Raw genomic sequence first — 57,671 nt, forward strand, 5'->3', positions numbered from 1 at the left:
TCGGAGTCGGCCGGTTCCACCGAGCCGCAGACCAACGGCCCCGAGGTCCCGGACGGTTTCGCCCTGCGCGAGGACGCGGCCGGGTTCCGGATCGCCGTGGCCAACGGGTGGAACCGCACGCCGGAGAACGGGCGCGGACAGGTCGTGTACTCGCACGGCGACTTCGACCTCATCGTCGTGGCGGGACGGGACACCGCAGAGGAGTACGGCAGCGATCCGATGGTCTACCAGCGGGAGCACGAGCGGGAGTTGCAGCCGTACCGCGAGTCCAGCTGGGCCGCCTCCAGTGGGCTGAAGTCGATCCAGGTCGGTGAGCGGACCATGGCCGAGGGGCAGTTCACCTGGACCGACGACCAGGGCCGTGAGCTCTTCGTGCGTAATCTCGCGATCCTGATCGACGGGCGGTACCACGTGGTGCAGCTGCGCGGACCGGAGGCCGAGCGGGACGAGGTGACGCGGCTGTTCGAGCAGGCCTCGGCGACGTATCAGGTGACCGGCTGACTCCGTTCACCAACCCTGTGTGACGGTTGCTCGAATCCGCCGAAAGCGACAACCATCACAGTGCGGTCTCCTTGGCACCCCCGTGGTTCCGGTCACGTCGGCCGGTCCTTAGTCTGACCCTGTCAAGAGCATTGCGGGGCAACGTGAATCAGATGCAGGGCCAGCTCGTTTCGGGGCGCTACCGGCTCGCCGACGCGATCGGCAGCGGCGGTATGGGCCGGGTCTGGCGTGCGCACGACGAGGTGCTGCATCGGGCTGTCGCGATCAAGGAGCTGACCGCCGCGCTCTACGTCTCCGAGAGCGAGCTGGAGCGGCTGCTCGCCCGTACCCGCGCCGAGGCGCGCGCCGCCGCGCGCATCAACCACTCCGCCGTGGTCACCGTGCACGACGTGCTGGAGCACGACGGGCGGCCGTGGATCGTGATGGAGCTGGTCGAGGGGTACTCGCTGGCCGACGCGGTCAAGGAGCGTGGGCGGGTCGAGCCGACCGAGGCCGCGCGCATCGGACTGTGGGTGCTGCGGGCGCTGCGTGCCGCGCACTCCGCGGGTGTCCTGCACCGTGACGTCAAGCCCGGCAACGTCCTGATCTCCGCCGAGGACGGCCGTGTTCTGCTGACCGACTTCGGCATCGCCCAGATCGAGGGCGACACCACCATCACCCGCACCGGAGAGGTCGTCGGCTCGGTCGACTACCTCGCGCCCGAGCGGGTCCGCGGCCACGACCCGGGCCCCTCCTCCGACCTGTGGGCGCTCGCCGCCACGCTGTACACGGCCGTGGAGGGCCGTTCGCCGTTCCGCCGCACCTCGCCGCTGAGCACCATGCAGGCGGTGGTCGAGGAGGACGCCACCGAGCCGCAGCACGCCGGCCCGCTCACGCCCGTGATCGCCGCCCTGCTGCGCAAGGATCCGGCCACCCGGCCCAGCCCGGCCGAGGCCGAGCAGATGCTCGCCGAGGCGGCGGAGGGGCGCAGGCCGAGCGAGGCACAGGCGTTCGTGCCGACGCAGCACACCCGGTACGAGCCGGAGACCCGCACCGGGCCGGAGTACATCGGAGGGCCGGCGCACACGGGTGCGACGGCGCACACCGGGCAGCCGACGCCGACGGGCACGCCGTATCCCCCGATGGGCGGCCTGGCGACGATCGGGCCGCCGTACGACACGACAGGCACCGGAACCGGCACGGGCACCGGTGCCGCCCCCGCCCGGACGTCCAGGCGCCGTCGGCTGCGCACGCTCGCCCTCGTCGTCGCGCTCGCCGCGGTCGTCGGCGGGGGCACCGCGGTGCTGCTGCAGAAGTGGGGGCCGGGCAGCCCCGGCGCGTCCGCCTCGACGACCACGACCACGCCCCCGCCGAGCCCCTCGGCCACGGACGACCAGGGCCCCGAGGGCGGCGTGCCCGCCTCCTGGGTCCGCGTCGAAGACCCGCTCGGCTTCAGCCTCTACCTGCCCAAGGGCTGGAAGCGGGAGGTGGTCGGCAAGGAGTTCGACGGCCTCCAGCAGATCGACTACACGCCCGACGGCGGCGAGCACTTCGTCCGCATCGCCGTCGACACCTCGCCCGACTTCGCGAACGCCTACGACCACATGGTCGACCTGGAACAGCAGGTGGGGCGGCGGCTGGTCGGCTACGAGACGGTGTACCTGAAGAAGAACCTCTACCGCGACCGCGAGGGCTCCCTGTGGGAGTACACGTGGAACGCGCAGGCCAAGGACACGGCCTTCCCCGGGCCGCGCCGCGCCATCGATCAGGCGTACATCGACCGGGACGGCACGGAGTACGCGATCTACATGTCCGCGCCGGAGTCGGACTGGACGGCCGCGAGCGAGCAGTTCACGGCGGTGCTGAAGGGCTGGCAGCCGAACGGCTCCTGACGTCCTTTGCCACGTTGAGAACCCTTTGCGGCTTTGCATAGTTGGCCGATCGGCGCCCCGGAGTCGATCAGTCCGTTGCGGCATGATGGGGCGCATGGGGACCGAGGGCGCCAACTTCCGTGTGATCGCGGGGCGTTACCGCCTCGAGGCGAGGCTCGGTCGCGGCGGCATGGGCGTCGTATGGCGGGCGACCGACCAGTTGCTCGGGCGGCAGGTGGCCGTCAAGGAGCTCCCTCTCGACGACACGCTCTCCGCGGCCGAGGCCCGGCGTCAGCGTGAGCGCACGTTTCGCGAGGCTCAGGCGGTGGCGCAGCTCAGCCACCCGCATGTCATCGTCGTGCATGACGTCGTGGAGGACGGCGAACGCCCGTACATCGTCATGGAGTTGGTCGACGGCGTCACGCTCGCCGACCGGATCGCGACGCGCGGGCCCGTCGACGCGCCGGAGGCCGCCCGGATCGGTGTCGACCTGCTGAGCGCGCTGCGTACGGCCCACGCGGCCGGGGTCCTGCACCGGGACATCAAACCGGACAACGTGCTCATCGAGACCGGCACCGACCGTGTCGTCCTGACCGACTTCGGCATCGCCCAGGTGCCGGGCTCCACCACTCTCACCGAGTCCGGGACCTTCGTGGGCTCGCCCGAGTACACCTCGCCCGAGCGGATGTCCGGGTCCGGGACCGGCCCCTCCGCCGATCTGTGGTCGCTGGGCGCGTTGCTCTGCGCCGCCCTGAGCGGTGAATCGCCGTTCCGGCGCGACTCGTTGAGCGGCATCGTGCATGCCGTCGTGTCCGCCGAGATACGTCCGCCCGCGCAGGCGGCACCGATCCTGCCCGTCGTACAGGGGCTGTTGGAGCGCGATCCTGGGCGGCGGCTCGATGCGGCGGGGGCCGAGCGGATGCTGCGGGAGTTCCTGGAGACGGGGGGCGTGGCGCAGCGGCCGACCGCTGCGGGGCCTGGTCCCGCGCTTGTGCTGAAACGGTTCGGCAAGGGGGAGCGGCAGTACTCGACGCGCAGCATGCTGGCCACCGCGATGCTGGTCGCGGCGATGGCGGTGGCGGGGGTGTCGGCGGCGGCGCTGCTGGTGAACGGGGGTGGGGACGGGGGTGTTGTGCCGACCACTTCGGCCGGCCCGTCCGACAGACCCGGCACGTCGAGTCCTTCGGGCCCGTCAAGTCCGCCGAGCCCGCCCGGCGGACCCGGCACGTCCAGCCCTTCCGCGAAACCCGGCACATCCAGCGCGTCCACCGTGTCCCCCTCACCCGGCCGCACCCCGTCACCCGGCCGCACCCCGTCACCCGGCCGCACCCCGACGGCCACTCCGACCCCGACTCCGACCTCCACCCGGACCCCCACGCCCACCAACCCCGGATAAAGCGGAGATAAGTTGCGACCTCGGTCACGGCTCTGTGACCGGAAAGCATTCCCGCTGGATGCCGAAGCGCTTGCCGCGATATGGATGGACGCATGAGCAGCAACGGGGGAGCCCCTTACCGGCCCGACGAGCCGACGAGTTTCGGCCTGCAACCACCGCAGCCGAACCCGCCGGCGTCAGTGCCGCACCCGGACAATCCGTACGCGGCGCCCACGCAGGTCGTACCGCAGCAGGGTGTGCCGGCCCAGCCCGCCGCGCCGTCGCAGCCCCCGGCCCCGGCCCCGTCCCAGGCCGCCGCGCCCTCCCCACCCCCTGCGCCCTCCCCGCCTGTTGCGCACTCCCAGCCTCCGGCGCCGGACCCCGGCACCGGACGTCTGATCGCGGACCGCTACCGGCTGCTCGCCAAGCTCGGGCACGGCGGCATGGGTACGGTCTGGCGCGCCAAGGACGAGACGGTGGACCGCGAGGTCGCCGTCAAGGAGCCCCGCGTACCGGATCACCTTCCCGAACGCGAACGTGCCAACGCCTACGAGCGGATGCGCCGCGAGGCACGCGCCGCGGCCAGGCTCGACCACCCGGCGGTCGTGAACGTGCATGACGTCGCCGTCGTGGACGGCCGGCCGTGGATCGTGATGGAGCTGGTCCAGGGCCGTTCGCTGGGCAGCGCGCTGCAGGAGGGCACCCTCGACGCCCGGGACGCGGCGAGAATCGGCCTCCAGGTGCTCGGCGCGCTGGAGGCCGCGCACGCGGCGGGCATCCTGCACCGTGACGTGAAGCCGGACAACGTCCTGCTCGGCCGCCATGACCGCGTCGTCCTCACCGACTTCGGCATCGCCCAGATCGAGGGCGAGACCAACCTCACCGACACCGGCGGCTTCGTCGGCTCGCCCGAGTACATCGCGCCGGAGCGCGTCCTGGGCCAGCGACCGGGCCCGGCGAGCGACCTGTGGTCCCTGGGCGTCGTCCTGTACGCGACGACGGAGGGCGTCTCGCCGTTCCGCCGCAGCAACACCCCCGCGACCCTCCAGTCGGTCCTCAACGCCACGCCCGCGCCGCCCGCTTCGGCCCACGGTCCGCTCGCCGAGGTCATCAACGGCCTGCTCCAGAAGGACCCGGCACGCCGCCCGAACGCCGCGCAGACGCGTGCGCTGCTGGAACAGGCGGCCAACCCGCCGACGCCGGCCGCCACGCAGGTGGTGCGGGTCGCCGAGGGCGGCAAGGGCGGTGTCCGGCTGGGGCGCAAGGCGTTGCTCGGCATCGGCGCGGCTGTCGTCGCGGGTGCGGTGGCGGCGTATCTGGTGATCGCGGATCCGTTCGCGGGGCCGTTGCCGGACGGCTGGAAGGTCCGTGAGGAGAAGGCCCTCGCCGCTTCCCTCGCGGTGCCTGAGGGCTACAAGCGGGGCGTGCCCGAGGAGACGGACAAGGAACACTGGGTCACGTACACCGACGAGAGCGGCGCCATCTGGATCGGGCTGAGGCTCGACAAGAAGGCCGAGGACACCGGCAGCAGCATCGCCGACTCCGCCGCCGCCGAGATGTACGACGACAACAGCGACTTCAAGGAAGGCACCAACTACCAGCTCAACATGGCCGAGGGCGCGAAGACCCAGACCGACGGTGAGACCACGTACCGGGACAAGCCGGCCGCCGAGAACACCGTCGTCTACACCACCAACGACAGCCAGAACCCGCGCCCGCGCGAGATGAGGGTCTTCTACTACAAGACCTCCGCGGGAGACATGTACAAGCTCACCATCAACTACCCCGGCAAGGGCGACTTCACCGCCCGCGGCCGGGAGGTGGCGCGGACGGCCATCTCGAACCTGGACATCGACACGCTCTGAACTGGCCAACGACCCACCCCGCAAGGTAGTCATGGGACATGACCAACGACGGGGGCGCCACCGGCCACAAGGAGCGGGTGATCGGCGGGCGTTACCGCCTGGTCGAGCGCATCGGCTCCGGCGGCATGGGTACCGTCTGGCGGGCGCTCGACGAGCTGGTGGAGCGCGAAGTCGCCATCAAGCAGCCGAGGTTGCCCGGCGATCCGGAGGACGCGGCCCATCAACGGGCCGCCCACCGGCTCTACCGTGAGGCCCGCGCCGCCGCCCGCGTCGACCACCCCGCCGCCGTCGCCATCCATGACGTCGTCGTCGAGGACGGACTGCCCTGGATCGTCATGGAGCTGGTCCGCGGCGAGTCCCTGCACGAGGTCCTCCAGCGCGGCCCGCTCCCGCCCGCCGAGACCGCCCGCATCGGCCTCGCCGTTCTCGGCGCCCTGCGCGCCGCGCACGACGTCGGCATCGTGCACCGCGACGTCAAGCCCGCCAACGTCCTGCTCGGCGCTCCCCCACTTTCGAATTCGCTCAAGCGGGGGCACCCCCATCGCCGCGTCGTCCTCACCGACTTCGGCATCGCGCACATCCAGGGCGAGGAATCCCTCACCGTCAGCGGCGAGTTCATCGGCTCCCTGGAGTTCATCGCCCCCGAGCGCATGTCCGGCCGGGGCGCCGGGCCCGCCTCCGACCTGTGGTCGCTGGGCGTGCTGCTGTACGCCGCCGTGGAGGGCTGGTCGCCCTTCCGCCGTACGACCCTGGAGTCCACGCTCGCCGCGATCCTCGCCGCCGATCCGCCCGAGCCGAAACAGGCGGGGCCGCTGGGGTCGCTGATCGTGCGGCTGCTGGAGAAGGGCCCCGACGGGCGGCCCGACGCGGAGGAGGTCGGCGCGGTTCTGGAGGCCGTGGCGGAGGGGTGGCCGGTGCCGGAGCCCTCCCCGGGTTCGGCGGGGGCGGGGCCGCAGGACGCCTCGGGGCTGCGGGAGTTCGCGGAGGACTCGGGGACGGTACGGCTGCGAGGTGCGGCGGCGGGCGGACCGGCGGGTGACTCGGCAGGTGAACCGGGCCGTGCACCGACCACCGGGTCGACGTCCGGATCGTCATCGGACCCCACGTCCCCGAACCCCACCGCCACCCCCGCCCCGACCCCCACCCCGAAACGCCGAGGCAGCCTCCTCCTCCGCCCGATCCCCGTAGCGGCCCTCGGCGTCCTCCTCGTCGCCGGCACCTGGTTCACCGCCTCCGCCCTCCTCGTAGACAAGGGCGACGGCGTCAAGGAGATGAACCCCACCTACACCTCGGCCCCCCTGACCCCGGCCAAGACCCCCACCCCCACTCCCACCCGCACCCCCACTCCCGCCGACGGCACCTGGGTCGTGCACGAGGAGAAGGACATGGACGCCGTCCTCTTTCTCCCCGCCGAGTACAAGGAGATGGCGCGGGAGGGCAGCGGCACCGACCAGCCCCGGCTCGTCGTCTACGACATCGGCCTCGTCCAGGTCCGCCTCACCAAGTGGGACAAGTCGCCCGGCCCGTTGCTGGACCAGGCCGCGGAGGCGCAGAAGACCTGGGACAGCTACAACCATGACGCGAGCAGCCAGTCCACTCGCACGAGCTTCAAGGGCGACGACGCCGTCCTCGTCGACACCACCTACGACATGGAGGAGTCCCCGAGCCGCGTCATGCAGCTGTTGATCGTCACCGCGGACGACCGCATGTACGAGCTGCGCGTCGACATGCCCAAGGGCACCCCCTCGGAGAAGAAGGGCACCGCGGTCTTCAAGGGCGCCCGTGACCGACTCGAGATCGAGTGACTCGGCACCGCTGCGGCAACGCCCTGATCAGCTTGTTTGTTGCCAGTGGACACTGGCGGGATGTGTGCACTCGGTGAATCCGCGTTACCGACGGGTACACAAAGGCTCCGCTGCGACATACCCTGCGCCTCATGACGGACGCGCAGGCCCCGGCCAAGACCGGCACGAACCCCCTCGCCCCCGCCCCGGAGGGCGCCCGCACCGCCGCCGACGTGGTCACCCCCGAGCTGGTCGCCCAGCTCACCAAGGGCGTGGTCGGCTCCGGTCGTACCGCCAACCACACGCCGTTCACCGGCGAGAAGCTGGCCGACCTGCCCGAGTCCACGCCCGAGGACGTGCAGAAGGCCTATGAGGCGGCCCGCGCGGCCCAGGCCGTCTGGGCCCAAGTCCCCGTGCGGCAGCGTGCCGCCGTCCTGCTCCGCTTCCACGACCTGGTGCTCGAACGCCAGGCCGAGGTCCTCGACCTCATCCAGCTGGAGACCGGCAAGGCCCGTCTGCACGCCCACGAGGAGGTGCAGGCCGTGGCCGTCGCGGCCCGCCACTACGGCCGTAAGGCCCCCGCCTACCTCAGGCCGAAGCGGCACGCGGGCGCCATGCCCACGCTCACGAAGGTCACCGAACTGCGCCACCCGCGCGGCGTCATCGGTCAGATAGCCCCCTGGAACTACCCCCTGGAGCTGTCCGTCGGCGACGCGCTCCCGGCGTTCGTCGCGGGCAACGCGGTCGTCATGAAGCCGGACACCGAGACCTGCCTCACCGCCCTGTGGGCCCGTGACCTGCTCGTCGAGGCGGGGCTCCCGGCCGACGTCTTCCAGGTCGTCCTCGGCGAGGGCCCGGTCGTCGGCCCCGAGGTCGTCAAGCACGCCGACTACGTCTCCTTCACCGGCTCCACCCGCACCGGCCGCGAGGTCGCCCAGGGCGCCGCCGCCCGTCTGGTCGGCGTCTCCCTCGAACTCGGCGGCAAGAACGCCATGCTGGTGCTGGAGGACGCCGACATCGAGAAGGCGGCCGCGGGCGCGGTCCGCGCCTGCTTCTCCTCCGCCGGCCAACTGTGCATCTCCATCGAGCGGTTGTACGTCCACGAGTCCGTCGCCGACGCCTTCGTCGAGCGCTTCGCCGCCCGCACCAAGGCGATGCGGCTGGGCAAGTCCCTCGCGTACGGCGCGGACATGGGCTCCCTGGTCGGCGAGCGCCAGCTGGAGACGGTCACCCGGCATGTGGAGGAGGCCGTCGCCAAGGGCGCGAAGGTCGTCGCCGGCGGCTCGGCCCGCCCCGACATCGGCCCGTACTTCTTCGAGCCGACCATCCTCGACGGCGTCGAGGCGCCGATGGCCGTCTGCGCCGAGGAGACCTTCGGCCCGGTCGTCTCCATCTACCGCTTCACGTCCGAGGACGAGGCGATCGAGCAGGCCAACTCCACGGCGTACGGCCTGAACTCCTCGGTCTGGACGAAGGACGGCAGCCGCGGCCGCGCGGTCGCCGCCCGCCTGCGCACCGGCACGGTCAACGTCAACGAGGGCTACGCCCCCGCGTACGGCAGCGTCCAGTCGCCCATGGGCGGCATGAAGGACTCCGGCCTCGGCCGCCGCCACGGCTCCGAGGGCATCCTCAAGTACACGGAGGCCCAGACCGTCGCCCAGCAGCGGCTGCTGCCGATGGCGCCGTCGCTGGGCATGGACGACGAGAAGTACGCGCAGTTCATGAGCCGGAGCCTGCGGCTGATGAAGGCGTTCCGTTTCCGCTAGAGCGCACCGCCTCGGTCAGAGGCCGCACCGCCGCTGTACCGCTTTCAATGAGGAGAGCACGTGTCACAGGAGAACTCTGCCCAGAAACAGGACGACGGTTCCGGATACGACTATGACGTCATCGTCGTCGGGTCGGGGTTCGGCGGATCCGTCACGGCGCTGCGCCTGACCGAGAAGGGTTACCGCGTCGGCGTACTGGAGGCGGGCCGCCGCTGGACCCGCGACAGCCTCCCGAGGAACTCCTGGGACCTGAAGAACTACCTCTGGGCCCCCAAGCTCGGCATGTACGGCATCCAGCGCATCCACCTGCTCGGCAACGTCATGGTGCTGGCGGGCGCGGGTGTCGGCGGCGGCTCCCTCAACTACGCCAACACCCTCTACGTACCGCCGAAGGCCTTCTTCGACGACCCCCAGTGGCGTGACATCACCGACTGGCAGGACGAGCTGAAGCCGTACTACGACCAGGCCCAGCGCATGCTCGGCGTACGGCTCAACCCGACGATGACCCCCTCCGACGTCCACCTGAAGGCGGCCGCCCAACGGATGGGCGTCGGCGACACCTTCCACATGGCGCCGGTCGGCGTCTTCTACGGCGACGGCAAGGACGCCGAGGGGGAGTCCCGGGCCAAGCCGGGCCAGGAGGTCGCCGACCCGTACTTCGGCGGGGCGGGCCCGGCGCGCAAGGCGTGCACGGAGTGCGGTGAGTGCATGACGGGCTGCCGGCACGGGGCGAAGAACACCCTGAACGAGAACTACCTCTACCTGGCCGAGAAGGCGGGTGCGGTCGTCCACCCCATGACGACGGTCGTGTCGATCACGGACGACTCGCAGGGCGGCTACGCGGTCGCGACACTGCCGACCGACCGCAAGGGGAGGGCGGCCCGGGCCAAGGGCGAGGGACGGCTGTTCAAGGCCCGACGGGTCGTGGTGGCGGCGGGTACGTACGGCACCCAGACCCTCCTGCACCGCATGAAGGCCGGCGGCCAACTGCCGTACCTCTCCCCGAAGCTGGGCGAGCTGACCCGCACCAACTCGGAGGCCCTGGTCGGCGCGCAGACCGTCAACCGGCGCTACCGCAAGGCGACGGGCGAGGCGAAGGTCGACTTCACCCGCGGAGTGGCCATCACGTCCTCGATCCACCCGGACGAGAACACCCACATCGAACCGGTGCGCTACGGCAAGGGCTCCAACTCGATGGGCGGCCTGTCGATCCTGCAGGTCCCGTACGCGGAGGGCTCGTCGCGGGTGGCGGCCTGGCTGGCGAACGCGGCCAAGCACCCTCTGCTGGTCCTGCGCTCCCTGTCCAACCGCCGCTGGTCGGAGCGGACCATCATCGGCCTGGTGATGCAGTCGCTGGACAACTCGCTGACGACGTACCTGAAGCCGGACGGCGTCGGCAAGGGCCTGCTGACCGCCCGCCAGGGCCACGGCGCTCCCAACCCCAAGCAGATCAAGGCCGCTTCGGAGGCCGCGTCGGCCATCGCGGCCGACATCAACGGCTTTGCCGGCTCCAACATCGGCGAGCTGATGGGCACCCCGCTCACCGCCCACTTCCTCGGCGGCTGCCCGATCGGCGACTCGCCCGAGACCGGCGTGATCGACCCGTACCACCGCCTCTACGGCCACCCCGGCATCTCGGTCGTCGACGGGGCGGCGGTCTCGGCCAACCTGGGCGTGAACCCGTCCCTGACGATCACCGCACAGGCCGAGCGGGCGATGTCGTACTGGCCCAACAAGGGCGAGGCCGACCCGCGTCCGGCGCAGGGCGCGGCGTACGAACGCCTGAAGGCGGTCGAGCCGCAGTCCCCGGCGGTCCCGGCGGAGGCGTTCGGCGCGCTCCGGCTGCCGTTCCTGGGGATGCCGGCGGTGCCGCCGAAGAAGTAGCGGCCGGCGACGGACAGACACGACAAACACAGCAGACACAAGAGAAGGACCTGTGCCCCCCTCCGAGCGCAGGTCCTTCTCTGTCTTGCGTAGAGCTACAGGTGAGGCTCAGGCCTCGGTGAGGCTCAGGCCTCCGCACCGACCTTGCGGCGCTTCATGGCGAACACGACGCCCGCACCGGCGAGGATCGCGACGCCACCGACGGTCGCGATGACCGGCAGCTGCGAGCTGGAGCCGGTCTCGGCCAGGTTGCCGGTGATCTCCTGGACCTCGCCCTGCGGCTTCTTGCCGTCGATGCCCGAGGGCTTCTCGCCGGTCGGGTCGGCGGGGTCGACGTCGCCCGGGTTGCTGCCCGCGGCGAGCACGGTGAACTCGTAGAACTCACCGTTGCCGTAGCAGGCGGCGTCCTCACCGGCGTAGATCGCCTGGCTCAGCGCGAAGGACGCGCCGGCCGGAGCGGAGGACTTCACGCGGACACGGAGGTCCAGCGAGGAGGAGGAGTTCGCCTCCAGCTTGTCGAGGGAGGCGACGAAGCTACCGGTGAAGACGACCTTGCCGTCCTCGTCCTTGTAGAAGTCCTGGTAGCTGCTGGTCCACTTGCCGTCCTCCTTGACCTGGATCTCGGCCAGGTCGAGGTACAGCGAGGACTCGTCGTTGACCTCGTCCGCGTACTCGGTGAGCGCCTCGATCCAGACGTTCTCCAGGTCCTTGTCGGAGTTGTTCGTGGCGACGAACTCGAAGTTGTGCCAGCCCGAACCCGCGACGATCTTGCTCGGCAGACCGGAGATCTCGGCCGAGAGGTTGTCGTCGAGGTCGAAGGTCTCGCAGTCCTCGTACGGGTTCCACGGCTCCTCGATGTCCTCGGAGGGGGTGCTCTCCTCGGGGGCCGGCGTGGACTCCTCGGCTGCCGGGGTGCTCTCCTCGGCGGCGGGCGTGCTCTCCTCGGCCGCGGGAGTGGACTCCTCGGCGGCCGGCGTGCTCTCTTCAGCGGCCGGGGTCGACACCTCGGCGGCGGGCGTGCTCTCCTCGGCCGCGGGAGTGCTCTCCTCGGCGGCCGGCGTGCTCTCCGACGCCGTCGGCGTCGACGACGTCTCGTCCGTGGCGAACGCGACCGGCGCGGACAGCAGCGCGATCGGCGCTATGACAGCTGTCGTGGCCGCGGCGGCCAGTGCACGGCGAAGCTTCATGAAGACCTCGAAAGTCCGGAGTGCTGCGACGTCGCAACACGCGAATGGGAGGGAGGCCTCCGCGTGTGGGGCGCGGCTGTGGCCCTTGGTTCGCAGCGTTTGATCCGTGACAGCTGTGAAAGGTTGTGCCTTCACTAACGGATTTCTTATGTGGCCTACCTCACACCTGCGTCGCATCCGGAGAGGTACTTCCGCGGGTCCGGAGCTGACGTACGCTCAGCCGGCCGACAGCCCGCTGAGAGGAAGCGCACACCGCTGTGACCGACAAGCCGTCCGAGGGCTCGTCCATATCGGACGAGGAATGGGAGAAGTTCGTCCGGGACGCCGCGAGCGACCCGGCCTCCGCCGCCCCCAAGGAACCCTCCGCCCGCGCCCGCATGGTCACCGAACGCCTGCGCCGGCAGGACGCCCGCGGGGAACTGCCCGCCGGCTGGCGTACCGGCCCCGCCTGGCAGGAGATGAACGGCCGGTCCGCACGCCGCCGGAAGGTGTGGAGCGTGCTCGGCGTGCTGCTCGCCGTCGCGGTGGCCGTGATCGCCCTCAAGCCGTCCGCCGCGCTGTCCTGGCTGCCCGGCGGCGCGGGAGCCGACGCGGACACGCCCTCGGCGTCACCGCTGGAGGGGGAGACGACCCGGCCCAGCGGCGCGCCCGCCGACGTGGCAGGTCAGCCCACCCGCAAGCAGCCGTTCGCCGGCTCCCCGGCCGAGCGCTGGGCCACCGGCGCGGACGCCATCGAGCTGCCGAAGGCCAAGGCCGTCAGCGGGGTCTCCGCCGCGCGCATCGAGAACGCGCTGCGGCTCACGAAGGAGTTCCTCGTCGCCGCCAACCTCGACCGCGATGTGCTGTACGGCGCCGAGCCGAAGCAGGCGCTGGCGCTGCTCGACCCGCTGTCGAAGGAGTACGTCGACAAGCTGCGCGCGGCCTTGCGCCGACCCAGCGTCAAGAACGACCCCAAGTGGAACTTCACCCGCTTCGACCCGGACGAGATCGAGCTCGTCGGCACCGAGGTGAGGGTGCGCGGCCGCATGACGGTCGAACCCGGCGAGGGCAAGGGCGGAAGGGCGCTGATCCGGGCCGACTACACCTTCGTGTACCCGGTGGCGAAGGCCGCAGGCGGCGAGGAGGTCACGCGCACGATCGTCCGCCGCGCCGTACAGGTGGACGTCGTCGACCCCGCCAAGTACCAGGCGACCGAGGGTCGCGTCTGGCTGCTCGACCACAGCAGCGAAATCGGCAACGACGCCTGCCGACAGGGTGACGGCTTCATCCATCCGAGGTTCCGGGCCGACCTGAACGCCGACCCCGAGCCGTCCGGTGACGTGGTGGACCCGTACGACCGCAGCAGAGGGCTGGACGACGCCGGGACGGACTCGGAGTGCGGCACGCTCTCGCGCACATGAGAGGACGGGCGGCATGAGAAGGGCCCCGCAGGCAGTGGCCGCGGGGCCCTTCTTCCGTCAGCACCGACGTCAGGGCAGCGTCGGTGCCTGGGGAGCGGCGCCGGGGGGGGGGTGCGCCGCTGGTCCTGTTGCGCAGAGCGGTCTCGGCCTCTGGCAATGAAGTTGTCGGTGCCGGGACTTACGGCCCGGACCAGGCGGTTTCTACGCATCGTGCTGGACGCACGCGGCCACCGCAACCGCTCGACCCAGCCCTGTACGCCGTCCGTGTTCCGTACGGTCTTCCCGCACGTCCGCCGGTCGGCCCCGGGCGTCCCCGGAGCCGACCCTCTTGGGTGACCGGGCTGCTGTCCCCTGCCGTCCGGTCACATACCTGGAGCGAGGTCCCACGGTGTACGGAGTGATCCGTACGCCTCATCGCTCCAGTGAGCCACGCGTGGTTTCCTTCGGGCCCGCCCCTGGCTGGCACGGACACCGGTACCAACGAAGGGGTGCGGGAGGCGTCACGCGCCGTACGAGTGAGGCGGGCCCCGAACTCAGATGCGACCGCGACACAGTTCGAGCAGCGTCATGGCGAGGGACGTGCCCGGCTTGCCCAGCGCCTCGCTGTAGTGGCTGAGGATCTCCATCTCGCGGGAGAGGTTCACCCGCCGGCCGCCGGAGGTGATCCGCGCCTCCTGGATCACGGCCGAGACGGCCATGCGTTCCTGGATCAGCCCGATGATCCGGTCGTCCAGGGCGTCGATGCGTTCACGGGCACCGGTGATCACGTCCGCTGCCTCGGTGGTGCGGGCGCCGGTCACGTCGATGGCGGTCATTTCGGGGCTCCTCGTAGACGGGGGCGGTGCCCCGGAGCGACAGGACCCGGAAACGCCAGACGCCCCGGACCTTGTCGGCCCGGGGCGCCTGGGAAGTCGCTTGTCAGTTGCTCAAGCAGCACGACCATGGCAGCCGGCGGGCCGGGTGCCATAGGTAAAGACGAAGGTCGGGTGCGTGAGCATGGGGTCAGTATGCCGGGCCGGTCGGGGACGTCCAACCCGGTTCGCATCCTGAGACGGGGTGCCCCCTCGACGGCCGGGACCACCCCCACGGCCACCCCGGTAGAATCGGCAGCACAGACCCCCGCCCAGCCGCCGGAAGGCAACCCGTGTCACCAGCGACCCCCGCTGCCACCGCCGCCCCCGACACCGTCCTGGTCGTCGACTTCGGTGCGCAGTACGCCCAGCTCATCGCCCGTCGCGTCCGCGAGGCCCGGGTCTACAGCGAGATCGTGCCGAGCACCATGCCCGTCGAGGAGATGCTCGCCAAGAACCCGGCGGCGATCATCCTCTCCGGCGGCCCGTCGTCCGTGTACGAGGAGGGTGCCCCCCGCCTCGACCGCGCGATCTTCGAGGCCGGCGTCCCCGTCTTCGGTATGTGCTACGGCTTCCAGCTCATGGCGCAGAGCCTGGGCGGGACGGTCGACAACACCGGTTCGCGCGAGTACGGCCGTACCGACCTCCATGTGTCGAAGTCGTCCTCCACCCTCTTCGAGGGCACCCCGGCCGAGCAGCACGTGTGGATGTCGCACGGCGACGCCTGCTCCGCCGCCCCCGAGGGCTTCACCGTCACGGCGTCCACGGACGTCGTCCCGGTCGCCGCCTTCGAGGACGACGAGAAGAAGCTGTACGGCGTCCAGTACCACCCCGAGGTCATGCACTCCACGCACGGCCAGCAGGTGCTGGAGCACTTCCTGTACCGGGGCGCGGGCCTGAAGCCGGACTGGACCACCGGCAACGTCATCGAGGAGCAGGTCGCGGCCATCCGCGAGCAGGTCGGCGACAAGCGCGCCATCTGCGGGCTCTCCGGCGGCGTGGACTCCGCCGTCGCCGCCGCCCTCGTCCAGAAGGCCATCGGCGCCCAGCTGACCTGCGTGTACGTCGACCACGGCCTGATGCGCAAGGGCGAGACCGAGCAGGTCGAGAAGGACTTCGTGGCCGCGACCGGCGTACAGCTGAAGGTTGTGGACGCCGAGGAGCGGTTCCTCAAGGCGCTCGCCGGGGTCTCCGACCCCGAGGAGAAGCGGAAGATCATCGGCCGCGAGTTCATCCGGGTCTTCGAGCAGGCGCAGGCCGAGATCATCGCGGACGAGGGTCCGGCGGTGGAGTTCCTCGTCCAGGGCACCCTGTACCCCGACGTGGTCGAGTCCGGTGGCGGCACCGGCACCGCCAACATCAAGTCCCACCACAACGTCGGCGGGCTGCCGGAGGACCTCGAGTTCAAGCTGATCGAGCCGCTGCGCAAGCTGTTCAAGGACGAGGTGCGGATGGTCGGCCAGGAGCTCGGGCTCCCGGACGAGATCGTCCAACGCCAGCCCTTCCCGGGCCCCGGCCTGGGTATCCGGATCGTCGGCGAGGTGACGAAGGAGCGGCTCGACCTGCTCCGCGAGGCCGACGCCATCGCCCGCGAGGAGCTCACCGCTGCCGGGCTCGACCGTGACATCTGGCAGTGCCCGGTGGTGCTGCTCGCGGACGTCCGCAGCGTGGGCGTGCAGGGTGACGGGCGGACGTACGGCCACCCGATCGTCCTGCGGCCGGTGTCGAGCGAGGACGCGATGACCGCCGACTGGTCGAGGCTGCCGTACGACGTCCTGGCGCGGATCTCGACCCGGATCACCAACGAGGTGCGGGACGTCAACCGCGTCGTCGTCGACGTGACGTCGAAGCCGCCGGGGACGATCGAGTGGGAGTGAGCCCCCTGGGATTTACGGGCGGGCTTTACGGGCCTTATGTGCGCTTGATCGTGCGCAGGGGCTCGCCGGGCTGCCAGATCTGGACCACGAGGTACTTGTCGTCCTCGACGTAGGTCCGCACGACCTCGGTGAGCTCGGTACGGAAGAGGTGGAACGGCTCCGGCGGTTCCACCTCTTCGCTGTACCCGGCCTTCACCGCCGGGTCCTCCACCTCGATCGCCCGCCCGGCGATCCGTACGTCACCGCCGCCCATGGACTGCCCCTCGCCGGGGTTCGCCTGGAGTGCGAAACGCGGGTCGCGGCGCAGGTCGAGCGCCTTGACCGAGTCCGGCATCATGCCGAGCCACAGTTCGCCGCCCAGGAAACGGACCTCCAGGCCGGTGGTGCGCGGGGAGCCGTCCTTGCGCAGGGTGGCGAGGACGTGGTGGCTGAAGGCGCCGAAGCGATCCTCCGCGAGGCGGGCGAGTTCCGGTTCCGCCTCGGTGAAAGTTGCCCAGTTCGCTGTCATACGGCGAGTGTGGCGTCGATACCCGACATCCGCTGTCTGGTTTCCGGGGCCGGGCGACGCGACGGGCGGGATCTTGAGATCTTGGGATCTTTACAGAACATCTCTGTTCTCCTGCGCTGACCGACGGTAGCTTCCGCCCCGTAAGCAACCCAGTGCTGGAGGACACATGCACGGGACGCCCCTCGGGCCCCTTCCGCCCTCGCCGCTGCCGACCGACCAGTTGCAGTTCGCGATGCCGCCGATGCACGAGTCCGTCGAGGACGAGCGCCGGCACCGCAAGGAACGGCTCGCGGGCGCGTTGCGGATCTTCGGACGGCTCGGGTTCGAGGACGGGGTCTCGGGCCACATCACCGCGCGCGATCCCGAGTACACCGACTGCTTCTGGGTGAACCCGTTCGGGATGCCGTTCAAGCACGTCACCGTCAGCGACCTGGTCCTCGCCAACTCGGAGGGGCAGGTGATCGACGGCCGCTACCACGTGAACCAGGCCGCCTTCACCGTGCACTCCCAGGTCCACGCCGCCCGCCCCGACGTCGTCGCGGTCGCCCACTGCCACTCGGTGCACGGGCGCGCGCTCGCGGCGCTGGGGGAGCTGCTGGACCCGATCACCCAGGAGAGCTGTGCCTTCTACGAGGACCACGCGCTCTACGACACGTACTCGGGGGTGGCCGTCGACGCCGCGGAGGGCCACCGCATCGCCGCCGCGCTCGGCTCCCGCAAGGCGCTCGTCCTGCGCAACCACGGGCTGCTGACCGTCGGCGACTCGGTGGACGCGGCGGCCTGGTGGTTCCTGTCGATGGAACGGTCCTGCCAGGTCCAGTTGACGGCGAAGGCGGCGGGGCGTCCGGTGCTGATCGAGCATCGGCTGGCGGTGGCCACGTGGGAGCAGTTGGGTGGGGATCTGGTGGCGTGGATCAACTATCAGCCGTTGTGGCAGGACGTGAGCCGGAGCGAGCCGGATCTGTTGAGCTGACGGGTGTCCGTTGCGCTGACATATGTTCTTTGTGCTGATAGGTGTCCGTTGTGCTGACGGGTGTCCGTTGAGCCGAAGGTTGGTTCGCAAGCGCCGTGATCAGAAACCCCGGAGGACGACCGCCTTCGTCATCGCGAACTCCTCGTCCGTGAGTACGCCGTCCCGGTGCAGTTCCCCCAGCTCCCGCAGCCTGCGCAGCAGTACGTCGTGGTGGTCGGGCGGGGGCGGGGGCGTGGCCTGGGGCGGGACGGACGCCGTCGGCTGGGGGCGGTCGGTGTATTCGACGCCGGTGCGGGTGGACGGGTGCGGCAGGCGGGCGGTGACCGCGGTGGCGACCAGGGCGGTGAGCAGGTCGCGGCGGGTGTTGCCCCACAGGTCCAGGGCGTACGGGTCCTTCTCCGGCGGCAGTTTGGAGAACACCGTCTCGCGGGTCACGAACCGCAGGAAGCCGTCCTCGTAGCCGGAGTTGGGCAGCCACTCGACCTGGACGAGGTCGCCGACGTCGATGATCCGCGGGCCGGTCGCCCGTTTCACCCGGTCGGCGGTGTCGGACCAGTCGATCCGCACCTGGGTGCCGTCGAAGGAGACCGTGCCGTCGGAGGAGCGGACGGAGACCGGGACCGGTGGGCCGGGGAGGAGGTAGGTCTTGGTCGGCTCCTTGGGGATCTGGTCCAGGAGCAGCGCGTGGCGGATCTCCTCGGCGACGTACTCGGCGACCCCGGCGCGGTCGACGTCCACCGCCAGCCGGTACGGATCCGCCGTGTCGGGCAGTCTGCCGCCGGTCGCGTGGAGCAGTGGGTCGGCGCCCTCACGCAGCCGTATCCGCAGCCGTCCGCGCTTGCGTTCGGGCTCGAAGACGATGCTCGCCACGGCCTCGAGGGGTACGGCGATCTCTCCGTACGTCTGCCGGAACAACGGCACGGAGCGGTGGAGTCCCGGCGTGATCCGGACCGTTGTGCCGTCGAAGGCCCAGGTCCCGTCGCGCTGGATGATCTCGGCCATACGGGAATTCTCGCAGCCGGGTCAACTCGGGGGGTCGGTCGTCACCCGCGCCGAGTGGGCCTGGCGGGGGTGGGGAGGGCAGGGGGAAGCTGTGGGGCGGCGGTGGGGCGCGGGTGTGGGGCACAATTCGCTGTCGTTGCAGGGGAGTTGTCGGTGGGGCGGGTGTCCGGACGAGGGGTGGCCGGAATTCGTGGTGGCCGGTATCTGAGACGGGCTGCCGATCGGGGGGCAGTGAGGCTATAAGGCCATGAGGTGATTTGGTCATTCGGGTCGGGTCACTGGTCGTGAGGTTGTGGGGAAGGCGGGCGTCGGGCATGGCGGTGCAGGAGGCGGGGCAGGGAGGCGGCTCGGCAGCGGGCGGGCATGGGGGTGGCTGCAGCTGTGGGGACTGTCCGCACGGGGCGCGTGCGGGGCATCGGCGGGCGGTCGCCGAGTTCCTGGTGAAGCGGGACGGGTTCGCGGCCGGGCGGGGGCTTCCGGCTGCCGTGGCCCATTCGGCCTCGGCCTCCCGGCAGTGGGTCTCCGAGGAGTTGACGCAGTCCGCGGAACTGGTCGCGGCTCGGGGGAGGGCCGAGGGCGAGGCGTGGCTGGCGCGGCTGTGGCTTCGTACGGCGACGGTCGTGTGGGCTCTGGTCGTGGTGCTGCTGCTCGTGCAGGCGTTCACGGCGATCGGCGCGGGGTGGACGTCGGCGCGTACGGCCGGGCTGCTGGCGGCGCTGGTGACGGCCGGGGCGCTCACCGCGGCGTCGTGGCTCCACCGGGCTCGGGGTGGTGCGCTGGCGCCCGTCATCGGTGAGGACAACCGGCTGTCCACGTCGCGTGCGGTCGCCGGGGCGTGGGTGCTGTTCGTGGCGTATGCCGTGCTCGTGCTGGTGGGGCGGCTCGCGGCGGCGTCCGGGCACGGGGAGCGCGATGCGCTGATCGCCGGGCTTGAGCTCGGGCGGGCCGCGGGTGTGGTGACCGTGCTCGCCGTGGTGTGCGCGATCGCGGTGCTGGTGCGGCGGGTGGTCGGGGTGCGGGTGCTCGGGCAGAGGCTGCAGAAGGTGCGGGCGGATCGGCCCCGGGCGGCGGATCTGCTGACGGACGACTCGGGGCGGGGGGCGTTCGCGGACATCCAGTACGTCGTGACCGGCGGGGTCGCGTTGCTGTTCGCGGCGGTGCGGTTGGCTCGGCGGCCGGATCAGTTGCCGGATCTGCCGTGGGGGTTGGCGGTGGTGGTGCTGATCTCGGCGGCGACGTATCTCGCCGGGAAGTACGCGGAGGGGGGTCGGCCGGTGATCCTCTCGGTGGTACGGGCGCGGGAGGCCGGGGATCTGGACGCGCCGATCCGTACGGGGGACGACGTCGAGATCCGGGGCGCCGGGTTTGTGCCGCCCGGGGCGCACGGGGCGGACCGGTTGTCGCGGGTGGTGGTGCGGGTCGGGGCGGTGCATGTGCGGGTGCCGTTGGTGCCGGTGGCCGGGGGGTTCAGCAACCCGACGGATGCGGTGCTTACGGTGCCGGTGCCTGCGGATGTGGAGCCGGGGCGGGTGGAGGTGCAGGTGGTTACTGCGGCGGGGGTGGAGACCAATCGGTACGTGATTGATGTGACTGAGTGACGGTTCGCTTTCGGTGGGTGGGGGTGGGCCGTGGGATGCCTGCGGCGGCCTGTGCGGCCTTGGTGGGGGTGCGCGTAGCGCCTGCGGGTGGGGTGTGGGTCGGGGCCGTGCCGGGGGGTGTCCGTCCTCGGACCGGCGGTTGGGCTTAGGCCGGGAGGTGCTGCGTGTTGACGCCGGCCACTGCGGGCGGACACCCCCCGGCACGTCCCCTTCCCGCCGTACGCGACCGCCGGGTGCGTGGGGGTACGCGGCCACCTCTCGGCGCCGGTCCCGGCATTCCGGCCCGTTTGGCGTTTGAGGGCGAGGTGGCGCCATCCCCGGTGGGCCGTCACCTCTGGACGCCGGTCCGGGCATTTCAGCCCGTCCGGCGTTTGAGGACGAGGCCCTTTCAGGGCCGAAGCGGGGGTCTGGGGGCGGCAGCCCCCAGGGACGGGACGGGTAGGGGCGGCGGGGGCGAGGAAAGGCTGGGGCGGCACGGGCGGCCCGCAAGGGCGGGCGAGCGATCCAATCCCACGCCAGCCACAGCGCTGGGGCGGCATTCTCCGACGGTGTCCGGTGTTGTCGTGGGGTTTCCTCTGGGCGGGGGGCGTCGGAAAATACGGGGCGGTACTGGATTGAGCGACGCAGCCACTGCGTACGTATCGTTCTTCGAGGGGTCACGGCACGGCGGGCGAGAGGCGGCTACGGGCGATGACTCACGGTATGCACACGGACACGCACTCCCCCTATCTCGACGGCGGCCGGGACTGGCGGGACACCGCCACCCGCTACGCACTCCTCCCGCTCCGCGTCTTCCTCGGCGTCACCTTCATCTACGCCGGCCTGGACAAACTCACCGACAGCGCCTTCCTGAAGGACTCCGGTTCGGGGTCGATCGGCGACATGATGCGTGCCGTTCGTGATACCGCGGCCATCCCCGACATGGTCGACATGGCTCTGGAGAGCCCCGTCGGTTTCGGCTACGCCATCGCCTTCGGTGAGCTGGCCGTCGGCATCGGCACGCTCATCGGGCTGCTCGCCCGTCTGGCGGCACTCGGCGGTGCACTCATCTCGCTGAGTCTGTGGTTGACGGTGAGCTGGGCCTCCGATCCGTACTACTACGGCAATGACCTGGCCTATCTGATGGCCTGGCTGCCCCTCGTGCTCGCGGGTGCCCCCATGTTCTCCGTGGATGCCGCACTCCGTGCGCGGCGACGGCAGCGGGCGGGGGGCTATCGGTAGCTCCGGTTGGCGGGACTGGCGGTAGTTCCGGTTGGTGGGGCTGCCGGCAGTTCCGGTTGGTGGGGCTGTTGGTGGCTTCGGTCGGTGGGGCTGTCGGTGGTGGGTGCCTGGTGTCTGTCCGTGGATCAGTGGGGGGCCTGCGGGTGTGGGTCGGGGGGTGTTGTAGTGGTTTCGTGGGGTGAGCGGCGGCGTTTGCGTATGCCTCGGGTCACCGCCGCCACCATGCCCGCCAGGAACAGGCCGCCCACGACCAGTGGGATCACCACGAACCACGGTGTCTCCCAGGCGTCGCCCGCGTCGCCGACGTAGATGATGCCCGTGAGGGTCAGGAACGTGCCGGCTACCAGCCTGCCGGGCTGGAACTCATGACGTAGCACGGCTCACCTCCGCCTGTCCCACGCCGACGCTGAGGTCGAGGTCCAGCGTGCCCGCCGTCTTGGTGCCGGTGGGTGGTTTCAGGGTCAGCTCCTTGTGCTTGCCCGGTGCCACGTCCACGTCTCGTTCGTCGTCGCCCGGCAACTGGATGTCTCCCACCCCTACGTCGATGCTCGCCTTCACGGTCACGTCCTTGGGGACGATCACCTTCATCTGGCCCACGCCCACATCGGCCCTGGTGGTCACGGTTTGGCCCTCGGTGAAGTCCACCTGGGTCAGGTCCAGGGTGCCGACGCCGGTGCCCAGGTCGTACTGCGGTCGGACGTCGGCAGCTGCGGCGGGTCGCCAGTCTCTTTCGATCCACTGGGTACTGATGTCCTTGGGCAGCGCTGCCGAGGCGGCCAGCAGGCCCGCCGTGATGATCGCCAGGAATATGGAGCCCGCCCCCGTGCGGCCCAGGAACGCGCTCACCGCTATGCCCAGGCCCAGGACGAGCAGCGCGCAGGACAGGCCGGTCTGCAGGCTGGTGCCGAGGGCGTGCTCCTCCCAGGTCGCGCTCGTGCCCAGGGCACCGGCGAGCAGGGCCAGCAGGAACACCCAGCCGCCGATCCAGCGGGGACCGCGCTGCTTCGGTGGACGAGGGCTTCGGGCGCGTATGTCCTCGCGGCTGTTCCACCTGGTGCCGAGGCCGATGTTGACGGCCGCGGCGATGTCGCGGTCGCCGGAGTCGCGGGGGCCCCACAGATAGCCGGTGCCGCCCTCGTGGGTGCCGTCCTTGACGATGGGGTCGCGCCACCAGGAGGGGTAGGCGGCGGGGGCCGGCGGTGCCTGGGCCTCCGGTGGGGCGTCGGCGACCGCCTGTGCGGCGAGCGGGTCGGGGTCGGTGGCGCCGCGGTGTCGGGACCAGTAGCCGGCACCCGCGAGGAGGAGGGAGAGCACGACGGCGAAGGCCAGCACGCCGCCGTTGCTCAGCAGTGTCAGGAACACGCCGCAGCCGACCAGCGCGAACAGCACGGCCGTCAGCGCCTGGCCGTCCACACGACCGGTCAGCAGTTTGCGCACCTCGTTCTGCTCCTCGTCGTCGTACGGGACGAAGAGCCAGGCGAAGCCGTAGAAGATCAGGCCGATGCCGCCGGTCGCGGAGAGCACGGCGAGGGTGATCCGGAAGATCACCGGGTCCATGTCGCACTGCCGCCCGAGCCCGGCGCACACGCCGGCCAGCATCTTGTCGCGCCGGTGGCGCCGGAACTTGTGCGGCGGGGCGAGTACGCCCGCTTCAGCGGACGCCTCTGCTTCCGCGCCCGCGTGTGCGCGCGGTTCCTCACCCGCGGCGCTCGCGGGTGACGGGCCGGACGGGGTGCCCGCGGTGGGCACGGCGTCCGGCCCGGGCACGGAGTCCGCGGCGTGCTGGTGATCTGTCATGTGTCCATGGTGACGGGCGGGTCGGCGTCGCGGGAGTCGGAATGACCCTGGTCGGACCCTGATATCCGCCCCGAGGTCGGGGCCGGGGAAGCGTTCGACGCGGCGGGCCTCGAAGATCAGGGGAGTCTCGGGGGTCGACCCTGATGCCTCGGTGGGCCGGTCGTGTGAACATCGATGGCATGCCGGAAGCCGCAGCAGCGCCACTCGTCGAACCGCGGCCGCCGCGCAAGCTCTACCGCAGCAGCGACGGACGCTGGCTCGGGGGCGTGGCGCGGGGGCTCGCCGGGCATCTCGGGCTGCCCGTCGTCTGGGTGCGGCTCGTCTTCGTCGGCCTGTTCATGGCGGACGGCCTGGGCGCGCTGCTGTATGCCGCGTTCTGGTTCTTCGTGCCGCTCGGCGTCGGCGGTGTCGGCGCGCAGCGGCCGTCGCCCTTCGCCACCGAGACGGCCGCCGACGGCCGCCGCAGACTCGTCGCCCGCAAGCCGGACAAGGGGCAGATCGTCGCGCTGCTCCTCATGGTCGTCGTGGCGATGGTCTTCGTCGGCAGCGTCGACCTGGGCAATGGCGCCAAGGCCTACCTCCTGCCCGCCGTGCTCGTCGGCGCGGGCGTCGCCCTGGTCTGGCGCCAGGCGGACAACGCCCGCCGGGCCCGCTGGATGGAGGTCGGCCGGCGTCGGCGCACCCTTACTCTGCTGCGCGCCGCGGCCGGCGTCGTGCTGGTCACGGCCGGCGTCTCCGGCATCTTCGTCCTGCAGGGCTCCGCCGCCCACCTCGGCTCCGTCCTGCAGGCGGCCCTGGCGGTCCTCGTCGGCATAACGCTCCTCGCGGGCCCCTACCTGGTGCGGATGACCCAGGACCTCTCCGAGGAGCGCCTGATGCGCATCCGCGCCCAGGAGCGCGCCGAGGTCGCCGCCCATGTCCATGACTCGGTGCTGCACACCCTGACCCTGATACAGCGCAACGCGGAGAACGCGAACGAGGTCCGCCGCCTCGCCCGCGCCCAGGAGCGCGACCTGCGCACCTGGCTCTACAAACCCGAGGGCACCGGCAAGGACGAGGCCGACGAACCCACCGACCTCGCCGACGCGGTCCGGCGCAACGCCGCAGAGATCGAGGACAAGCACGGCGTCCCCATAGAGGTCGTGGTCGTGGGCGACTGCCCGCTCGACGAGAAGATCGGCGCCCAGATGCAGGCCGCGCGCGAGGCGATGGTGAACGCCGCGAAGTACGGTGGCGAGGGCGGCGCCGTGCAGGTCTACGCCGAGGTGGAGGGGAAGACCGTCTTCGTGTCCGTCCGGGACCGCGGTCCGGGCTTCGACCTCGATTCGATACCCGCCGACCGCATGGGCGTCAGAGAATCGATCATCGGCCGCATGGAGCGCAACGGCGGTACGGCCCGGCTCCGGGCGGTACCGGGCGGCGGTACGGAGGTCGAGCTGGAGATGGAGAGGGTGGAGAAGACGTCATGAGCGAGCCGACCGAGGCGAACGAGCCCGTGGAGTCGACCGGCGACAGCGGCCCCGAGCGGCACGTGCGTGTGGTCCTCGTCGACGACCACCGCATGTTCCGTACGGGGGTCCAGGCCGAGATCGGCCGGACCGAGCAGACCGGCGTCGAGGTCGTCGGCGAGGCCGCGGACGTCGACCAGGCGGTCACGGTCATCACCGCGACCCGGCCCGAGGTCGTCCTCCTCGACGTGCACCTGCCGGGTGGCGGCGGGGTCGAAGTCCTGCGTCGCTGCGCCGCGTTGATGGCGGACACCGAGCAGCCCGTCCGCTTCCTCGCGCTGTCCGTGTCGGACGCGGCGGAGGACGTCATCGGGGTGATCCGGGGCGGTGCGCGCGGGTACGTCACGAAGACGATCACCGGTACCGATCTCGTCGACTCCGTCTTCCGGGTCCAGGACGGTGACGCGGTGTTCTCGCCGCGCCTCGCCGGGTTCGTGCTGGACGCGTTCGCGTCGACGGACGCGCCGCCCGTCGACGAGGACCTCGACCGGCTCACCCAGCGTGAGCGGGAGGTGCTGCGGCTGATCGCCCGTGGCTATGCGTACAAGGAGATCGCCAAGCAGCTCTTCATCTCCGTCAAGACGGTCGAGTCCCATGTCTCGGCGGTGCTGAGGAAGCTCCAGCTGTCCAACCGGCACGAGCTGACGCGGTGGGCGACGGCGCGGCGCCTGGTCTGAGCCCGGCCCGGTTCGCCGGGCGCAGACGCGCTCACGCCACCCGCGTCGCCCCCGCGAACGGCATCTCGTCGAGCGGGGCCACCCGGACCGGTGCGGACGGGTTCGGGGCGTGGATCATCTGGCCGTTGCCGATGTAGAGGCCCACGTGGCTGATGCTGGAGTAGAAGAACACCAGGTCGCCCGGGAGCAGTTCGGAGCGGGAGACGCGGCGGCCCGCGTCGATCTGGGCGTAGGTGGTGCGGGGCAGGGACAGGCCGGCCGAGCGGTAGGCGGCCTGGGTGAGGCCGGAGCAGTCGAAGGCATCCGGGCCGGTGGCGCCCCAGACATAGGGGCTGCCGAGCTTGGACTGGGCGTACGAAATGGCGGCTGCCGCCCGGGAGTTGGGGGCCTGCGCGGTGGCGGAGGAAGACAGGGCGTCGCGGGTGCCCGTCGAGGAGCGGGCGGCGCGGTCTGTGCTCTGCTGGAGCTGGGCGCTCTCCTGGGCGGTCAGCTGGGCGAGCAGGTTGCGGGCCGCGTCCAGCCTGCCCGTGATCGTGTTCTTGTGCCGTTGCAGTTCGGCCCGGCGGGACTTCAGTGTGGTCAGTTCGACGCGTGCGGCCCCGCGCAGTTGCTCGATCTCCCGTAGTTGCCGGCGTACTCCGGCGATGGACGTGGCCTGCCGGTTGCCGGCGCGTTCGGCGAACTCCGCTCCGTCGAGGTAGCGGTCGGGGTCGTTCGAGAGCGCGAGCTGAAGGGCCGGGTCGAGGCCGCCGTCGCGGTACTGTGCCGCGGCCATCGAACCCAGCGCCTCCCGGGCCGAGTTGAGCTTCTCCGTCCTGCGCGCGGCCTCGTCCTGCAGCGTCCTGATCCGCCGCTCGGCCGCGTCCGCCTTCTCCTTCGCACCGTTGTACTTCTCGGTGGCGACCTCCGCCTCCTGGTACAGCCTGTCCACCTTCGCCTTGACCTGTGCCGGCGTCAGCTGCGGTTCGGCGTGCCCGGTCCCGTCGAAGCCGGTCGCGCTCGCCGCGCCCGCCAGGGCGATCGTCCATGCCGTGCGGGCCGTATTGCCGCCGACCGAGCGCCGGCGGGGCTTTCGGTGCGCTGCCACGGGGACTTCACGTCCTTTCGTACGACCGCCTCGTCCTGTGACGTCCGCCAGAGCGGCGGGCGTGTGGCCGCCCCGTGAGAGCGGCGGACGAATGAGCGCCTGGGGGGAGCGGACATACGACCGCACCGGGGCGGGTTGCGCGTCCGGCGGCGGCCCACACAGGGGGAGCGGGCCGCCGCCGGACTTTTCTCGGCGGTGGTGTCCGACTGCCGCCCCTGGCCCGGGCGGCGGTGGGGAGCCGGTCACCTGGTGGAGGACGCTAAACCTCGGTGTGTCGGGTCGGTAACGCGTTGTGCGGAAGTGCCGGGAGCGGACCGGGGGATGGCCGTAAGTGACCGTGATCCCGGGATACGGGCGTCGGGTTCACGCGGGGTGATGACCGATGTGGCGGTTTCGGGGTTCGCGGGGGCGGCGGAGTGCTATGGGCCGCATATATGCAAGATCGGGAGTGGGGAGTGGGATGGGGAGGGGGCGAGGGTACGGGGGTGGGGTGAGGGGGACGGGCAGAGGGGAGTGGGGCGGTGTGGGGTGGGTTTTTGGCGCTGATTAGGCTCCGGCTCCATGGACGTACTCATCCATCTCTTCGTCGGCCTGCACATCATCGGGATCGCCGCGCTGCTCGGTGGTTTCCTCACCCAGATGAAGGCGATGGGCCGGGGCACCGCCCGCTTCGTCCCCGCGATGCTGCATGGCGCGCTGACCATGCTGGTCACCGGGGTGATCCTCGTCGGGCTCAATCAGGCGGACGATCAGCCCGTCAACAACATCAAGATCGGCGTGAAGCTGGCGCTGCTGGTCGTGATCCTCGGGCTCGTGTACGTGAAGCGGGACGAGGAGACGGTGGACAAGAGTCTGTTCGGCGTGGTGGGGCTGTTGACCACGGCGAACGTGTTCATCGCCGTGTTGTGGACGTGATCTCTGCGGACCAGGAGCCGGCGTAGGTCAGTACCGCGCCCGCGGTGACCGCCAGCCATGCCGCCACCGCGGTCCACAGAAGTGCCTCGCCGGGGGTCCTGAGCCACGGGACGTCGACCGCGGTGGCGACGGAGAGGGTCGCCGCCGCCGTCATGCCCATCGGGAAGACGGTTGCCCAGCGGCGTACGTCGTAGTGCGGCCGTGGCCAGGCGATCTCCGCGACGAGCAGGACGGCGTACCAGGCCAGGTCGAGTACCAGGAGGGCGACGGTCACGTTGCGGAGGACTCCGCTGTCGTCGTCGTTCCAGAGGTAGAGCTCGGCGCTGTCGGCGGCGATGAGCCTGGATCCGGCGAGCGCGGAGATGGCGAGGGCGCCGCCGGCCACCCAGTGGTCGCCGGGGCCGTGGGCCACTTGGCGTAGGTCGAAGCGGGTCAGGGCGATGGCGTAGAGCGGCAGGCCCAGCCAGAAGAGCGCCAGTGCCGCGTGGGCGAGCCATGCCGTGGTCCCGGTCGCGGCGAGTGTTGCGGCCAGGACGGCGAGGCCCTGGGTGGCCACGCAGCCGAGGAACACCGCGCCGGGCATGCGGCGGTGCCAGCGGCGTACGACGGCGGTGAGAAGGCCCGGCCAGAGCACGGCTGCCAGGGCGAGGAGCACCTTGGCGAGGGTCTGCCAGCCCAGGGTGGCGAACCGGGTGCCCAGGACCGTCGTTGCGGCGACGGCGGTCAGGGCGGCTGGGGTGGCCGCCTCCTTCGCCCATCCTGTGCGGTCCCATACGAGGCGCGCGACGAAGTCGGCGGCGAGCGCGAGCCAGGCTGCGCAGGCCAGGGCGAGGGCGATGCGGGACAGGGTCTCGTAGTCCGTCTGGTGCAGGGCCACCGAGAGGATGCCGGTGGCCATGACTGCGGCGCCGGCTGCGGGGGGACGTTGCGACCACCAGGTGCGGAGGGGGGATGTGGGGGTGGTGGGGGTCGTGGCGGCGGCGGGCATGGGGCCGATGCTAGGGAGCGGGGTGGTGGTTGCTGGTGGGGCACGCGCGTGGGTGGGGTGAAATACGCCCGTTGATCGCCGGTGGGGGTGCGCGGTGGGATGCCTGCGGCGCCTGTGCGGGTTTGGTGGGGGTTCGCGTAGCGCCTGCGGGTGGGGTGGGGGTCGGGGCCGTGCCGGGGGGTGTCCGTCCTCGGACCGGCGGCTGGGCTTAGGCCGGGAGGTGCTGCGTGTTGACGCCGGCCACTGCGGGCGGACAACCCCCGGCACGTCCCCTTGCCGCCGTACGCGGCTGCCGCGACGTAGGGGTGCGCCCGAGCCGGGGCCGTAACGACGCCACGCGCGCGTGTGCAGTCATTGCTCCACGCGCGCGTGTCTGCGTCAGGCGGGGCGGACCACGCTGTGGATCGACGACTCCCCGTCGTAGTAGATCGACTCCTCGCGGACGTACGTGCCGGGCTTCGGGGCGTGGATCATCATGCCGTTGCCGATGTAGATGCCCACGTGGGTGACGTCGTCGTAGAAGAAGATCAGGTCGCCGGGCTGGGCGTTGGCGAGGGAGACCGTGGTGCCGGCGTTGACCTGGTCGTAGGTGACGCGGGGGATGTCCACGCCGGCGGCCTTCCAGGCGGCCTGGGTGAGGCCGGAGCAGTCGTAGGAGTCGGGGCCGGTGGCGCCCCAGACGTACGGCTTGCCTATCTGGGAGCGGGAGAAGGCCAGGGCCTTCTCGGCCTTCGTGGCGTACGAGGAGTCCGACGCGGAGGAGTCCGAGGATTCCGAGGAACTCGAGTCGGATGCCGACTCGCTGCTCTCCTGCTGCTGCTGGGCGGCGGCCTCCTGGCGTTGGCGCTCGGCCTCGGCCTCCGCCTGCTGGCGGGCCAGCTCCGCGGCCTTGCGGGCGGCCTCCTCCTGCTTGCGCTTCTCGATCGCGGCCAGGCGGGCCTTCTCCTCCGCCGTCAGCTTGGAGAGGAGTTCGCGTGCGTCGGACAGTTTCGTCTGGACCGTGGACTTGGCGGTCTGCAGGTCGTTCTGCGACTCGGTGAGCGTCTCGAGGCTCTGGGTGGCCTCCTGGCGCTTCTTCATCGTCGCGGACTGCTGCGTGAAGTAGTCGTCGACCGCTTCCTTCTGACGGCCGGTCAGGCGGTCCATCAGCTGGGTCTGGTCGAAGTAGTCCTGCGGGGTGTCCGCCAGGAGGAAGGTCGCCGTGTCGGGGGCGGCGGCTCCGGTGCGGTACTGGGCGGCCGCGAAGGTACCCAGTTCCTCGCGCGCCTCGTTGAGTTCCTGGGTGCGCTTGGCGACGTCGTCGAGGAGGGTGTCGACGCGCTTGCGCTGCTTCGCGGTCTTCTCCTTGGCCGCGTTGTAGTTCTCGGTCGCCGACTCCGCCTGGCGGTAGAGGTCGTCGACCTTCTTCTCGACTTCTTCGAGGCTCGGCCTGTCGTCCGTCGAGGGGCTCGCGTTGGCCGTCTGGGACAGCAGGGCCACGGAGGTGAGGGCCGCTGTGGCGAGGGCGGGGGTCCGTATGCCTGCTACGCGCGTACCAGCGGGACGCGACTTGCGGTGCGACGCCAAGGGAGGCGACTCCTTCCGTGCTCCGCCTACCGAGTTAGCTGTCGGGTTCGGGCGGGTGTTCCGGAAGGGTTGCCCTACGGCCGTCCCGGGAGGGAAGTCAGGCCGATTCACCCCAAGTTCGGTGGGTCCCCGGCTCCGGCTGCGCGGCGGCGCAACGGACTCGGCGGAGGCCGCGCGGCCCGGCGACGTTCGCCGGTGGAGGTCGTACGGCCTGCCCGGCACGGTAGCCAACTCGTGTGGCGCCTGTGAAGGTTGATGTTCGATATGCCCGATACATTTTCGTGACCTTGATGCGGTTCGCCGCGGACGGTGGTTGGTTGGGGCTTGTCTGGGGCGGCTTGGTCGTATTTGCGTTGTGAGGCGTGTCTCTTTGAGTGGCGGTCGCGGATCGTGACGGGGTGGTCGTGGAGGGTGAGAGCGGGCCCTGGGCGGGTTCCGTTCGAAGATCATCGGGTTTGGGAACGGGAGATGTTCTCGGGGCGGCGGCGGGCTGTCAGTGGGGCGCCCTAGACTCGGAGAGCGATGAGCAGCCTCTTTGACGACAGCTTCCTGGCGGATCTCCAGGCCCCACGGGCCCACGGGGAAGAACCCCCGCCACCGCCCGAGGACGATCACGCTCCGGAACCGGTTCCGGACGATCTGTTCGGCGGGAAGTTCGACGTGCCTCCGGACCGGGACGCGTACTACCGCGACGGCGCCCCGCGCCCGGCCATCGACGCGGCCGCGCTGCTGGAGGGGCTGAACGAGAACCAGCGGGCGGCCGTCGTCCACTCGCACACTCCGCTGCTCATCGTGGCCGGCGCCGGCTCCGGCAAGACGCGGGTGCTCACCCACCGCATCGCCCACCTGCTGGCCGAGCGGAACGTGCATCCGGGGCAGATCCTCGCGATCACCTTCACCAACAAGGCCGCGGGCGAGATGAAGGAGCGGGTCGAGCAGCTCGTCGGTCCGCGCGCGAACGCGATGTGGGTGATGACCTTCCACAGCGCGTGCGTGCGCATCCTGCGCAGGGAGAGCAAGAGGCTCGGGTTCACCTCGTCCTTCTCGATCTACGACGCCGCCGACAGCAAGCGGCTGATGGCGCTCGTCTGCCGGGATCTCGATCTCGACCCCAAGCGGTTCCCGCCCAAGTCCTTCAGCGCCAAGATCAGCAACCTGAAGAACGAGCTGATCGACGAGGAGGACTTCGCCGCCCAGGCCTCGGACGGCTTCGAGAAGACCCTCGCCCAGGCGTATGTCCTTTACCAGTCGCGGTTGCGGGAGGCCAACGCCCTCGACTTCGACGACCTGATCATGACGACGGTCAATCTGCTGCGCGCCTTCCCGGACGTCGCCGAGCACTACCGCCGCCGCTTCCGGCACGTCCTCGTCGACGAGTACCAGGACACCAACCACGCCCAGTACGCGCTCGTGCGCGAACTCGTCGGCACCCGCGAGCATCCCGTCGACGTTCCGCCCAGCGAGGACGACATCCCGCCCGCCGAGCTGTGTGTCGTGGGTGACGCCGACCAGTCGATCTATGCCTTCCGGGGCGCCACCATCCGCAACATCCTCCAGTTCGAGGAGGACTACCCGGACGCTACGACGATCCTGCTGGAGCAGAACTACCGCTCCACCCAGACGATCCTCACCGCCGCCAACGCCGTCATCGAGCGCAATGAGTCCCGCCGGCCCAAGAACCTGTGGACCAACGCGGGCGCGGGCGCGCGCATCACCGGCTATGTCGCGGACACCGAGCACGACGAGGCGCAGTTCGTCGCCGACGAGATAGACCGACTGACGGACTCGGGGGACGCGAAGGCCGGCGACGTCGCCGTCTTCTACCGGACGAACGCCCAGTCCCGTGTCTTCGAAGAGGTCTTCATCCGCGTCGGCCTGCCCTACAAGGTCGTCGGCGGGGTCCGGTTCTACGAGCGCAAGGAGGTCCGGGACGTCCTGGCCTACCTGCGGGTGCTCGCCAACCCGGAGGACACGGTGCCGCTGCGCCGGATCCTCAATGTTCCCAAGCGGGGCATCGGCGACCGCGCCGAGGCGATGATCGACGCCCTGTCGCAGCGCGAGAAGATCAGCTTCCCGCAGGCGCTCAAGCGCGTCGACGAGGCGTACGGCATGGCCGCGCGGTCGACCAACGCCGTCAAGCGGTTCAACACGCTGATGGAGGAGCTCCGTACGATCGTCGAGTCCGGCGCGGGACCGGCGACGGTCCTGGAGGCCGTGCTCGAACGCACCGGCTACCTCGCCGAGCTGCAGGCCTCCACCGACCCGCAGGACGAGACCCGCATCGAGAACCTCCAGGAACTCGCGGCCGTGGCCCTGGAGTTCGAGCAGGAGTCCGGCGAGGGCGAGGCCTCCGGCGGGCTCGCCGACTTCCTGGAGCGGGTCGCCCTGGTCGCCGACTCCGACCAGATCCCCGACGAGGACGAGGACGGCTCCGGTGTCATCACCCTGATGACCCTGCACACCGCCAAGGGCCTGGAGTTCCCGGTCGTCTTCCTCACCGGCATGGAGGACGGCGTCTTCCCCCACATGCGCTCCCTCGGCCAGACCAAGGAGCTGGAGGAGGAGCGGCGCCTGGCGTACGTCGGCATCACGCGCGCGCGTGAACGGCTGTATCTGACGCGCTCGTCGATGCGCAGCGCGTGGGGGCAGCCGTCGTACAACCCGCCCTCCCGCTTCCTGGAGGAGATCCCGGCGGCGCACGTGGACTGGAAGCGCACGGGGGCGACCGCGCCGGTGTCCTCGGGTCCCGCGGCCGGTGTGGCGGCCTCGCTGTCGTCGTCCCGCTCGCGTTCGTCGGCGTCGGGTGCGTCCGGGTTCGCGACGCGGCGGACTGCGGAGAAGCCGGTCGTCGCGCTGGCAGTCGGGGACCGGGTCACGCACGACCAGTTCGGGCTCGGCACCGTGATGGCGGTCAAGGGCACGGGCGCGAACGCCGAGGCGACGATCGACTTCGGGGAGGCCAAGCCGAAGCGGCTGCTGCTGCGGTATGCGCCGGTGGAGAAGCTGTAGCACCCGCATGTATGGGCCCCCGCTGAAGGGCGGGGGCCCACAGGGAAGTTACTTGCGTCGAACTACGACGGGTCCAGGCCGTGGCTCCGCAGCCAGGCCAGGGGGTCGATCGCCGAGCCGCCGCCCGGCCGGACCTCGAAGTGCAGGTGCGGGCCGGTCGAGTTGCCGGAATTGCCCGAGTATGCGATCGGGTCGCCGGCCTTGACCTCGGTACCGGAGGCGACGCGGTAGCTGGAGAGGTGGCAGTACCACGTCTCCGTGCCGTCCTTCGCGGTCACGATCATCATGTTGCCGTAGGCGCTGTTCCACTGCGTGCGGACGGTGCCGTCGGTCGCGGCCATCACCGTCGTGCCGTACGAGACGGGGAAGTCGATGCCGGTGTGTACGGACATCCAGTTGATGCCGGACTGGCCGAAGTAGGCGCTGAGGCCGTGCTGCGCGACCGGAACCGCGAACTTCGGGCGCAGCCGCTCCTTGCGCGCCGCTTCCTCGGCAGCCTTCTTCTTCTCGGCCGCCTGCTGGGCCCTGAGGTCGATGCGCTCCTGCGTACGGCTGGCGCGGTCGGCGAAGTCGTCGGCGCCGGCGGAGAGGCTCTCGAGCTGGGTGTCCAGCTTGTTGTTCGCGGTGGACGGCTTGACGGAGGTCGCGTCGGACGCGGTCGTCGCCGTGTCCTTGTCGCCGGTCAGGGTGCCGACGGAGGCGGCGGCGATCCCCGCGACACCCATCACGCACGCCGAGGGCACGGCGACGGTCAGCAGCGCGGAGCGCTTGGGGGGCGTACGGCGGCGGGAGCGGGACCCGCTGCGGGAGGCGGCGCGCGGAGAGGGGACCGGGGCGGCCTCCTCCTGGTCGTCCAGGAGCGGGGCGGCGTCGGGGAGTTCACCGGGGGCGGTCAGCTCGGCGTCGTGCTGGGCGACGCTGTCGTAGCCGGACGGGTCGGCGTAGTTCGCCGGGTCGTCGTACGCCGGGTCGTCGTACGCCGTGTCGTCGTACGACGTGGGGACGCCGTGCTCGATCTGCTCGAAGTGGGCGGTCGCCTGCTGATCGAAGGATTCTGCTGACTGCTCGTACGTGTCGGCCGCCTGCGGGGAGCCGCCGTCTGAGTTCCACTGGGTGGCGTCGTACGTGCCGGTCTCGAAGGTCTGCGTGCCCCATTCCCACTGCTGGGTCTGGTCGGCCGGGGCGCCGGCCTGATCGGGCTGGAGCCAGGCGCTCGCGTCCCACTGGCCGGAGGCGTCGTGGCCGGTGGCCTGGTGCGGGACGAAGGGGAGCTGCTGGTGGCCGGTCGTCCAGGATGTGTTGTCGTACGCGCCGGAGTCGTAGGCGGCGTGGTGCTGGGCCGCGTAGGCGTCGTAGTTCAGGGTGTGCTGGCTGCCGGTGGACCACTGTGTGGCGTCGTACGCGCCCGTGCTCTCCCCGGGGAGGCTGCCGAACAGGGGGTCCGCGTCGAAGGTCGCGGTGGTGTGGCCGGTGGCGTCGAATCCGGTGGCGTGGTACGCACCGTACGTGGTGGAGTCACCGTAGTGGGCTTCCTGGGAGCCGTACGACGCGTAGTGCGCCGAGGCGGCATCGGAAGCCGAAGCCGGGGAGGTCATGGTCCCCGACGGGTGACGATCGTTCACCAACTTCTCTCTCGCCTCGACAACAGGGGCTGCCAGAGCAGTGCGGTGACTGTACCCGGCGGTATGCGGGCACGACAATCTTCGTCAGGTTTCGCGCGCGCAGGAAACGGGCATTCGGCCGTGTTTTGGCGGACTGCGGGCGCGAGTTTGGCTTTGTGTTCGAAGTTTGTTCGATGCCTCTCGGCTGTCCCGAGGCTGTGCGGCGCGTTTGAAGAGGGACCGTCACGCCACCGTCAGGCCGCCGGACCGGGCGGCGGTCTCGGCTCCTGTCCCTGCCGAGTCGAGAGCCTGCCGTATTCCGGTCGCCACGGCCGGGTGCACCGGCAGCGCGAGGTGGCCGATGCCGCTCACGCGGACGTTCTGCGCCATCAGGTCCGGGTGGTCGATGCAGGCCGTCTCCAGCGGGTCCATCAGGTGGTCGAGGTCGCTCCAGAAGCTCACGAAGTGCGTACGGCAGCCGGGCGCGGGGCGGGCCAGCTCCTCGAGGACCGGTGAGCCGGGGCGCATCTGGCGCACGATGGGGTGCGCGTTGGCCAGCGGGACGACGCTGGTGCCGGAGTGCGGTGTGCCCAGCGTGACGAGCGTACGGACCCTGAGGTCACCGCCGAGGCACTGCACGTAGTAACGCGCTATGAGCCCGCCGAGGCTGTGCCCGACGATGTCGACCTGCCGGCTGCCGGTGCGCTCGCAGATCTCCTCTATGTGCCGGCCGAGCAGCTCTGCGGCGGTGCGGATGTCGCAGGTCAGCGGGGAGTAGTTGAGCGACTCGACCTGGTGCCTGCCGTGCTGGGCGAGGTTGCGGCGCAGCAGGACGAAGACCGAGCGGTTGTCTATGAAGCCGTGCAGCAGGACGACCGGGGGGTTGGTCTCCGTCGGCAACTGGGCGGCGCCCGGGGAGTCCGGGGAGCCGGGTGCGGGGAGCGCGGGGGTCGTCCGGCGCTCCTGGGTGATGCCGGACGGATACAGGAGCAGGTGTCCGGCGAGGATCGCGATCTCCAGGGCGGTCGCCTTCAGCAGGGCCAGGGAGAGGCCGGCCAGCCTGCTCGGGAGCAGGCGCCGACAGAGCGGAAGAAAGGGGAGTGCTGCTCCGGTGACCTTCATGGCCGACCTCCTTGCGGCACGCAGGAGGACGGCTCCGGCCCCCGTGTGCCCTCGTGGGAAGTCGCGGCGGAGGGTACCGGCGAGGCGTACGGAGGACGCATGGGGCAAGCGAGGCGCGTGCCGTGAGCCGGCCTGGTCGGCCATGGTGCGCCGGTGAACTGACGAGGGTCCCTGCCGGTGTGGCGACGAGGCTCCCCGCTGTCGTGCCTTACCTGCCCTACGTGCCCTTCGTGCCAACGTCGATGCGCCGCACCATCACGTCGCGCGGCCCTGCGGCGCGGTGGTGCGGCGACCTCGTTGCGGCTCCCGTTGCGCGTGGTCCCGCTGCGACGCGTGGGCCGCGTACTGCTGCGGCCCGTGTGCCGCAGTGATGTGGAACGGTGCGCGGCGAACGTGTCCCACCGTGTGATTTCCCCCTCGGTCAGTGCCGCGAAACTGCCGGTTGCGGGATGCTGGCGATAACGTTCGTTCACTTCCCCGGGCGGTGTGGCCCGGGCGTCCGTGCCGAGATGGCGCGTCCGGCGCGGTGAGCGGCGGAAAAGTGCGATACCCGCACCATGTATGACATGTGCGCCGTGTGCGGCATAACTCATATGCGAGCGGTAGTCGTCGGTACGGATGGATGTAGTCGCTTCATGGAGGCAGTGATGGGTGTGGCAGCCGGTCCGATCCGCGTGGTGGTGGCCAAGCCGGGGCTCGACGGCCACGATCGGGGAGCCAAGGTGATCGCGCGGGCGCTGCGCGACGCCGGCATGGAGGTCATCTACACCGGGCTCCACCAGACACCCGAGCAGATCGTCGACACCGCGATCCAGGAGGACGCCGACGCGATCGGCCTCTCCATCCTCTCCGGCGCCCACAACACCCTCTTCGCCGCGGTGATCGAGCTCCTCAAGGAGCGGGACGCGGAGGACATCCTCGTCTTCGGTGGCGGGATCATCCCCGAGGCGGACATTCCCCCGCTGAAGGAGAAGGGCGTCGCGGAGATCTTCACGCCCGGGGCGACGACGCAGGCGATCGTGGACTGGGTGCGGGCGAATGTCCGTCAGCCGGCTGCCTCCGGCGGTTGAGCGGCTGCCTCCGGCGGTGGGCCCGGCTTCTCGTGCGGGTGGGCTGAAGCGACTGTCCCTGGGGGCCGGCGCCGCCAGGCCCCCGATCGGCCGGAACGGCCTCGTCCTCAAACGCCGGCCGGGCTGATCACCTCCAGCTCCTCGATCATGGCCGCCCGCAGGCGCAACGTCGTCACCAGGCGCTGGAACGCCTCCGCCCAGTACCCTCCGGCCCCCGGTGACGCGTCCTCCGGCTCGTCGGGGACCGCCAGCAGGCCGTCGAGTCGGCTCGCCTCGGCCGGGTCGAGGCAGCGCTCGGCCAGGCCCATCACGCCACTGAAACTCCATGGATAACTCCCCGCGTCCCGCGCGATGTTGAGCGCGTCGACCACTGCCCGCCCGAGCGGCGGCGCCCACGGCACCGCACACACCCCGAGCAGCTGAAACGCCTCGGACAGGCCGTGCGTCGCGATGAATCCGGCGACCCACTCGCCCCGTTCGGCGGGGCCAAGCTGGCCGAGCAGCTTCGCCCGCTCGGCCAGGGACACCGCACCCGGCCCGCCGGCCTCGGGGGCCGAGGGCGACCCGAGGAGCGCCCGCGCCCACTCGGCGTCCCGCTGCCGTACCGCCGCCCTACACCACGCCGCGTGCAACTCGCCCTGCCAGTCGTCCGTCACCGGCAGTGCCACGAGCTCCCCGGGCGTACGACCGCCGAGCCGTCCCGCCCAGGTACTGAGCGGCGTCGCCTCCACCAACTGGCCGAACCACCACGACCGTTCACCCCGCCCTGCCGGAGCGTTGGCTACGACGCCGTCGCGCTCCATGTCCGCATCGCACTGGTGCGGCGCCTCGACACTGATCGTCGGCGTCGTCCGGGTGTGGTCCAGGGCCACGCACGCCCCGGCGCGTGCCGCCATCCGTGCGGCGAGCGCCGAACCCGGCAGCGCGGAGAGCAACTCCGCCGCGGTCGCCCGGACATTGCGGCTCCGGTCGGCCAGTGCCTGCTCCAGGAACGGCTCGTCCTCCGGTGCCAGCCCGGTGCGCAGCGAGTCCAGGAACATCAGCCGGTCCTCGGCCCGCTCCGTCACCCATGTCGTGGTCAGCAGCTCGCGCGCGGCGCCGGGCTCGCGCGCCCGTATCGCGGAGAGCAGGGCGACCCGCTCGGCGAACAGCCCCTCCTGCCACAGCTGTTGGACCTCGGCGGCGTCATCGAGGTGCGGCAGCGACGCGCCGCCGCCGGGTGTCGCGCGCAGGGCGAAGCGCCAGTCCGGGTTCAGCCGGGCGAGCCACACGGCCCGTGGGCCGGCGAAGGCCAGTGCCGCGGGCCGTAGATCGGTACGCCCCCGCGCCGCGTCCAGCAGCGTGGGCAGGGACTGCGGAGGCGGCGCGTAACCGCGGTCGTTCGCCGTCGCGAGCCACTGGGGCAGCAGCTCCATGAGATCCGGCGCCGTACCTCGGCGGCCGCCGCCTGCCGCGCCGGGACGGTCGGCCAGCAGCATCGCCAGCCTGCGGGCCGCCGCCGCGGGCAGGGCGGGGCGCGGATCGGCGGGGGCCGGCCGCGGTCGCCGCGCGGCTCGCGTCGGGCGCAGCCCGGCCCGCCGTCGTACGGTCTCCACGGCCGCGGCGTCCAGCAGTGCCACCGGCGCCTCCCGGCCCGGCTCGCAGCCCGGTGGCGTACGTCGGTCCGTCCCGAGCAGGGCCGCCGTGACGAGCTCCTCCCAGGTGCCCGGCGCGGGCGGGTTCACGGGATGCGAATCCACAGGAACGGAGGGGCCGTTCATCAGGGTCCTTCCTTTCTGTCTTCGTGCTGGGTGCCGTGGGGTGGGGCGTCCGTGGCAAGGTCGTGCGGAGGCGCACCGCTCAGCACAGCCGCACCGCCTCGCCCGCGCCCTGCGGCCAGGCCGTCAGCGGGGTGAAGCCGCGGTGGCCGCACTCGCCGAACACCTTGACCGGGGCACCGCCCGACAGTGCGACCAGGCGCCACAGGCCCGGGCGGGCACGCGCGGCCGCAGTGAGCGGCAGGGCCGTCTCCGCGTCGGCGTCCGCCAGCTGCCACGAGTCGCCGTCCGGGGTCGGCACGACCCGGTCCAGGGTCACCGGGACCGAGTCCAGCCACGGGTCTTCGCGCAGCGCCTCGCCGTATCGGGCGGTCGCCTCGGCCGTCGTCACACCCGGCGGCCGTATCGCCGTCGGCGCGGGCGGCGCGAACTGCTCGCCCAGAGCCGCCCGCAACTGCCCGGCGCCCGGGTACGCCGACACCTCCGCCTCCAGGACCAGTCCCACCGGCAGCGCCAGCTCCGGGGCGCGGCCGGCGGCGCCGTAGGAGAGGAGCAGTGCCGTACGGCCCGAGTCGGCGCCGTACAGCCATATCCGGCGCGTCGTCAGTTTCACGTCCGCCGTGTCGTACTGGGCGAGGACCAGCCAGCGGTCCCGGACCGGTGGGCCGTCCGCCGACGCGGGCAGGCCGATGCGGGAGCGGACCGTGTCCGCCAGGTCGGCGGGCAGCCGCTCGCGGCCCAGCCAGCCTCTGTCGAGGAGGTGGAGCAGGGCGCACTCCTCCAGCAGGCGCACCGGCCAGCCGGGGCCGGACGCAGGGATCGCCCCCAGCTCCCGCACCCGCGCGGCCAGGCCGGGGGCCTGGGCGTCGACCATGCGGGCCGCCGTCTCCTCCCACAGGCCGTATCCCGACTGTTCCGCGCCGGCCAGGCCGCCGCGCAGCAGGTCCGCCAGGCGTTGCTCCAGCTCCGTGGCCCCCGCGGTGACCCGCGTGGCCCGGCGCTCCGCCCTGCGCCGCGCCGCCTCCGGGTCACCGGCCCCGGAGGCGGTACCGGACGCGCCCGCTGTCCACTTCTCTGCCGCGCGCTGCCTTCTCCCCCTTATCCACTGCTCCGCCCAGTCCGGCGGCGAGCCGGACGGCACCGCTCCGTCGCCCTCCGCCCAGAGCAGCAGCAGCCCGAGCACGTGCTTGCACGGGAACTTCCGGCTCGGGCAACTGCACTTGTACGCGGGCCCGGACGCGTCCGCGATGTCGATGACCGTCTGATACGGCTTGCTGCCACTTCCCTTGCACAGCCCCCACACCGTCCCCTCGTCGGCACTCCCCGCCTCGGACCACGGCCCCGCCGCGCCGAGTTTGCTTCCCGCTTTGCGTGACGTGGCGTCAGGCGCCAAGGCCAGCACCTGGTCCGCGGTCCAGCGCACCCCCTGCTGAGTCATGTCATCGAAGGTAGGTCCCACCACTGACAATCGGCCGGGGCGAAGGCCTGGCCGACAGTCTCGTGACCGTGTTTTCGCAGGTCGGAACGCATTGTCAGTGGCGTGGTGCACGGTGGGTGCCAGATCCGAAACCGGCTGAACCGGCCGAGCTGGAGGGGGACTTCGCCATGCCTGTGTCCGTAGAACCGACGTCCGTCGAAGCGGGGCGGACGGAACCGACCGAGGAGTTGCGTCCGCACGCCGAGGAAGCCTTCGCCCATGAACTCGCCGCGCTGGCCGCGCAGGACGACCGTCCGCGCCCGGCGCGCTGGAAACTGTCGCCGTGGGCCGTGGCGATGTATCTGCTCGGCGGCACACTGCCGGACGGCACGGTGATCACACCGAAGTACGTCGGCCCGCGTCGCATCGTCGAGGTCGCCGTCACCACGCTCGCCACCGACCGCGCCCTGCTCCTGCTCGGCGTGCCCGGCACCGCGAAGACCTGGGTCTCCGAGCACCTGGCCGCTGCGGTCAGCGGCGACTCGACGCTGCTCGTACAGGGCACGGCGGGCACGCCGGAGGAGGCGATCCGGTACGGCTGGAACTACGCGCAACTGCTCGCTCACGGGCCGAGCCGGGACGCCCTCGTGCCCAGCCCGGTCATGCGGGCCATGGCGGAGGGGATGACGGCCCGGGTCGAGGAGCTGACCCGTATTCCGGCCGACGTGCAGGACACGCTGATCACGATCCTGTCGGAGAAGACCCTGCCGATACCGGAGTTGGGGCAGGAGGTGCAGGCCGTCCGGGGCTTCAACCTCATCGCCACGGCCAACGACCGCGACCGGGGCGTCAACGACCTCTCCAGCGCCCTGCGTCGCCGTTTCAACACGGTCGTGCTGCCGCTGCCGGAGAGCGTCGAGGCGGAGGTGGACATCGTCTCCCGCCGTGTGGACCAGATCGGCCGCTCCCTCGAACTGCCGGCCGCGCCCGACGGCATCGACGAGATCCGCCGCGTCGTGACCGTCTTCCGTGAGCTGCGGGACGGGGTGACGTCCGACGGCCGCACGAAGCTGAAGTCGCCGAGCGGCACGCTGTCGACGGCCGAGGCGATCTCCGTCGTCACCAACGGCCTTGCCCTCGCCGCGCACTTCGGCGACGGGGTGCTGCGACCCGGCGACATCGCCGCGGGCATCCTCGGCGCCGTCGTCCGTGACCCGGCGGCCGACCGGGTCATCTGGCAGGAGTACCTGGAGGCGGTCGTGCGTGAGAGGGACGGCTGGACGGACTTCTACCGGGCGTGCCGGGAGGTGAGCGCGTGAACGGCGAGAGCGACGACCTGGGGTGGGGCCGGCCGAGCGGCGGGTCGAAGTCGGGTGGGTCTGTGTCGGGTGGGTTTGTGGTGGGCGTGGTCAGGGAGTTGGGGCGCTGGGCGGACGGGGGGGGGGTGACGGGCGGGGCCTGATGGTGGGATCCGGAGGACCGGTCTGGTGGGCGGGATGTGGCGGATAGGCGCGGTCTGACGGGCTGGGTCTGGTGGGCGGGGCCTGACGGCGGGCTCTGACGGTGGGATCCGGAGGACCGGCCTGGTGGGCGGGATCTGGCGGACAGGCGCGGTCTGACGGGCGGGGCCTGACGGACGGGGTCTGACAGGCGGGGTCCGGTGGACGGCGAGGTCTGGCGGATGGGACCTGATGGGTGAGACCTGGCGGGCGGTGTGATCGGTGGCGGTGTCGGACAGTTGGGGATCGAGGGGGACGGCGTGACTGGCGTTGAGAAGTCCGGGAGCGAGGGTCGGGGTGCCGGCCCGCTGCTGCTCGGCGTACGGCACCACGGGCCCGGGTCGGCGCGGGCCGTGCGGGGGGCGTTGGATGCGGCCCGGCCGCGGGTCGTGCTGATCGAGGGACCGCCCGAGGCGGATGCCCTGATCGCGCTCGCCGCCGACGAGGCCATGCGGCCGCCGGTCGCCCTCCTCGCCCACGCCGTGGACGAGCCCGGCCGCTCGGCCTTCTGGCCGCTGGCGGAGTTCTCCCCGGAGTGGGTCGCGATCCGCTGGGCCCTGGAGCACGGGGTCCCGGCCCGTTTCATCGACCTGCCGGCCACGCACACGCTGGCGTGGGGCAAGGACGCGGGGCGGGTGTCCGCCGACGAGCGGGGCGGTGGGCCTGGCGGAGAGAGGGCGGGAGTTGGGGGCGGCGCGCCTGTCGGGGAGGGGGTCGGCGAGCCTGGCGACCAGCGGACTGGCGAGCCTGGTGGAAAGCGGGCCGGTTCGTGTGGCGGGGAGCTCTCTCGGCAGCGGGGTGAAGAGCCGGGCGGTGAGCGGGACGGTGCGTCTGGGGGCGAGCGGGTCGGGGAGCCTGGCGGGGGGCAGGCCCGGCAGTCGGGCGGAGAGCGGGTTGGCGAGCCTGGCGGAGAGCGGGCCGGTGCGGGTGGTGGAGAGCCCTCCCTGCAGCGAGGGGAAGAGCGCGGCGGTGAGCGCGGCGGCGCGGCCGGTGGCGAGTGGGACGGTGAGCCTGGTGGAGAGCGGGCCGAGGGGAGCGGAGCGCCGGACGAGGGGACTGGATCCGGTGCGGATGTCCGGGTCGATCCTCTCGCCGTGCTCGCCGATGCCGCGGGCTACGACGATCCCGAGCGGTGGTGGGAGGACGTCGTCGAGCACCGGGGTGTGGGGGACGGGGACGCGTTCGCGCCGTTTTTCGGGCTGGAGGAGGCCATGGGGGCGCTGCGGGAGGCGTACGGGAGTGGTGGGCATGAGCGGGATCTCGTGCGGGAGGCGTATATGCGGCTCCAGGTTCGGGCAGCGCAGCGGGAGTTCGGGGACGACGTCGCCGTGGTGTGCGGGGCGTGGCATGTGCCCGCGCTGCGGCAGAAGAGCACCGTGGCCGCCGACAAGGCCCTGCTGAAGGGGTTGCCCAAGGTCAAGGCGGACATGACCTGGGTACCGTGGACGTATCGCCGGTTGGCTCGGGTCAGCGGGTACGGGGCGGGGATCGACTCGCCGGGGTGGTACGGGCATCTCTTCGGCGCGCCGGACCGGCCCGTCGAGCGGTGGATGACCAAGGTGGCCGGGCTGCTGCGGGACGAGGACCGGATCGTGTCCTCGGCGCACGTCATCGAGGCGGTACGGCTGGCCGAGACGCTCGCGGCGATGCGGGGGCGCCCGTTGCCGGGGCTGAGCGAGACGACCGATGCGGTGCGGGCGGTGATGTGCGACGGCTCGGATGTGCCGTTGGCGCTGGTGCACGACCGGCTCGTCGTGGGGGACGTGCTGGGAGAGGTGCCGCGGTCGGCGCCGGCGGTGCCGTTGCAGCGGGACCTCGACCGGATCCAGCGTCGGCTGCGACTCAAGCCGGAAGCGCTGGAGCGGGAGTTGGAGCTCGACCTGCGCAAGGAGAATGACGCCGAGCGCAGCAGGCTGCTGCACCGGCTGCGGCTGCTCGGTGTGGAGTGGGGTGAGCCGGTCGCGTCGCGGGGCAGTACGGGGACGTTCCGGGAGACGTGGCGGCTGCGGTGGGAGCCCGAGCTGTCCGTGCGGGTCGCGGAGGCCGGGGTCTGGGGGACCACCGTGTTCGCGGCGGCGACCGCGAAGGCGCAGGCGGACGCCGTCGCTGCGCAGGGACTCGCCGACGTCACCGCGCTCGCCGAGCGCTGCCTGCTGGCCGAACTGCCGGACGCCCTGCCCGTGGTGATGCGGATCCTCGCCGACCGGGCCGCCCTGGACACAGACGTCGGCCATCTCGCCCAGGCCATGCCCGCTCTGGTCCGCTCCCTGCGGTACGGGGACGTTCGGGGCACCGACACCGGCGCGCTGGCGGAGGTCGCCGCGGGTCTCGCCGAGCGCATCTTCGTCGGGCTGCCCCCGGCCTGTGCCGCCCTGGACACGGACGCGGCCGAGGAGATGCGGCGGCATGTGGACGCGGTGCACGGAGCGGTGGGGCTGCTGGGTGACGCGGTGGGTTCGGGGGAGGGCGCCCCGGGCTCGGAGGCATCCGGATCGGGGTGGGATGTCGGGGGGCCGGGATCCGGGTCGGGGCGGGACGCCGAGGTCTCGGTGTCCGGATCGGGGCGGGATACCGAGGACTTGGTTTCCGCATCGGGGCGGGATACCGATGACTCGGCTTCCGTATCGGGGCGGGACGGCGCCCGCTCCGCCCCCGGCAATCCGCCGCGCGCCCTCGGCCACGGGGATCTGCGCAAGCGGTGGCACAGGGTGCTCCGGGTGCTGTCCCTGCGGGACACCGTGCCCGGTGTCATTCGGGGGCGGGGCGTGCGGTTGCTGCTGGACGACGGGGAGTTGGTGCAGGACGAGGCGGCGCGGCTGATGGGGCTCGCGTTGTCGCCGGGGACGCCGCCGGCCGACGCGGCCGCGTGGATCGAGGGGTTCGTCGGTGGGGGATCCGGTGGCGGGATGCTGCTCGTGCACGACGAGCGGCTGCTCGGGTTGGTCGACGCGTGGCTGACGGGGGTGTCGGCGGACGCGTTCACGGATGTGCTGCCGCTGCTGAGGCGCACCTTCTCGGCGTATGAGTCGGGAGTGCGGCGGACGCTTGGCGAGTTGGTCCGGCGTGGGCCGGGGCAGCGGGGGAGCGCGGGGGTCGGCGGCCCCGGAATACCCGGCTTCGCCGCCGAGCTCGACGCCGAGCGGGCGGGTGCCGTGGTGCCGGTGGTGCGGTTGCTGCTGGGGCTTGAGCGACTGGGCTCGGACATCGAGAGCGGCCTCGACGACAACGGGCGGGCCGGCCGCGACAACGATCTTGTGAAGACGACGGGATGACGGGGGCGACGGCATGACCGCAGAGGGTGTGAGAGGGCCGAGAGCGCGGGGAGTGGCGGTGGGCGCCGTCGGGCAACCGCAGGGGGTGTCGGCGCCGGGCCGGCCCACGACGACGACCGTGCCGGTGATCCCGTTGTGGGAGCGGCCTCGCAAGGGAGCGTGCCGATGACGTACACAGCGAACACGACGAACACTGCGAACGCAGCGAACGCAGCGAACGCAGCGAACGCAGCGAACGCAGCGAACGCGACGGACGCGGCGGACGAGGCGATGGACCCGGCGCCGGAGCGGCTTCGGCGGTGGCGGATGGTGCTGGGCGGGGACGACGCGGACGGCACCGGGTACGCGCTCTCCGGGAAGGACGCCGCGATGGACGGGGCGCTGGCAGCTCTCTACGGCAAGGGGGACAAGGGGCAGTCGGGAAGAGACCGTTCGGCGGGGCTCGGGGCGTCGGCGCCGTCCGTGGCGCGGTGGCTCGGGGACATCCGGACGTACTTCCCGTCGTCCGTCGTCCAGGTCATGCAGCGGGACGCGATCGACCGGCTCGGACTGTCCACGCTGCTGCTGGAGCCGGAGATGCTGGAGGCGGTGGAGGCCGATGTGCACCTCGTCGGCACGCTGCTCTCGCTCAACCGGGCGATGCCGGAGACGACCAAGGAGACGGCACGCGCCGTCGTGCGCAAGGTCGTCGAGGACCTGGAGAAGCGGCTCGCCACCCGCACCCGGGCCACTCTCACCGGCGCCCTGGACCGCAGCGCCCGGATCAATCGGCCGCGCCACCACGACATCGACTGGAACCGCACGATCGCGGCCAACCTCAAGCACTACCTCCCGGAGTACGGGACGGTCGTGCCGGAGCGGCTCATCGGGTACGGGCGGGCGTCGCAGTCCGTGAAGAAGGAGGTCATCCTCTGCATCGACCAGTCGGGGTCGATGGCGGCCTCGGTGGTGTACGCGTCGGTGTTCGGGGCCGTGCTGGCGTCGATGCGGTCCATCAGTACGCGGCTGGTCGTCTTCGACACGTCCGTCGTCGACCTCACCGACCAGCTCGACGATCCGGTCGACGTCCTCTTCGGCACCCAGCTCGGCGGCGGCACGGACATCAACCGGGCGCTCGCGTACTGCCAGTCGCAGATCACCCGGCCCGCGGAGACGGTGGTCGTGCTGATCAGCGACCTGTACGAGGGCGGCATACGCAACGAGATGCTCAAGCGGGTCGCCGCGATGAAGGCGTCCGGGGTGCAGTTCGTGGCGCTGCTGGCGCTGTCGGACGAGGGGGCCCCGGCGTACGACCGGGAACACGCGGCCGCGCTCGCCGCGTTGGGCGCACCGGCCTTCGCCTGTACGCCCGACCTGTTCCCGGACGTGATGGCCGCGGCCATAGAGAAGCGGCCCATTCCGGTGCCGGACGACGCATAAGGGCGAGGATCTGCCAGCGATTTGTCGACCTGGTGACGACCGACTTGGGCCAGCAAAACGGACATGAGTACCCATCGGTAGCGGGGGGCTTGCGCGACCTCGGGAGGGGCGTGCGAGGATCGACGCGCCTCTTCAGCGGTGCACCGCGCCCCGCTTGCCCGCACCGCAGCACACCGCGCGCACCGTGTCGCGCCGACTCGACGCCCACCACGTGTACTTGTTCCGCCGCACGGGAGGACCCACCCCGTCTTGACCTGGTCAGCAGCTTTGCCCGTTGCCGCTCTGCGCGTCCTGCGCACGGCGGCCGGGCGGCGTGCGCTGCGGGTGGCGTTGGTGGTGGGCGGTCTGTTCGCGCTCGGGTTCCTCTGCGGGGAGCGGGCGTATGCGGCGGACGGGGTGCCGGTGGGTTCCGGCACAGCGTCCACGCCGTCGGTTTCGGCGCCATCGGTGCCACCGGCGTCTTCGGTCTCGGCGCCCGTCGCCTCCGTCGGCTCCTTGCCCTCGGCGCCGAAGGACGAGGAGACCGCCCCGGTCCCGGCCCCGCCGGAATCTCCGCACCCCCCGGCTCCCAACGCCCCGGCTCCCAAGACCCCGGCCCCGGCAGCCCCCCGCCCCACCGACACCGACACCGACACCGACACCGGCACCGATACCGACACCGATACCGACGACGCCGACCACGCCCCCGCCCCCGACGCCACGGACGGCCAGGTTCTCCGCCCGGTGACCCACGGCCTCCTCCCCGGCGTGGGCGATCGCGTCGTCAAGCCGGTCGTCAAGCCCGTCGTCGAGGTGGCCGAGGCGGTGACCGAGGGCCTGGCGGAGGCGCCGCCGCTGTCGGCGTTGCCCACTCTGCCCGCCCTGCCCTCCCTGCCGACCGTGCCGGAGTCGCCGACCTGGCCGAGTTGGCCGGGGTTCGAAGTGCCCGGCCTGCCCAGCTTCCCCACCCTCCCGAGCCTCCCCGGCGTCCCCGCCCAGACCCTGCCCGCGCACTTCACCCCGACGCCGCAGCCGGGACGGGCGGCGCCCGCCTCCGGTGACGCGAGCGGCGGCGAGGGCCGTACCGGCGACGTCGCACCCGCCGCCTACGGTCCGCGATACGCAGCCGACGCCGCAGCGCCCGGCATCCCGGCGCCCACCGGCGCGCACCGTGCCGCGCCCTCCGTCGGGGCTCCCGCGCAGCAGGCGCCGGTCGATCACCCGGGTGGTGTGGGCGGCAGCCGTTCGGCGGGCGACAACAGCACGCCTCGGCACGGGGACGCGCACGCCGTCTCGCTGAGCCAGCGGGCGCCGCTGCGGCTGATGCCCGGCGCCGCCGCCCGCGCCGACGTGGACGAGATCCAGGACAGGCACGGGGACATACCGGTTTCCCCCGCGTAGGACGGCAGGCCGACCTTCCCCGCCAAAGACCTGCCGCGCGGGGGCGGAAACAGGTCTGCCCGACCGTCCGGACCCCCAGTTCCCGGATGTCCCCCTGACATCCCACTGACATCCCCCGGACGGAAGCCGCCGGAGCCGTACCCGGTCCCGCTGGTCCCAACTCCCGGACCGCGACCGCGACCGGCGCCGGAATGTCCCCAAACCGTCCGAAGTCCCGAAGCCTCGGAGTTCCTTCCCGAACTCCGTTCCTAGGGGGCCTTCGGAGCCCAAGATCTAGGGATCCGACGCACGCATGAACAAGAACATTCGCCGTTCGATCGTCATAGCCGCCGGTGTCACCGGCGCCTGGGCGCTCGGCTCGACCGTCGCCAGCGCGGACGAGCTGCCCGCCTCCACTCTCTCCGTACCGGACACCACCACCGACGCGACCGACGCGACCGACGCGACGGACGTGGCCGACAGCGCCGACGCCACCGGCCTGCTCGGAGGTGTCACCGACACCGTCAACGGCGTCGTCTCCGACGTGACGGACACCGTCTCCGGCGTCACCGACGGCGCCACCGGCACGGTCACCGACACGGCCGACACGGCCAGGACGACGCCCGCGAGCGCCGCCGACCAGGCCCGCCGTTATGTCGACGCCAAGGTCGCGGTCCCGTCCGCCGGCAAGGCCGCCACCGCCACCACGGCCGCCAAGGCGAAGGGCGCGGCCCACGCCATCCAGGGCGCCAAGGCCGCCCGCGCGAACCAGGCCGTGCAGGCCGCCGCCCAGGTCGAGGCCGGTGCCTCCGCCGGCGTCGCCGGTATCGGCAACGCACCTCACGACACCCCGCGGCTCCCCGACACCCCGGGCACCCCCGGCACCATCGACTACCTCTTCGGCCCCCTCGCCGCCTTCGCCCCCGAGCTGGAGCAGGCGCTCGCCGCCACGCAGACGAGGCTGCAGGGCACTCAGACGGCGGCCCGTGCGCAGGTGCAGGGCGTCGAGGGCGTCGTACGGACGAAGGCGCAGTACGCCGTCGCGGGCGCGGGCCGCACCGGAGCGGGCGCGCAGGACGTCGCCCGGGCCGCCGTCACCCACGTCAAGGGCGAGGCGACGGCCACGGCGGCGGACGCGACGGCCACCGCCACCGGCCGGGCCACCGCGGTCCAGGCGGCCGCCGAGACCTCCGTCTCGGCCGTCCCGAGCCATGTCACCGGCACGGTCGGCGGCGTCGAGCAGCGGGTCGTCGGCACGGTCAGCACCGTCCCCGGCACGGTCACCCCGGTCGTCGAGCAGACCGGCGACGCGGTCGTCCCGCCGCTCGCCACCGAGGCCGTGCACGGCGTGCTGCCCGTCGCGGGGCGCGCCGTCGACGGAGTCGTCCCGGCCGCCCAGCACGCCGTCGCCGGCGTCGCACCCGCCGCCACCCACACCGTGGCCGGGGTGACCCCGGTCGCCACCACCGCGGTGGACAGCGTCCAGTCGGTGGCGGGCGGCGCGGTGACCGGCGTGCGGCCGGTCGTCGGCCAGGCGGTGGACGGCGTCGTGCCGGTCGCCCAGGGCGCGGTGGCCGGGGTCGCCCGGACCGCCGGGCACACGGTCGACGCCGCGACCGCGCTGGCGTACGGCGTGGTCGCCGACGTCCAGCCCGTGGCCGGCCAGGCCGTCGCGGGCGTGCAGCCGGTCGTCGCCGGTGCCGTCCAGGGGGTCCAGCCGGTCGCCGGCGGGGTCGTCCAGGACGTGCCGCCGGTGGCCCACGGCGCGGTCGGCGACGTACAGCACCTCGCGTACGGCACCGTCGCCGACGTCCGGCCCCTCGCCTACGGTGCCGTCTCCGACGTACAGCCGGTCGTGCAGGGTGTCGCCGCGGACGTACCCCCGTACGCCACCGGTCTGGTCGGCCAGGTCGCCGCGGACGGGGCGGGCACGGTCCTGCCGCCCGTCGCCGACACCGCCGTGCACGGCGTCGTGCCGGTCGCCGGGCAGGCCGTCGGGGACGCGGGCGCGCTGGCGTACGGCGTGACCGGGGATGTGCGGCCCTTCGCGGGCGGTGTCGTCGGCCAGGTCGACCCGTTCGCCCACGGTGTCGCGGGCCAGGCCGTCCCCTTCGCCGAGGGCGTCACCGAGCAGGTGCAGCCGTTCGCGTACGGCGTCTCCGGCGCCGTGCGGCCCGTCGTGGACCAGGTCGTGGACACCGTCGGCCCGGTCGCGCAGGGCGTCGGCGGCAGCGCCACGACGCTGGCGTACGGCGTGGCCGGCGATGTGCGGCCGTTCGCGGGCGGTGTCGTCGGCCAGGTCGACCCCTTCGCCCACGGTGTCGCGGGCCAGGCCGCGCCCTTCGCCGGGGACGTGACCGGCACGGTGCAGGACTCGGCCGGACCGCTGGCGGGCAACGCCGTCGGCGGCGTGTACGGGGTCGCCCAGTCGATCACGCCGGGTTACGCGCAGGACCTCCGCGAGCGCGGCGCGTACGACGGCGGCGCGTACCGCATCTGACGCACCGCCCCAGGTGTGTCGTACGGCGGCCCCCGGCGGAGCCCTGTACGACACACCACCTGCCGCCACGGCGGACGCGACCGCGACCGCGGCCGCGCCCCGTGGCGACCGACCGACTCCGCGGAGCAGACGGACCCGGACAGCCGAAAGCCGTCGGACCGTTCGACCGGAGTTCCGCGGAAGGGCCGGACGATCCCCATTGGGGTGGGGATCACCGGCTCAGAGCCCACAGGGGCGGCCCATTCGTGCCCCTTCGGGCCGTTCAGGGGACCTCACCGGGTCAACCCCAACCCGGTGAGGTCCTTGTCCTGTCGGTTCTCGATTCCTCACAGTCGGCACGCCGTGCCAGAGATCTTTGCTGATCGCGGCATCATGTGACAGGTATCACCGCTCAGGTGTGACCCTCGATTTAGGGGCCCTCCGCAACCAGCGATAACCTGCGAGACGGACATGCCGCGCGCTCGGACACCGTGTGCGCCTCCCTTGTGACAGCGGACGTCACGTTGCCCTTCGCGGCACGCCCACGCATCCAACGAACCGCGAGATCACTGATAGGGACGGAAGCGCGTGGACCTGTTCGAGTACCAGGCGAGGGACCTCTTCGCCAAGCACGATGTACCGGTGCTGGCCGGTGAAGTCATCGACACGCCTGAGGCGGCCCGCGCAGCCACCGAGCGCCTCGGTGGCAAGTCTGTCGTCAAGGCCCAGGTGAAGGTCGGCGGCCGTGGCAAGGCTGGTGGCGTGAAGCTCGCCGCCACCGCGGACGAGGCCGTGGAGCACGCCACCAACATCCTCGGCATGGACATCAAGGGCCACACGGTCCACAAGGTGATGATCGCCGAGACGGCCCCGGAGATCCTGGAGGAGTACTACGTCTCCTTCCTCCTCGACCGTGCCAACCGCACCTTCCTCTCCATCGCCTCCGTCGAGGGCGGCATGGAGATCGAGGAGGTGGCGGCCACCCGTCCGGAGGCCGTCGCCAAGACGCCGATCGACGCCAACGAGGGTGTGACCCCGCAGAAGGCGCGCGAGATCGTCGAGGCCGCCAACTTCCCGGCCGAGGTCGCCGACAAGGTCGCGAACGTCCTGGTCACCCTGTGGAAGACCTTCATCGCCGAGGACGCGCTCCTCGTCGAGGTCAACCCGCTGGCCAAGGTCGCCTCCGGCGACGTCATCGCCCTGGACGGCAAGGTCTCCCTGGACGAGAACGCCGAGTTCCGTCAGCCGGAGCACGAGGCCCTCCAGGACAAGGACGCGGCCAACCCGCTCGAGGCCGCCGCCAAGGAGAAGAACCTCAACTACGTCAAGCTCGACGGTGAGGTCGGCATCATCGGCAACGGCGCGGGTCTCGTCATGAGCACCCTGGACGTCGTCGCGTACGCCGGTGAGAACCACGGTGGCGTCAAGCCCGCCAACTTCCTCGACATCGGCGGTGGCGCCTCCGCCGCCGTCATGGCGAACGGCCTGGAGATCATCCTCGGCGACCCGGACGTCAAGTCCGTGTTCGTCAACGTCTTCGGCGGCATCACCGCCTGCGACGAGGTCGCCAACGGCATCGTCCAGGCACTGAAGCTCCTGGAGGACCGCGGCGAGGACGTCACCAAGCCGCTGGTCGTGCGTCTGGACGGCAACAACGCCGAGCTGGGTCGTCAGATCCTCTCCGACGCCAACCACCCGCTCGTGCAGCGCGTGGACACCATGGACGGCGCGGCCGACAAGGCCGCCGAGCTCGCGGCTGCGAAGTAAGGGAAGAGGGACTCAGACAGCCATGGCTATCTTCCTCAACAAGGACTCCAAGGTCATCGTCCAGGGCATGACCGGTGCCACGGGCATGAAGCACACCAAGCTCATGCTGGCCGACGGCACGAACATCGTCGGTGGCGTGAACCCCCGCAAGGCGGGCACGTCGGTCGACATCGACGGCACCGAGATCCCGGTCTTCGGCACCGTGGCCGAGGCCATGGAGAAGACGGGCGCGAACGTGTCCGTCCTCTTCGTGCCGCCGGCCTTCGCCAAGGCGGCCGTCGTCGAGGCCATCGACGCCGAGATCCCGCTCGCGGTCGTCATCACCGAGGGCATCGCCGTCCACGACTCGGCCGCGTTCTACGCGTACGCCGTGTCGCAGGGCAACAAGACCCGGATCATCGGCCCGAACTGCCCCGGTCTCATCACCCCGGGTCAGTCGAACGCCGGCATCATCCCGGGCGACATCACCAAGCCGGGCCGCATCGGCCTGGTCTCGAAGTCCGGCACGCTGACGTACCAGATGATGTACGAGCTGCGTGACATCGGCTTCTCGTCGGCCGTCGGCATCGGTGGCGACCCGGTCATCGGCACCACGCACATCGACGCGCTGGCCGCCTTCGAGGCCGACCCCGACACCGACCTGATCGTCATGATCGGTGAGATCGGCGGCGACGCCGAGGAGCGGGCCGCGGCCTACATCCAGGAGAACGTGACCAAGCCGGTCGTCGGCTACGTCGCGGGCTTCACCGCGCCCGAGGGCAAGACCATGGGCCACGCCGGCGCCATCGTCTCCGGTTCGTCCGGCACCGCCCAGGCGAAGAAGGAGGCCCTGGAGGCCGCGGGCGTGAAGGTGGGCAAGACGCCGACCGAGACCGCCAAGCTGGCTCGCGAGATCCTGGGTGGCTGAACGCCGTAGTCACGGCATCTAGCCGAACGTCGGTGGGCCCGTTCCCTGCGTGGGGGCGGGCCTGTCGGCGTTTTCCGGCGCTCCCCGGGTCACTGCTGCTGTGGTGCCAGGCGCTCGGGCCCGCTCTGCATCTGTGACCGCAACTTCGCCCGCAGCGCCAGCTCCGCCCCCGACAACGGCCCCGGCGCCACCCGAGGGGGCACCCCGCGCACCGTCGCCCCCGGCGGTACCGGTGGCTCGTAGTGGGTCGGGGCTGTTCGCAGCGTCAGGGCCGTCGTGCCGATGAGGGCCACGGTGAACGCGATCGCCGCGCGGGTCCAGAAGCGGGCCCGGCCTTCGCTGCCGTCGCGTACCGTCACCGGCTTGGCAGCGCGCAACCGCTCCGCGGAGGCCAGTTCGGCCAGGCGGCGGTGGAGTTCGGCGGGGTCGGACAGGGGCGGGAGGCGGTCGGCGACCGTGGCGCGCGCGTGGAGCAGGCGCCGCGCGGTGGCCGGAGTGCTCGCCTCCGACTCCGCCGCCGTTTCCGGCAGGTCGAGGCCGACACCGTCGTACAGGACAAGGGTGCGGCGCTGTGGCGGCGGGAGTTTGAGGAGTACGTCGAGCAGGGCGCGGTCGGACGCGTCGGCCGGCGGGGGTTCGGGGTGCCGGTAGCGGGGGCGGAACCGGTGCCAGGGGGAGAGGGCGAAGTCGTACGCCGTCGCCCGCACCCAGCCTGCCGGGTCCCGGTCGCGTGCCACCTCCGGCCAGCGCTGCCAGGCGAGCTGGAAGGCCTGCTCGACCGATTCGCGGGCTAGTTCGCGACGCCCGGTGAGCAGGTACGTCTGCCGTACCAGGGCGGGGGCGCAGAAGGCGTAGAGCGCGTCGAAGGCCTGGGCGGGGGAGAGGGGGCGTTCGGGGGGCGGCTGCTGACGTTCCCTCACCTCGGGCTCTCCCGCCCATTTCTGAGCCGCCGTCTCTTCCATGAGGGAGCCGAGCAGTTGTGCGTACGCCTCTCGTCTTTGGCCGCGCGGTGTCGTACGTCCGTTCTCCCACGCGCGTACCGTCTCGCGGGTGACGCCCATCCGATCCGCGACCTGATCCTGCGTCAATGAACCGGCCTCGCGCAGGCGTCGGCGTTCGTCCGGCGGGGGAAGCGAGGCTGCGGATCGCTGTGTCACAGGGCACCCTTTCGTACGAAAAAGTACATAAACATATATTGAGCGACACTTCGGGGGTTCGCCTGTTACGCGGGAAAAGCGCGTGTCGTTGGGAGCATGGCGGGCGTGATCGAGATGACCGCTCGCCGAATGACGCCGTCGTCCCCGCGCCCGCACACGCGCGGCCGAACACCCGGGCTGGCCGCCAGCCTGCTGAGCGGTGCGGTCGCGGCGGGGCTGGGGCTGGGCGGGCTCGCGGTGCTGGTGATGGTGCTGTGGGTCAGTTCGCCGTATCCGGACAGCGGGCCGGGAGGCGCGCTGCGCATCGCCGCCGTGCTGTGGCTGCTGGCGCACGGCGCCGAACTGGTCCGCGCCGACACACTCACCGGCGTCCCCGCGCCGGTCGGGGTCACACCCCTGCTGCTGTTCCTGCTGCCGGTGTGGCTGGTGCACCGGGCGGCGCGCGACGCGGCGGCGGACGAGGGCGACGGGACGCCGCTGGTGCCGGGACGTACGGCGTGGGCGGGTGTCGTGCTCGGGTACCTCGGGGTCGGCGCGGCCGCCGCGGCGTACGCGGCGGGGGGCGAGCTGCGGCCGGAGTGGGTCTGGACCGTGCTGTGGGTGCCGGTGGTCGTGACGGTCGCGGCGGGGGTGGGGGTGTGGACGGCGCTCGGGCGGCCGCCCGAGCTGGTGGAGCGTGTGCTGTTCGCGTTGCCGAGGCGGGTACGGCCGCTGGTGCCCGGGGTGGCGGCACGCGCCCGGCTCGGTGTCGCCGCGCGGGCCGCCGGGGCCGGGGCCGCGGTGCTCGTCGGGGGTGGGGCGGTGCTGGTGGGCGGCTCACTGGTGTGGCACGGCGGCGCGGCGCGGGAGTCCTTTCTGCAGCTGACGGAGGGATGGTCGGGACGGTTCGCGGTGCTGCTGCTGTGCGCGGCGCTCGTGCCGAACGCGGCGGTGTGGGCGGCGTCGTACGCCCTCGGGCCGGGGTTCGTGCTCGGCGCGGGGCATGTGGTGGGGCCGGTGTCGTCGGAGCCCGCGCCGCTGCTGCCGGCGTTTCCGCTGCTGGAGGCGGTGCCGGGGGCCGGGGCGGGCGGGTCGGAGCAGTGGGGGGTGGTGGCGGTGCCGGTGGTCGCGGGCGTGGTGGTGGGGTGGTTCGTGGGGAGGCTGGCGGTGTGGACGGAGGGCCGGTACGAGGACGGTGAGGCCGCTACGGAGCCGGGGGTTCGGACTCGGGGTGGGCGAGCGGCCGAAGGGGTGCGGACCGGGGGCGCAGGCATGTCCGAAGGGGGCCGAACCTTCGAGGACGGCCGCTCCAGGGGCGGGCCGGCGTCTTCGACGGTCGGGTCCGCCCCCGGACAACTGTCTGCCGTGGTCTGGTCGACCGCGCGGACCGCCGGGGTCGCCGCGCAGGCCGCCGTGGTCTGCGGGGTCGTGTTCGCTGCGCTGGCCGCGCTGTCGGGCGGCCCGCTGGGGGTCGGGGCGCTCGCGCGGTTCGGGCCCGTGTGGTGGCAGGTGGGTGGGGCGACGCTGGGGTGGGTCCTGGTGGTGGCGGTTCCCGTCGCTGTGCTGGTGCGGGCGTGGCGGTGCCTGGCGGGGCGGAGCGTGGCGGCCGGTCACATGAGCGGGACGCAGGCGGGGCGGATCGCGAGGCCTCGGGTGGAGGCGTCGGAGGCGAGCGGCTCGGGTGCGGGTGGTTCCGGTGCGGGCGGCCCGGGTGGGGCGGGACCCGGTGCCGGCGGGCGCCGGTGGCGGGAGCGGCTTCCTCTGGTCGGCGGGTGGTTCTCGCGGGGTGCGGAGTCGGGTGCGGGCTCGGCCCCGAAATCGGGGGCGGGGCACTCGGTCTACGACCAGGAGGTGATGTTCACGGCGTTCACGGAGGACCAAGCCGTTCCGCAGCAGGGCACCGACCAGAGGGCTCGGTCCGCGGCGGACCGAAGGGACTCCTCACGCGGGATTCACGACCGGATTCACGACCGGGGTGTCCCGTACGTGGAGTACGACCACGACACCACCTTCGAGCCGGACGGCTTCCTGTCCGACGCCCTACCACCGGAGCCGTCGCCCTCGCCAGGGCCCTGGCACGACGACGCCGCGCGTGCGGCACGCTGGGCGGCGATGAAGGAGGCGTCGGATCCGGCGGACACTCCCAGGGACTCGGCAGCACCCCCGGACGCCTCTGCGAACCCGGGATCGCCTGAAGCCCCAGCGCATCCGGAGTCGCCTGAAGCCCCGCAGACCCCGGACTCACCCGACGCCCCGGAGGGCACGGCATCGCAGTGACCGCCGCGACACCCGCCAGGGCTGCCGCACCGTCCCTCGACTCAGTCCGCGTTGCCCGGACTCAGTCAGTGTTCCTCGGGCTCAGTCCGCGCCCGCGTTCCTCGGACTCAGTCCGTGTTCCCCAGAACCCCGCGCAGCTCCTCGGGCAGCAGCTCGTTGCACGACTGCTTCGCCTCGTTGGTCAGCGCGTCGCTCGTGCACGTGTAGTAATCGCTGTAGACCACCTGCGCCGCGAACCCGGCGGCCACCACCGCGATCGCGAGGGACGCCGTGACCAGCCCGCTCACCGCGGCCGTCGTCTGGGGGCGGCCGGTGGGCTGGGGGGCCGGGTTGTCCGGGTCGGGGGTGCGGGGCTTGGCGCGGAGGCTGCTGACGCCCCAGTACAGGGCCAGCGCACCGAGCAGCAGGGCCACGTACGGCCAGCTGAACAGGGCGAAGAAGAAGGCCCACATGCCGGAGAGCAGCGCGTACCGCGCTCGGCGCTGGGTCGGGTCGGTGGGGTCCCAGCGCATGCTGGCGCCGGGGCCACCGCCGCCGGGGCCGGGGCCGTCCTGGCCGCCGCGGGGCCGGTCGCCGAAGCCGTCGTGGGAGCGGCCCGGCTGGCGGTCGCTCCACTGGTTGCCCCATGGCGAGTTCTCCTCGCCCGATCCCCGCGAGCCGTCCTCGCCCGATCCCCGCGAGCCGTCCTCGCCCGAGGAGCGGCGCGGCCGCCACGGGCGGTCCGGCGTGCCCTCCGGCGGCGGCGCGAAGGGGTTGTCGTCCTGGGCGCCGTTGCGCTGTTCGTCGCCGGACTTCTTGTCCGAGGGCGCGTCGGGAGGCGAGGTGGGCCGCTCTCGCAGCAGGACGGCGCCACGCTTCCCTCCCTGCGCGGACTGCCGAGGGAGTGTGAGGAGTCGCAGGCTGCGGTCCGACATCAAGTGAGCGTCTTCCCCTTGGTGAACGACTGATCCGACATGAGCTGTCGCTTCGTGAACGCACCGCACCACAACCGCGTTCCCGGTCCAGCTCCCCCAGACGCTACCTTCCGGCCACGCACCCGTCCCGTGGGGGCTGCCCGGTGTGCCGGTATCGTTGCTGACGGTCGGCTGCTTCGTAGACTTCCCCGTATCCCGGGGCGCGATGCACTCGTACGAATATACAAAGCATCGGCCGTACGTAGAACGCACCCCCGAGAAAGGGCCCCACCGTGGCCGCCAAGCCCGTGGCCGAGCGTGCCAAGCGCCTCGTCGTTCTGGTCTCCGGATCCGGCACCAATCTGCAGGCGCTCCTCGACGAGATCGCCGCCGTCGGCCGCGAGGCGTACGGGGCCGAGATCGTGGCCGTCGGCGCCGACCGCGAGAACATCGAGGGGCTGGCGCGGGCCGAGCGCGCCGGGCTGCCGACCTTCGTGTGCAGAGTCA

At 71.9% G+C, this 57,671-nt stretch carries 40 protein-coding genes, 1 pseudogene and 1 riboswitch (2 of these 42 running past the window's edge); of the genes and pseudogenes, 26 read left to right on the plus strand and 15 right to left on the minus strand.

Annotated elements, in window-relative coordinates; genetic code table 11:
* The 7 genes from EJ357_RS28175 to EJ357_RS28205 form a co-directional block, all read left to right on the plus strand.
* A protein-coding gene (locus EJ357_RS28175) for a protein kinase (RefSeq protein WP_175647547.1) crosses the window boundary here: on the plus strand, positions 1-501 show its 3' portion. Its footprint begins 2,184 nt before the window's first position; the window shows 501 of its 2,685 coding nt (coding positions 2,185-2,685); its start codon lies beyond the left edge, outside the window; its stop codon occupies positions 499-501.
* A 152-nt stretch (positions 502-653) separates the two neighbouring features.
* On the plus strand, positions 654-2,372 hold the full coding sequence (locus tag EJ357_RS28180; RefSeq protein WP_126394332.1) for a serine/threonine-protein kinase: 1,719 nt from the start codon (positions 654-656) through the stop codon (positions 2,370-2,372).
* A 94-nt stretch (positions 2,373-2,466) separates the two neighbouring features.
* Positions 2,467-3,747 carry a serine/threonine-protein kinase gene (locus tag EJ357_RS28185; RefSeq protein WP_126394333.1) on the plus strand — a complete coding sequence of 427 codons (1,281 nt, stop codon included), beginning with the start codon at positions 2,467-2,469 and terminating at the stop codon, positions 3,745-3,747.
* A gap of 92 nt (positions 3,748-3,839) precedes the next feature.
* Positions 3,840-5,591, plus strand: a complete 1,752-nt coding sequence (locus tag EJ357_RS28190; protein WP_175647548.1) for a serine/threonine-protein kinase — start codon at positions 3,840-3,842, stop codon at positions 5,589-5,591.
* Positions 5,592-5,629: 38 nt separating this feature from the next.
* On the plus strand, positions 5,630-7,396 hold the full coding sequence (locus tag EJ357_RS28195; RefSeq protein ID WP_126394334.1) for a serine/threonine-protein kinase: 1,767 nt from the start codon (positions 5,630-5,632) through the stop codon (positions 7,394-7,396).
* A 131-nt stretch (positions 7,397-7,527) separates the two neighbouring features.
* The gene (locus tag EJ357_RS28200) at positions 7,528-9,141 is read left to right on the plus strand and encodes a succinic semialdehyde dehydrogenase (RefSeq protein WP_126394335.1); all 1,614 of its coding nucleotides are present in this window, start codon (positions 7,528-7,530) and stop codon (positions 9,139-9,141) included.
* Between the two features lie 60 nt (positions 9,142-9,201).
* Positions 9,202-11,025, plus strand: a complete 1,824-nt coding sequence (locus EJ357_RS28205) for a GMC oxidoreductase (protein WP_126394336.1) — start codon at positions 9,202-9,204, stop codon at positions 11,023-11,025.
* A gap of 125 nt (positions 11,026-11,150) precedes the next feature.
* Here EJ357_RS28205 and EJ357_RS28210 read toward each other — a convergent pair whose 3' ends face one another.
* Positions 11,151-12,212 (minus strand): LAETG motif-containing sortase-dependent surface protein, encoded by a 1,062-nt coding sequence (locus EJ357_RS28210; RefSeq protein WP_126394337.1) that lies wholly within the window; start codon positions 12,210-12,212, stop codon positions 11,151-11,153.
* Positions 12,213-12,469: 257 nt separating this feature from the next.
* Here EJ357_RS28210 and EJ357_RS28215 point away from each other — a divergent pair, with 257 nt between their 5' ends.
* Positions 12,470-13,612: a hypothetical protein gene (locus tag EJ357_RS28215; RefSeq protein WP_126394338.1), complete on the plus strand. Its 1,143-nt coding sequence runs from the start codon at positions 12,470-12,472 to the stop codon at positions 13,610-13,612.
* A gap of 533 nt (positions 13,613-14,145) precedes the next feature.
* On the opposite strand, the pseudogene EJ357_RS28220 reads toward EJ357_RS28215, so the two are convergent.
* A pseudogene (locus EJ357_RS28220) lies at positions 14,146-14,436 on the minus strand (chorismate mutase); the annotation flags it as partial.
* A gap of 320 nt (positions 14,437-14,756) precedes the next feature.
* Between EJ357_RS28220 and guaA the strand changes: the two are divergent.
* Entirely contained in the window at positions 14,757-16,340 is a 1,584-nt protein-coding gene (gene guaA / locus EJ357_RS28225) for a glutamine-hydrolyzing GMP synthase (protein WP_126394340.1), read from the plus strand.
* A 34-nt stretch (positions 16,341-16,374) separates the two neighbouring features.
* On the opposite strand, the gene EJ357_RS28230 is transcribed toward guaA, so the two are convergent.
* A complete protein-coding gene (locus EJ357_RS28230) occupies positions 16,375-16,848 on the minus strand; it encodes a pyridoxamine 5'-phosphate oxidase family protein (RefSeq protein WP_126394341.1) in 474 nt (157 codons plus the stop codon).
* 166 nt (positions 16,849-17,014) lie between these two features.
* On the opposite strand from EJ357_RS28230, the gene EJ357_RS28235 reads away from it, so the two are divergent.
* Positions 17,015-17,821, plus strand: coding sequence for a class II aldolase/adducin family protein (locus EJ357_RS28235; RefSeq protein WP_126394342.1), 807 nt, complete (start codon positions 17,015-17,017; stop codon positions 17,819-17,821).
* A 99-nt stretch (positions 17,822-17,920) separates the two neighbouring features.
* Here EJ357_RS28235 and EJ357_RS28240 read toward each other — a convergent pair whose 3' ends face one another.
* Positions 17,921-18,823, minus strand: a complete 903-nt coding sequence (locus EJ357_RS28240) for a DUF4429 domain-containing protein (protein WP_126394343.1) — start codon at positions 18,821-18,823, stop codon at positions 17,921-17,923.
* 314 nt (positions 18,824-19,137) lie between these two features.
* Between EJ357_RS28240 and EJ357_RS28245 the strand changes: the two genes are divergently transcribed.
* A complete protein-coding gene (locus EJ357_RS28245; RefSeq protein WP_126394344.1) occupies positions 19,138-20,421 on the plus strand; it encodes a hypothetical protein in 1,284 nt (427 codons plus the stop codon).
* Positions 20,422-21,111: 690 nt separating this feature from the next.
* Complete coding sequence (locus EJ357_RS28255) at positions 21,112-21,642, plus strand: DoxX family protein (protein WP_126394345.1); 531 nt, start codon at positions 21,112-21,114, stop codon at positions 21,640-21,642.
* Positions 21,643-21,767: 125 nt separating this feature from the next.
* Here EJ357_RS28255 and EJ357_RS28260 read toward each other — a convergent pair whose 3' ends face one another.
* Entirely contained in the window at positions 21,768-22,019 is a 252-nt protein-coding gene (locus EJ357_RS28260) for a hypothetical protein (protein WP_126394346.1), read from the minus strand.
* On the minus strand, positions 22,006-23,439 hold the full coding sequence (locus EJ357_RS28265; RefSeq protein WP_126394347.1) for a PspC domain-containing protein: 1,434 nt from the start codon (positions 23,437-23,439) through the stop codon (positions 22,006-22,008). The genes EJ357_RS28260 and EJ357_RS28265 overlap by 14 nt, the downstream gene beginning before the upstream one ends.
* Before the next feature lie 143 nt (positions 23,440-23,582).
* Here EJ357_RS28265 and EJ357_RS28270 point away from each other — a divergent pair, with 143 nt between their 5' ends.
* Both EJ357_RS28270 and EJ357_RS28275 read left to right on the plus strand, forming a co-directional pair.
* The gene (locus EJ357_RS28270; protein WP_175647549.1) at positions 23,583-24,908 is read left to right on the plus strand and encodes an ATP-binding protein; all 1,326 of its coding nucleotides are present in this window, start codon (positions 23,583-23,585) and stop codon (positions 24,906-24,908) included.
* Positions 24,905-25,624 carry a LuxR C-terminal-related transcriptional regulator gene (locus EJ357_RS28275; protein ID WP_126394349.1) on the plus strand — a complete coding sequence of 240 codons (720 nt, stop codon included), beginning with the start codon at positions 24,905-24,907 and terminating at the stop codon, positions 25,622-25,624. Before EJ357_RS28270 ends, EJ357_RS28275 begins: the two co-directional genes overlap by 4 nt.
* A gap of 31 nt (positions 25,625-25,655) precedes the next feature.
* Here the strand turns inward: EJ357_RS28275 and EJ357_RS28280 are convergent, their stop codons facing one another.
* Positions 25,656-26,711: a C40 family peptidase gene (locus EJ357_RS28280; RefSeq protein ID WP_126394350.1), complete on the minus strand. Its 1,056-nt coding sequence runs from the start codon at positions 26,709-26,711 to the stop codon at positions 25,656-25,658.
* Between the two features lie 561 nt (positions 26,712-27,272).
* Here EJ357_RS28280 and EJ357_RS28285 point away from each other — a divergent pair.
* Positions 27,273-27,626 (plus strand): hypothetical protein, encoded by a 354-nt coding sequence (locus EJ357_RS28285; RefSeq protein ID WP_126394351.1) that lies wholly within the window; start codon positions 27,273-27,275, stop codon positions 27,624-27,626.
* Here the strand turns inward: EJ357_RS28285 and EJ357_RS28290 are convergent.
* Both EJ357_RS28290 and EJ357_RS28295 read right to left on the minus strand, forming a co-directional pair.
* Entirely contained in the window at positions 27,604-28,614 is a 1,011-nt protein-coding gene (locus tag EJ357_RS28290) for a tellurite resistance/C4-dicarboxylate transporter family protein (protein ID WP_126394352.1), read from the minus strand. The two genes, EJ357_RS28285 and EJ357_RS28290, sit on opposite strands and share 23 nt — an antisense overlap.
* A 378-nt stretch (positions 28,615-28,992) precedes the next feature.
* Positions 28,993-30,180 (minus strand): C40 family peptidase, encoded by a 1,188-nt coding sequence (locus tag EJ357_RS28295; RefSeq protein WP_126394353.1) that lies wholly within the window; start codon positions 30,178-30,180, stop codon positions 28,993-28,995.
* 8 nt (positions 30,181-30,188) lie between these two features.
* A riboswitch (cyclic di-AMP (ydaO/yuaA leader) is annotated at positions 30,189-30,342 on the minus strand.
* Positions 30,343-30,702: 360 nt separating this feature from the next.
* Here EJ357_RS28295 and pcrA point away from each other — a divergent pair.
* Positions 30,703-33,189, plus strand: a complete 2,487-nt coding sequence (pcrA, locus tag EJ357_RS28300) for a DNA helicase PcrA (RefSeq protein WP_126394354.1) — start codon at positions 30,703-30,705, stop codon at positions 33,187-33,189.
* 62 nt (positions 33,190-33,251) lie between these two features.
* On the opposite strand, the gene EJ357_RS28305 is transcribed toward pcrA, so the two are convergent.
* Both EJ357_RS28305 and EJ357_RS28310 read right to left on the minus strand, forming a co-directional pair.
* The gene (locus EJ357_RS28305) at positions 33,252-34,784 is read right to left on the minus strand and encodes a M23 family metallopeptidase (RefSeq protein ID WP_126394355.1); all 1,533 of its coding nucleotides are present in this window, start codon (positions 34,782-34,784) and stop codon (positions 33,252-33,254) included.
* Positions 34,785-35,033: 249 nt separating this feature from the next.
* Positions 35,034-35,912: an esterase/lipase family protein gene (locus EJ357_RS28310; RefSeq protein ID WP_126394356.1), complete on the minus strand. Its 879-nt coding sequence runs from the start codon at positions 35,910-35,912 to the stop codon at positions 35,034-35,036.
* 647 nt (positions 35,913-36,559) lie between these two features.
* Here EJ357_RS28310 and EJ357_RS28315 point away from each other — a divergent pair.
* The gene (locus EJ357_RS28315; RefSeq protein ID WP_126394357.1) at positions 36,560-36,982 is read left to right on the plus strand and encodes a cobalamin B12-binding domain-containing protein; all 423 of its coding nucleotides are present in this window, start codon (positions 36,560-36,562) and stop codon (positions 36,980-36,982) included.
* Positions 36,983-37,089: 107 nt separating this feature from the next.
* Here the strand turns inward: EJ357_RS28315 and EJ357_RS28320 are convergent, their stop codons facing one another.
* Both EJ357_RS28320 and EJ357_RS28325 read right to left on the minus strand, forming a co-directional pair.
* Positions 37,090-38,742, minus strand: coding sequence for a DUF5691 domain-containing protein (locus tag EJ357_RS28320; protein WP_126394358.1), 1,653 nt, complete (start codon positions 38,740-38,742; stop codon positions 37,090-37,092).
* 79 nt (positions 38,743-38,821) lie between these two features.
* Entirely contained in the window at positions 38,822-40,177 is a 1,356-nt protein-coding gene (locus EJ357_RS28325) for an SWIM zinc finger family protein (RefSeq protein ID WP_126394359.1), read from the minus strand.
* A 167-nt stretch (positions 40,178-40,344) separates the two neighbouring features.
* Here EJ357_RS28325 and EJ357_RS28330 point away from each other — a divergent pair, with 167 nt between their 5' ends.
* The 7 genes from EJ357_RS28330 to sucD all read left to right on the plus strand — a co-directional run bounded on the left by EJ357_RS28330 (position 40,345) and on the right by sucD (position 52,858).
* The gene (locus EJ357_RS28330; protein WP_126394360.1) at positions 40,345-41,475 is read left to right on the plus strand and encodes an ATP-binding protein; all 1,131 of its coding nucleotides are present in this window, start codon (positions 40,345-40,347) and stop codon (positions 41,473-41,475) included.
* Between the two features lie 440 nt (positions 41,476-41,915).
* The gene (locus tag EJ357_RS28335) at positions 41,916-44,927 is read left to right on the plus strand and encodes a DUF5682 family protein (protein WP_228472625.1); all 3,012 of its coding nucleotides are present in this window, start codon (positions 41,916-41,918) and stop codon (positions 44,925-44,927) included.
* Positions 44,928-45,197: 270 nt separating this feature from the next.
* Complete coding sequence (locus EJ357_RS28340; protein WP_126400123.1) at positions 45,198-46,346, plus strand: VWA domain-containing protein; 1,149 nt, start codon at positions 45,198-45,200, stop codon at positions 46,344-46,346.
* A gap of 249 nt (positions 46,347-46,595) precedes the next feature.
* Positions 46,596-47,726, plus strand: a complete 1,131-nt coding sequence (locus tag EJ357_RS48485; protein ID WP_175647550.1) for a hypothetical protein — start codon at positions 46,596-46,598, stop codon at positions 47,724-47,726.
* 292 nt (positions 47,727-48,018) lie between these two features.
* Complete coding sequence (locus EJ357_RS49555; RefSeq protein ID WP_228472626.1) at positions 48,019-50,205, plus strand: hypothetical protein; 2,187 nt, start codon at positions 48,019-48,021, stop codon at positions 50,203-50,205.
* 567 nt (positions 50,206-50,772) lie between these two features.
* Complete coding sequence (gene sucC, locus EJ357_RS28360; protein WP_126394363.1) at positions 50,773-51,951, plus strand: ADP-forming succinate--CoA ligase subunit beta; 1,179 nt, start codon at positions 50,773-50,775, stop codon at positions 51,949-51,951.
* A 22-nt stretch (positions 51,952-51,973) separates the two neighbouring features.
* Positions 51,974-52,858, plus strand: coding sequence for a succinate--CoA ligase subunit alpha (gene sucD / locus EJ357_RS28365; protein WP_126394364.1), 885 nt, complete (start codon positions 51,974-51,976; stop codon positions 52,856-52,858).
* Positions 52,859-52,947: 89 nt separating this feature from the next.
* Here the strand turns inward: sucD and EJ357_RS28370 are convergent, their stop codons facing one another.
* The gene (locus tag EJ357_RS28370) at positions 52,948-54,015 is read right to left on the minus strand and encodes a helix-turn-helix domain-containing protein (protein WP_126394365.1); all 1,068 of its coding nucleotides are present in this window, start codon (positions 54,013-54,015) and stop codon (positions 52,948-52,950) included.
* Between the two features lie 96 nt (positions 54,016-54,111).
* Between EJ357_RS28370 and EJ357_RS49560 the strand changes: the two genes are divergently transcribed.
* Positions 54,112-56,271, plus strand: a complete 2,160-nt coding sequence (locus EJ357_RS49560; RefSeq protein ID WP_228472627.1) for a cell division protein PerM — start codon at positions 54,112-54,114, stop codon at positions 56,269-56,271.
* A 107-nt stretch (positions 56,272-56,378) separates the two neighbouring features.
* Here EJ357_RS49560 and EJ357_RS28380 read toward each other — a convergent pair whose 3' ends face one another.
* A complete protein-coding gene (locus EJ357_RS28380; RefSeq protein WP_126394366.1) occupies positions 56,379-57,185 on the minus strand; it encodes a hypothetical protein in 807 nt (268 codons plus the stop codon).
* 272 nt (positions 57,186-57,457) lie between these two features.
* Here EJ357_RS28380 and purN point away from each other — a divergent pair, with 272 nt between their 5' ends.
* Positions 57,458-57,671, plus strand: partial view of a phosphoribosylglycinamide formyltransferase gene (purN, locus tag EJ357_RS28385; RefSeq protein ID WP_126394367.1) — the 5' end (the start) only. Its footprint extends 425 nt past the window's final position; 214 of the gene's 639 nt are visible here — the first part of the coding sequence; its start codon is at positions 57,458-57,460; the stop codon falls past the right edge of the window.

This window comes from Streptomyces cyaneochromogenes (genome assembly GCF_003963535.1).
In the GTDB taxonomy this organism is placed as follows: Bacteria; Actinomycetota; Actinomycetes; order Streptomycetales; family Streptomycetaceae; genus Streptomyces; species Streptomyces shaanxiensis.

What these genes read in the sequence shown, in the direction of transcription:
- EJ357_RS28290 (WP_126394352.1), bottom strand. Translation starts at nt 28,614, where the DNA reads ATGCCCGCCGCCGCCACGACCCCCACCACCCCCACATCCCCCCTCCGC.
- EJ357_RS28240 (WP_126394343.1), bottom strand. Translation starts at nt 18,823, where the DNA reads ATGGCCGAGATCATCCAGCGCGACGGGACCTGGGCCTTCGACGGCACA.
- EJ357_RS28320 (WP_126394358.1), bottom strand. Translation starts at nt 38,742, where the DNA reads ATGAACGGCCCCTCCGTTCCTGTGGATTCGCATCCCGTGAACCCGCCC.
- EJ357_RS28275 (WP_126394349.1), top strand. Translation starts at nt 24,905, where the DNA reads ATGAGCGAGCCGACCGAGGCGAACGAGCCCGTGGAGTCGACCGGCGAC.
- EJ357_RS28195 (WP_126394334.1), top strand. Translation starts at nt 5,630, where the DNA reads ATGACCAACGACGGGGGCGCCACCGGCCACAAGGAGCGGGTGATCGGC.
- EJ357_RS28265 (WP_126394347.1), bottom strand. Translation starts at nt 23,439, where the DNA reads ATGACAGATCACCAGCACGCCGCGGACTCCGTGCCCGGGCCGGACGCC.
- EJ357_RS28235 (WP_126394342.1), top strand. Translation starts at nt 17,015, where the DNA reads ATGCACGGGACGCCCCTCGGGCCCCTTCCGCCCTCGCCGCTGCCGACC.
- EJ357_RS28255 (WP_126394345.1), top strand. Translation starts at nt 21,112, where the DNA reads ATGACTCACGGTATGCACACGGACACGCACTCCCCCTATCTCGACGGC.
- EJ357_RS28285 (WP_126394351.1), top strand. Translation starts at nt 27,273, where the DNA reads ATGGACGTACTCATCCATCTCTTCGTCGGCCTGCACATCATCGGGATC.
- EJ357_RS28190 (WP_175647548.1), top strand. Translation starts at nt 3,840, where the DNA reads ATGAGCAGCAACGGGGGAGCCCCTTACCGGCCCGACGAGCCGACGAGT.
- EJ357_RS28340 (WP_126400123.1), top strand. Translation starts at nt 45,198, where the DNA reads ATGGACCCGGCGCCGGAGCGGCTTCGGCGGTGGCGGATGGTGCTGGGC.
- EJ357_RS28310 (WP_126394356.1), bottom strand. Translation starts at nt 35,912, where the DNA reads ATGAAGGTCACCGGAGCAGCACTCCCCTTTCTTCCGCTCTGTCGGCGC.
- sucD (WP_126394364.1), top strand. Translation starts at nt 51,974, where the DNA reads ATGGCTATCTTCCTCAACAAGGACTCCAAGGTCATCGTCCAGGGCATG.
- EJ357_RS28325 (WP_126394359.1), bottom strand. Translation starts at nt 40,177, where the DNA reads ATGACTCAGCAGGGGGTGCGCTGGACCGCGGACCAGGTGCTGGCCTTG.
- EJ357_RS28230 (WP_126394341.1), bottom strand. Translation starts at nt 16,848, where the DNA reads ATGACAGCGAACTGGGCAACTTTCACCGAGGCGGAACCGGAACTCGCC.
- EJ357_RS28315 (WP_126394357.1), top strand. Translation starts at nt 36,560, where the DNA reads ATGGGTGTGGCAGCCGGTCCGATCCGCGTGGTGGTGGCCAAGCCGGGG.
- EJ357_RS49555 (WP_228472626.1), top strand. Translation starts at nt 48,019, where the DNA reads ATGAACAAGAACATTCGCCGTTCGATCGTCATAGCCGCCGGTGTCACC.
- EJ357_RS28210 (WP_126394337.1), bottom strand. Translation starts at nt 12,212, where the DNA reads ATGAAGCTTCGCCGTGCACTGGCCGCCGCGGCCACGACAGCTGTCATA.
- EJ357_RS28180 (WP_126394332.1), top strand. Translation starts at nt 654, where the DNA reads ATGCAGGGCCAGCTCGTTTCGGGGCGCTACCGGCTCGCCGACGCGATC.
- EJ357_RS28330 (WP_126394360.1), top strand. Translation starts at nt 40,345, where the DNA reads ATGCCTGTGTCCGTAGAACCGACGTCCGTCGAAGCGGGGCGGACGGAA.
- EJ357_RS28305 (WP_126394355.1), bottom strand. Translation starts at nt 34,784, where the DNA reads ATGACCTCCCCGGCTTCGGCTTCCGATGCCGCCTCGGCGCACTACGCG.
- EJ357_RS28185 (WP_126394333.1), top strand. Translation starts at nt 2,467, where the DNA reads ATGGGGACCGAGGGCGCCAACTTCCGTGTGATCGCGGGGCGTTACCGC.
- EJ357_RS49560 (WP_228472627.1), top strand. Translation starts at nt 54,112, where the DNA reads ATGGCGGGCGTGATCGAGATGACCGCTCGCCGAATGACGCCGTCGTCC.
- pcrA (WP_126394354.1), top strand. Translation starts at nt 30,703, where the DNA reads ATGAGCAGCCTCTTTGACGACAGCTTCCTGGCGGATCTCCAGGCCCCA.
- EJ357_RS28380 (WP_126394366.1), bottom strand. Translation starts at nt 57,185, where the DNA reads ATGTCGGACCGCAGCCTGCGACTCCTCACACTCCCTCGGCAGTCCGCG.
- EJ357_RS28245 (WP_126394344.1), top strand. Translation starts at nt 19,138, where the DNA reads ATGGCGGTGCAGGAGGCGGGGCAGGGAGGCGGCTCGGCAGCGGGCGGG.
- EJ357_RS28270 (WP_175647549.1), top strand. Translation starts at nt 23,583, where the DNA reads ATGCCTCGGTGGGCCGGTCGTGTGAACATCGATGGCATGCCGGAAGCC.
- EJ357_RS28200 (WP_126394335.1), top strand. Translation starts at nt 7,528, where the DNA reads ATGACGGACGCGCAGGCCCCGGCCAAGACCGGCACGAACCCCCTCGCC.